This is a genomic window from Parafrankia sp. Ea1.12, assembly GCF_900465275.1.
Lineage (GTDB): Bacteria > Actinomycetota > Actinomycetes > Frankiales > Frankiaceae > Parafrankia > Parafrankia soli.
This window is the reverse complement of record NZ_UBIZ01000249.1, coordinates 1-49,980: the sequence shown is the minus strand read 5'-3', so window position 1 is coordinate 49,980 and position 49,980 is coordinate 1. Positions and strand designations below refer to the sequence as shown.

The following is a 49,980-nucleotide window of genomic DNA, read 5'->3' as shown; positions in this document are numbered from 1 at the left end:
CCTGGTGGAACGGGGTGTTCTCACCGAGCCCGATCCCGGCCTGTTCGTCCTTCCCCAGCCCGCCCCACCGACCACCCCAAAGATCAACCCAAGTTGAGACCCGGCAAAAGCGTGCAGAACGCCCACTTAGAACGAGCTGACCACCTGGACCAGCCTCGACAGGGAGGTCATGGAGCTCGCCGCGCACAGCATCGCCGCGCCACCGAACCTAGCGCGCCTCCGGTGCCCGGCTCGGAGCAAGCAGGCCGGCCCCGACCAGGAACGCCGGTAGCGTCGACATGAACGGAACGGTCAGGAGATAGGCCGTCCAGGCCGCTGGCGCGCTCACCCGTTCCAGGCCCGGCACGTCGAACGCGCCACCTGACACCGCGAGCCCCACGGCGAGGACCGTCACCCCGGCCAGAGCCGAGCCCCCGACGGCCGCGACCCGCGCGATCGACGCGTCCAGCCACCCGTGCCGGCCCAGACTGACGGCGAGCAGCACCACCGCCACCTGGGTGAGCACGACGTAGCCAAGCTGCAGCAGGTCGAGCCAGACCAGCAGCAGCACGACCGCGGACGGCTCGGCCGGCAGTCCCAGCAGGTAGGACCGGGCCTCCCAGGCGCTCGTCTCGACCCGGGCCTGAGCGGGTGCCGCCCCGGCCAGCACCACCCCCACCCGCGCGACCAGGTTGGCGAGGTAGCCGGCGCCACCGAGGAGGAGCACGGCGCAGGCCATCGCGGCCGGCGCGCGCCCGGGCCCATCCCACAGGCGGGCCGCCGCCAGCACGACACCCACCGCGATCAGGGCCGCGGCAAGCATGAGGACGGCGGTGTTCGCCAGCATCGCGCCGGGATGGTGTGCGGTCGGTATGCCGGTGAGGGCGGCCAGGGCGAAGACCGAGACACCGGCCCCGAGCAGCAGTACCGCCGGGGCGTCCGGTCCCCCGCCGTGGGCGCCGGCACGCGCGCGCAGCGCCCGTCCGACCAGCACCGCCGCGAGCACGAGATAGGCTGCGTCGAGCGGGACGAACAGCGGCGTGGCGAGCGCGCCGGCCCCGGCATGTGCCCCGGTCAACGCCAGCCCCAGCGGCCACAGCACCCACAGCACCCGTCCCGGGCCGGCCGGTCCACCAGGGTGGGGACGTGTCGTGCGGGTGTCCCCGGCGGCCAGGCTGTTCGCGGCATCCCCGGTCCACGGCGCGCGGGTGGTCCTCATGACCGTCACGACACCGGACCGCCGGCGCGCGCCGCCCGCTCCGCAAGGTGGGTCGCGAGCACCTCGGGGCGCGACAGGTGGACCTCGTGATCGTCGGCGCCCGCCACGGTGGTCACGGGCAGATCGGCCCATTCGGCCAGCCGATCGGCGATCAGCCGGTGGAGCGGACTCGTCCCCGCCCCGACGGCCACGGTGATCCGGTCGGGCGGGAGGTCCGCCGCGGCGAAGGGGTGCGACGTGATCAGCCGGGCGTCGTCACGCACAAACGCCTCGGCGTTGACCGCCGAGCGGATCACAGCCGGATCCGTCAGATCGGCCGTGCCCCCGGAGAGCACCTCGAGCGCCCGGTGGTAGGCGCCCGTCCAGTCCCCCGGGCGGCGCGCCGTGTACTCCTCGATCGGCTTCATGATCTCCGCGTGGGCGGCGGCGCCGTCCGGCAGTACACCGATCGCCGCCGGCTCCCAGGCGATCGCCTCGGCAACCAGGTCCGGATGCCGGCCCGCGAGCGCCATCGCGACGACCCCGCCCGAGCTGAACCCGAGAACTGTCACCGGCCCGGAACGGCCGGGAGCGCCGGGAGCGCCGGGAGCGCCGGGAGCGCTGGGAGAACCGGAACCGCTGGCAGAACCGGAACCACCGAAAGCGCTGGGAACGCGGGCGAGCTCACGGATCAGGTCGGCGGCGTCATCGGCGTGCTGGTCGACGCCGCCGCCCGGCCAGCCGTCCCGGGTGCTGGCACCAGTTCCCCGGCGGTCGTACACGACCGCACGCCACCCGGTGGCCGCCAGCGCCAGGGCCTGTGGGGCGAGCATCGCCGCGTCTTCGGCCCCGCCGTGCACGAGCAGGATCGTCGGGCCGTCCCCGAAGATCTCGTAGGCCAGTCTGATCACAGCCGCCTCCTTTGGTTTTATCGAAGCTATATCCAATACTGGCTAGAGTAAGCGAATGACGGTCAGCCGACAGCCGCGACGCCGGTACGACGCCACCGGCCGCCAGGCCCAGGCCCGGGAGAACCGCGCCCGGGCGATCGGTGCGGCCACCGAGCTGTTCGTCCGGCAGGGCTTCGCGGCGACCTCGATGGCCCAGATAGCCGCGGCTGCCGGAGTCTCCACGCCGACCGTCTTCGCCTACTTCTCCTCGAAGATCAACCTTCTCAGGGTGGCCGTCGACGAGGCGGTCGCGGGCGACGACGAACCGGTCGCCCTGCACGAGCGGCCGGCCATGCGGGCCGTCCACGACGGCGCCACGGCCGGCGAGGTGCTCGGCGCGTTCGCGGTGGCCGCGACGGAGATCGCGCAGCGCGCCTTCCCGCTGCTGTCGGCACTGCGCCGGGCCGCGGACGTCGATCCACAGGCCGGCGAGCTCGCGCGCGACCTCGAACACCAGCGCCTGACCGGAGCGGGCATCGTCGCGGCGACCGTCGCCGATCGCCTGGGCACAGCCGCCGCGGACGACGTCGAGCGCATCCGCGACACGCTCTGGACGATCTTCTCCCCGGATGTCTACGGCCTACTGGTCCGCGAGCGCGGGTGGTCCCACGACGCCTACCGCGAGTGGGTGACAGACGCCGCGCTCGGCGCGCTGACCCCCGACCGGCCGCGCACCACCCAGCCGCCCGCCACCCAGCCGCCCGCCACGGAGCCGCGATCAACTTCACGGGCAGAGTTCGACTGACGCCAGCACCGACGAGCCGGTCGACGCGCACCGGCGACGCGCACTATCCTTCCCTAAACTTCCATAAAAGGATCAGTCATGCCGTGAAGTCGGCATCAATAAAGAACCATAGGGATGCCGCAGGTCGAGGGGTCCGGTGGGCGAGGATTACCGCGAACAACGGGCAGTATCCAGGTCGCCACCGTGAGTTTCGACGCGCTCCTCGCCAGCGCGCACTCACGAGAAGAGGAAGAAACCGTGGCGGAGGACCTCACGATTTCCAACGGGGCGGTACCCGACGAGCTCGAACAGGTGGGCGCCGTATCCGTCCTCGTCTGCTCGCCGGAGGGTCCTCTGGTCCGTGTCGAGCAGAACGCTCTGGACATCATCGGCACCGCGATGTATCTGCGGGCCGCGTGGGCGGCGGTCCCGGTCACGCGGCTCACACCGGAGTTCTTCGAGCTCCGCAGCGGCCTGGCCGGTCAGATCCTGCAGAAGTTCGTCAACTACCAGGTCGGGCTGGCCGTGGTGGGGGACATCTCGGCGTTCACGGCGGCTAGCGGCGCCCTGCGGGACCTGGTGCGCGAGTCCAACCAGGGAGTGCACCACTGGTTCGTCCCCGACCTGGACGCCGCCCGCTCCCGACTCGCCCCGCCCGACAGGAACGGCTCCTGACCAGTCGCCTCACGTGCCCGCCCGCAGGGCGAGCCGGATGCCAAAGTGCGAGCCCCGCCTCGGCCCAGGGTGCCGGGGCGCCGGGGTCACCGCGGACGAGCCGGACGCCAAGGGGGGACCTGCTTGCCGTCGAGGCTGCCCATGGTCAGCCAGGCGGTGCCGACACCGATCCGGCTCTCCCGGGCCTGCTCGACGCTCTCCCCGAAGACCACCTCGGTCGTGGTGCCCGGGCGGATCGAGGTCGCGAACGGCCTGCGCTCCGCCCTGCAGAACACGGGGCTGGCCGTGAGCACCGGGCTGTCACCCGGAGTGGCACCGCCCAACTGCCGCCAGCGCAGAAGGCGGCGGCGTACGCGGACCGGCCCGCCGAGCTGAGCACGTCGGAGCTCTCACTGCTCCTCGACGGCTTCCGGCTCGCGTTCGCGGCGCTGGGCCTGCTGTGCCTGACCGGGATAGCGGCCGCGCTCGCCCCCGGATCCAGTCGCGATTCGGCCGCCCGGCTGGACGCGCGTCCGGGCGCTTGTTCGGACGGCGGCGGCCCGGCCCGTGGGCGCCCCCACCGCGGCGGGCAGGACGTCCACCGTCACTTTCCGTGGAGAATGCGCCGGGTGCCGGGCGCCTCACGGGAGAAGCGACGGATCCCGCGAGAGATAAGGCGCCGCTTTCTCGGCGCGCTCCCCCGGCAGATGTCACACAAGACAACCTCTGCCCGGACGAGCCTCGACAGACTCACGGTCCAGCCACCCCACCTAAATCGTCTGATGTATAGTGACCTCGCTGACTGACAACTTCTGGCGGCTGTTCTTCGAGACGGTCGTTGCTTCGACATCCGCTGTGGCGGCCGCGAGACGGGTGGACTGGGATGCTCAGCGTGGAGCGGGTGCGCCCCGCCTACGTCCAGGTTGCGGCTCAGCTACAGGAGCTGATCGTGCGCGGCGATCTGACCGCCGGTCAGCGCCTGCCCGTCGAGGCCGAGCTGTCGACGATGTTCGGCGTCAGCCGGTCCACGGTCCGCGAGGCGCTACGGCTACTGTCGTCCCAGCACCTGGTCGAGACGCGGCGGGGAGTCCACGGCGGCACCTTCGTCGCGGCGCCGGACACCGGCCTGATGGGCGATTTCCTCGAGACCGGCCTCGGCCTGCTCTCGGGCGCCGACCTGGTCAGTGTGGATCAGCTGATCGAGGCCTGTGACCTGCTCGAGGTCCCGGCCGCCCGGCTGGCCGCCGTCCGGCGGACGCCCGCCCAGCTCGAGATGATCCGGAAAGCGACCACGGCCGCCGAACGGATCGAGGATCCGGTCGAACGGTACGAGGGCAGCAACGGATTCCACGCCTCGATCCTGGCCGCCTGCGGCAATCCCCTGCTGAATCTGGTGGCGACACCGGTCTTCAGCGTTCTGCGGACCCGCTTCCAGCGTTCGAGCGTCGACGCCACATTCTGGGAACGCTCCGCCCGGCAGCACCACGAGATCTACGAGGCCATCGAACGCGGCGACGCCGAACAGGCCGGAGTTCTGATGCGCGCCCACATAGACGAGTTGCGCGTTCTCGTTCCCGGCGGGGTGGAGGCCGCGCGACGGCGTACCGTCGGCACCGGATCAGTTGAGGCCGCGAGTACGATCGCCGCGGCCACCGAATCGCCGGCTGCCGCGGGCTCGGCCACCGTCTGATCGGGTTCAGGTCGCGGCGCGGCCGGTCGTCAGGACACGGCGGGTCACGAAGTCGAGAAACGCCTCGTTGAAGACCTCGGGACGTTCCAGGTAGGGAACGTGGGCGGGCCCGGTCCACGACCACCAGCTCCGAGCCCGGCAGGGCCGCATGGGCGGCGTGCGCCATCGAGATGGGGAAGGGCCCGTTCTTCGCGCCCCAGACGATCTGGACGGGCAGCCCGGGGGCGAGCTCCGCCAGCCCGGCCAGCACCAGGTCGTCGTCGCCCCCGGTCTCCATGTACCGGCCGAGCCGCTCGAAGACGTCCCGGCCGGCCGGGGTGTCGTTGCGGACGGCCGGCAGGCTCTGGTCGCGCAGCCGCTGTGCGGCCCCCGCCCGCCGGTTGCCCGGGGTGGGGACGAGACCCAGGGAGCCCACAAGCACGAGCGCGGCGACCCGCTCCGGATGGTGCACCGTGCACCAGGCGACCGCGCCAGCCCCGAACGAGGCGCCCACGATCTTTCGGCCGGTCAAGAGCGTCACCGGCCTCAGTGGCCTCCGCCGCCTCCGCGGCGTCGAGGCTGTCGAGGGCGTCGAGCACGCCGCCGATGACCTTGAAGTTCTCGTCCGCCGGCGCCTGGCCGGCCAGAAAGATCAGCCTGTTCGGACTAATGATCTTGACGACGTGGCTGTAGCTGCGCCCCACCGTGCTCCACGCGCCCGCCGGGTTCAGCTACTCCCGCTCCATCGCACCGCTCCTCGCCCCGACTCCACTCAGCCCGGACGACCCCGGCCGAACTCGCAGACCACTAATGTCTGACTTATATGTCGTGACCAGATTTCGACCCTTATCTGTTATGTAATAGCATCTTGGACGGCAAAATAGAGTGGAAGACTTATTATCCGACTTAATTTGTATCGAGCACTGGGACGACCCGGGCGAACATGAGGAGCAAGGAGACGGCGCCGAGGTCGTGGACCTCACCGGCCTCGTACTGGCGCCCGGCTTCATCGACCCGCACACGCACTACAACGCGCAGATCCTCTGGGACGGCGAGCTCACCCCGACCTCCTGGCACGGCATCACGACGGTCATCTACGGCAACTGCGGGCTCGGCGTCGCCCCGCTGCGCCCGGACCAGCGCGGCACGATGGGCTCCACCCTGGAGAATGTCGAGGGCATGTCCCGCGAAATGCCCGACGCCGGGATCGAGTGGTCGTTCGAGACGTTCCCCGAGTAAGTCGCCGCCATCGACCGGCGGCGCAAGCGGCTCAACGTCGGCACGTTCATCACCCACACCCCGCTGCGGATGTTCGTGCTGGGTCCGGGAGAAGGGCGCGCTCGGTCTCGCCGAGGCGGTCTGGCGCCTCACCGGCCAGCCCGCCGAGGTCTTCGGCCTCACCGACCGCGGCCTGATCAGGCCCCGCTACGCGGCCGACCTGGTCGCGTTTGCCCCGGCACCGTCGGCGACGACGATCCCGTCCGGGTCTGGGACCTCCCCGCCCGCGGCGACCGGCTGATCGCCGGGACCCACGGCATCGTCGGAGTCTGGGTCAACGGCATGGCGATCTCCTGCGACGGCACGGACGTCGACGGCGCTTATCCCGGCGTGCTTGTCCGGCCCACCGCACAGGGCTTCGGGTCCGCGGAGGTCGCGGGTCCGAATAGGGTTGCGGGCAGTGGCGGAGCGGGCGCGCTGGGCTGGACTGGGCGGAGCGCGGGCGGCAGAGGAGACGGTGTGGATCTCGAGCTGGCGGGCAAGGTCGTCCTGATCACCGGCGGCTCGGACGGGCTCGGCGCCGCGTTGGTGCGCACCCTCGCCGCGGAGGGGGCGCGTGTCGCGTTCTGCGCCCGCGACGCGGACCGCCTCAACCGCCTCGCTGCCGAGGTGGCACCGACCGCCGCGGCCGGCGCGGAGTTCCTGCCCGTCCCCGCGGACGTCACCCGCCTGGCCGACCTCGAGCGGTTCGTCGAGCAGGCCGTCGGCCGCTGGGGGCGGATCGACGGCCTGGTGAACAACGCCGGGCGCAGCGCCGCCGGGCCGTTCGCGTCGCACACCGACGAGGTCTGGGACGCCGACCTGCAGCTCAAGGTGCACAGCACCGTCCGGCTGACCCGGTTGGCGCTGCCGCACCTGCGCGCGGCCGGCGGCGGCTCCGTGATCAACACGCTGGCCATTGCCGCGAAGACCCCCGGCGCCGGATCGACCCCCACCTCGGTCTCCCGGGCGGCCGGGCTCGCCCTCACCAAGGCGCTGTCCAAGGAACTCGGCCCGGACGGAATCCGGGTGAACGCGGTGCTGATCGGGCTGCTGGAGAGCGGCCAGTGGGACCGCCGCGCAGCCGAGCGAGGCATCGGCGTGGACGAGCTGTACGCCGAGCTGAGCCGGGGCTCCGACATCCCCCTCGGACGGGTCGGCCGCGCCCAGGACTTCGCGGACCTCGCGGCCTTCCTGCTCTCCCCCCGCGCCGGTTATCTGACCGGCGTCGGCATCAACCTCGACGGGGGCCTCTCGCCGGCGCCCTGATCCTCGTCGCCAGGGTCCTGGCCACCGGGATCCTTGTCGCCGGGATCCTCGTCGCCAGGGTCCTGGCCACCGGGATCCTTGTCGCCAGGATCCTTGTCGCCAGGAAAAAGCGGCGATTGCACGCTTTAACACGCTCGGTCCGGGCAGCAGACGTACGAACCCCGAGATCGCCCCGCAGCGTGGAGGAACATCGTGAGCCTGATACACAGCCTGCTCGAAGGCCTCGACGACGGCGACCGTGATCGGACCGTCGGGCTCATCAACAGCAGCATCACCGCCGACCTGGCGAACGTCGCCGCCGGCGCCGGCCCCGCCCGGCAGGTGGACGTCGGCACGCGCTCGCGGGCCCGTCGCTCCGGCGGCGGATCGCGCTCCGGCTCCCGTTCCAAGTCCGGGCGCTGAACCGCCCGAAGCTCCGCCCCTACGACGACAACACTCCCAAAAAACAGGGACAAAGCACCAAAAATTTGACGAGATCACTGGATCCTCCGGCGTGGACAGTTCGAGATGTCCGATTGCGGTACTAGGTTCTGGTCGTTCGGCCTGCTCCCTCCTTCCGACGGGCCGTCCGCGTCTCACGGCAACCGCCCGCGGGACGCGCCGACCGCCCGGAACCACATGCCCTCCCTGGCCTGTGGCGGCCCGACGCCAGGGGGAAGATGCGCCTCGTCCACGCCGCGGACATCCATCTCGACAGCCCCCTTCGGGGACTGACCCGGCTGGGTGACGGCGACCTGGCCCACCTGCTGCGGCAGGCAACCCGGCGGGCCCTGGCGAACCTCGTCGACCTCAGCGTCGACCGGGCGGCGGACGCGCTCCTGCTCGCCGGGGACGTCTACGACGGAACCTGGCGGGACTACGCGACCGGCCGGTTCTTCGTCGAGCAGATGGGCCGCCTGCGCGACGCCGACATCCCCGTCTACATGATCTCCGGCAACCACGACGCCGAGAGCGAGATCACCCGGTCGCTGACCCTGCCCCCGAACGTCCGGGTGTTCGCCTCGGACCGGCCGGGCACGCATGTGGCGGACGACCTCGGGCTGGCCGTGCACGGGCAGAGCTACGCGACCGCCGCCGTCCACGACAACCTCGTCCAGCGCTACCCGGACGCCCTGGCCGGGCTGGTGAACGTCGGCCTGCTGCACACTGCCGCCGACGGCGCCGAAGGCCATGCCAACTACGCCCCGTGCTCGGAGGACGACCTGGCCCGCACGGGCTACGACTACTTCGCCCTCGGCCATGTCCACTCCCATCGCGTCGTTCACGGCGGCCCACTTCCCGGCGGCACGGCGACCCGCGGGGACGGGCCCGGGGGCCGCCAGGTCGCCGCGTTCAGCGGCAATCTCCAGGGCCGCACCCCGCGGGAGAGCGGGCCAAAGGGCGCCCTCGTCGTCGAGATCCCCCAGGACGGCCCCGCCCGCATCGAGCACGTCCCCTGCGACGTGGCCCGCTGGGCTGTCCTCACCGTCGACACCGCCGGCGCCGACACCCTCGACGACGTCCTGGGCCGGGTCACGGCCGAACTGCGGGCGGCGCGGGACTCCGCGGGAGACCGTCCGGTCGTCGCGCGCACCGTGCTCACCGGCGCGTCGCGGGCCGCCGCGGGTCTTGCCGACGCCGAACGGCTGCGCGAGGAGCTCCGCACGGTCGCCGACGGCCTGCAGGTCTGTCTGGAGAAGATCGTCAACCGGGTGACCGACCCGCGGCCGGCCGGCGCCGTCGACCCCGAGCTGGTCGCCGCCGTACGCGCGGCCTGCGACGATCTGGGCACCCGCCCCGAGGACCTCGCGCAGTGGATCGGCCCCCTGGACCGCGAGGTCGGACGGCTGCTGCGCGGAGCCGACCTGCTCGACCTGGGCGATCCCCGCACACTCGCCGACCTCGCCCGGCGCGCCGGGGACGGCCTGCTCGCGCGCCTCTCCGGAGACGACGCCTGATGCGGGTCCGCGCGCTCGGCCTGGATCGCTACGGTGCTTTCGAGGACCGGCGGATCGAGTTCGGCCGTGGGCTGACGGTGGTCGTCGGCGCGAACGAGGCCGGCAAGTCGACGACGCTCGACGCCCTGTCGGACCTGCTGTGGACCTTCCGCGGCACCCGGCGGAGCTTCCAGTTCGGCCAGGGCGCGCTGAGTCTGACGGCCGACCTCGAACTGCCCACGACGCATCCGGCCGAGCTCCCGCCGTCGTCCCAGGAGACGGGGCCGGCCCGGCAGGCGCCGCCGGCCAGGGTCGAGGTCAGGCGGCGCAACAGCGGTCTGCAGACCGTTGACGACGGCGCGGTCTTCCTCCCCCCGTGGGGTTCCGGTGGCGCCGACGCGCGTCGGCGCTGGCGGCAGGCGTTCGGGCTGTCCCACGCCGAGCTGCGGGCAGGTGGCGCAAGTGTCTTCGAGGGCACCGGCGACCTGGCCGAGCTCGTCTTCACCGCGCGCAGCGGGCGGGCGGTCCGCGGCCTGCTCGACACGCTCGCCGCGGAGATGGACTCCCTGTACAAGGCCCACCGCAACAACAAGAGCGTCCGGGTCCGCACCGCGCTGGCGGACTACGAGCGGCTGGCCGAGCAGGCGGCGTCCGCCATGACCCGCGCGGCCCATGTCGACGATGCCCGCCGGGAGCAGGCGCTGCGCCGCCGCGACGCGCAGGCGGCCGCGGTGGCGACCCGAGCCGCCGCCGACCGCCGCTCCCGCCTGGAACGGTGGGTGCGCGCAGCCCCACATGCCCGGGAGCTGGTCGTGCTCCGGGAACGCCACGCCGCGCTGCTCGCCGCGGGTGTGGCCCTCACCGCCGAGGAGACGGCGCTGTTCGACGCCAGCGTGCGGGAGGCCGCGACGGCCGAGGCCGACCTCGACCGGCTGACCGCCGATCTGCTCGACCGCCGGGCCGCGCGGGAGGCGCTGACGACCGACGAGTCCATGCTCGCCGACGGCGAGATGATCACCCGGCTGGAGCAGTCCCGCGTGGCGCGGCTCGGCGACGGCGCCGACGCCCGCGCGCTCGAGAACGAGGCCGCGCGCCACGCGGACTCCGCCCGTGCGCTCCTGCTCGACCTGGCCGGTCCGGGCGACCCGCGCACCGCCGCCGAGCTCCTGGCCGACCTGCACGTGCCGCGTGACCTCGCGGCCCAGCTCGACGCGCTCGCCGTGACGGTCGGCGAGCTGACCGACGAGCTGCGCCGCGCCGAGGACGCGCTCGCCGCCGCCCGCCTGCGCCGCGACGGCACCGATCAGTCCCCGGGCCACGACCCGGCGTCGATCAGCCAGCTGAAGGCGGTACTCGGCGCGATAGCCGGCGAGGGCTCGGCGACCGCGCTGACCAGGGCGGCTGTCGACGAGGCGGCCCGCGCTGTCCGCGACCGCCGGGAGGCGCTGCGCCGCGCCGGCGCCCGCGACCCGGACGGCCCGCCGCCCGGGATGCCCGGGCGCGACGAGATCCGGCTGGCGCGCGACCGGCTCGACGCCGCAGAAATGGCCCTCGCCCGCCGCGAGGAGGAGCTCGTCGGCGCCACCCGGGACCTCGAGCTCACGCAGAGCCGGGTCGCCGACGCCGACGGCCGCGACCTCCCGGACCAGGCCACGCTCGACCGGGCCCGCGCGACCCGCGAGGAGCTCTGGAACCTGCTGGTCGACGCGGCCGGCGGCCTGCCGCCCGCGACCGACGGCCGGACCCCCGCCCCGGCCGTTGGCGGGGTGCCACCAGTCGGCGGCCGGCTGACGCCGGAGCGGGCTCGCGAGCTGCTCCCGGTCATCGCCGCCGGAATCGCCCGCGCCGACGAGGTCGCGGATCAGCTCATCCGCCACGCCGATCTGGCCGCCCGGCGGGCCCAGCTCCACCGGGACGCCGACCTCGCGCACGAACGGGCCACCGCGGCGCTCGCCGCCACCACGGCCGCCGCCGAGGCAGCCGATCAAGCCCGCGCGGCGTGGGAGGGCCACTGGCACGAGCCAGGCCTGGCCGTGCCCTCTCGGGCGGACGCGGACGACGTCCAGCGGGCTGTTGACGAGGCGCACCGGGCGCACGCGGAGCTGCTCGCCGCGGAGACCCGCATCGCCCGGCTGGGTGCCCAGGCCGACGCCCAGCGGACCGCGCTCGCCCAGGCCCTCGCCGAGGTCGGCCTCGCCCGGGTGGACGCCGACCTCGACAGTCTTCTCACCTGCGCGCAGACCGTACTCGCGGACGACGACCTCGCACAGGTCCGCCGGGCTGACGCCGCCCACTTCGGGCGGGCCGTCGAGGAGGCCGAACGCGAACGGGACAAGCGGCGCGAGGAGCTGCTCGGCGCCGAGGGCGACTGGGACAACCTCGTCCGGGCGGCCGGGCTGGCTTCGGTCACCGACCCGCGGGGCTGGACCGAACGGCGGGGCGTGCTCGCGCAGGCGGTGGCTCTGCACGAGCAGGCCGACCGCGCCGCGCGGGACGCCGAGCGTGCCGCCGGCCGCCATCGGGCGTTCGCCGCGGACGTCCGCGAGCTCTCGGCCCGTCATGGCCTCCTGCACCGCTCGCGCGGCCAGCGCCCCGACACCGACACCAGCGCCGGGGCCGGGAGTGGGGCTGGGAGTGGAACCGGAACTGGCGGCGAACGTCTCGCGGCGGGCCCAGTCGCGCCCGACAGGCCGGGCGATGAGGCCGACGAGCTGGCCGATCTGCTCGATCAGCTCAGCGCACGGCACCAGGCGAGCATCGAGAGCCGTACCCGCCGCGCGGAGATCGACCAGGCGGTCGCCACCCTGAGCACCCGGGTCGCCGCCGCGACGCTGCTGCGGGACAGCGCCGTCGGCCGCCTCGACGAGTTGCGCGCGCAGGTCGTCCTCGCGCCCGGTCAGCAACTGGCCGACGCGGCGGACCGCGGCCGGGACCTCGCCGGGATCACGGCGGCGATGACCGCCACCGAAGGCCTGCTGCGCGCCGCGGCACCCGGCGACGAGCTCGAAGCCGTCGTCGGCGCGCTGGCCGCGAGCACCGACGAGGACCTCGCCGCCGACCTCACCGCCGCGCGCGACGAGCACGAGCGCCGCACGGCCGCGCAGACAGAGGCGTGGACGGCCGTCGGGACGGTCGAACGGCATCTGCGGGATCTCGAGAGCGGCGCGGCCACCGGCGAGCTGCACGCCCGTGCGCAGGAGTCCCTGGCGCTCGTAGCCGAGACGGCGGAGCGCTACGTCATCGCGCGCATCCAGTACGAGACGCTTGGCCGTGAGCTGGAGTCCTACGAGCGCCGTCACGCGTCCCCCCTGCTCGCGGACGCGGGACGCCTGCTCGAACGGCTCACCGAGGGCCGCTACGTCGCCCTGCGGGCCATCGATCGCGGCGACGGCGCCCGGACGCTGCGGGTCGTCCGCGCCGACGAGGACGAGCTCGGCCCGGGCGAGCTTTCCGAGGGCACGGCCGACCAGGTGTTCCTGGCCCTGCGCCTGGCGGCGATCGACCAGCTCCAGCGGGAGCGGACCAGCCGCGGCGAACCCACGCTGCCGGTCGTGCTCGACGACGTCCTGATGACGTTCGACGACACGCGCGCCGAGGCGGCACTTCGCGTGCTGGCCGAGATCTCCGGGCGCTGGCAGATCATTCTGCTGACGCACCACGAGCATCTCACCGACCTGGCACGAGCGGTGGGTGCGCAGCTGCGCGCCGACGGACCAGGACAGACGGACGGCGCCTTGACCCCACCTGGCGACGCCGAGCTGGTCACGATCAGCTATCTGCCGGGGGCGAACGTGCTCACGCCCACCAGAGATGCGGAGCAGATCCGGACGCTGGCCACGCACGTCGTCCCGCCCGACCCCGGCGCCGGTGAGTCCGGCGGAGCCCCGGCTCTCGCCGTGACGGCAGCGAGCGGGGGTGGGAACGGAAGCGCGGCCGCCGGCCGGGACGCCGGGAGGATCCGCGCCTGGGCCCGCCAGAACGGATTCGAGGTCGGCGACCGCGGCCGCATTCCCCGGGAGATCCTCGACGCGTTCGCCGACGCGCACTCCGTCTGATCCCCGCCCGGACGCCCGGACCGGCACCAGCAGACCCGGCGGCCGGGGGTGCCGGGGTGGCGGCCCGGTACCGTCGGATACGGCGGCCGGACGTCCAGGCCGTGCGCCGACCAGCCAGCCACGGCGGGCCCGGCGGGACCGCCCGTGCGACGGCTTTGCAGCAGAACCACAGACCGGAGGCAGGAACCCGCGATGACCGGGAGTCAGAAGATCGCATATCAGGGCGAGCCGGGAGCCAACTCCCACATCGCCTGCCGCGACGTCTACCCCGACTTCGAGGCGGTACCGTTCCAGACCTTTGAGGAGTGCTTCACCGCGCTGGAGGACGGCACGGTCGGTCTGGCGATGATCCCGGTGGAGAACTCGACCGCGGGCCGGGTCGCCGACATCCACCATCTGCTGCCGAACTCCTCCGTGCACATCATCGGTGAGTTCTTCCTGCCCATACGCCATCAGCTCCTCGGGCTGCCGCGGGCGACCATGGACGATCTGAAGACCGTGCACAGCCATCCGCAGGCCCTGGCCCAGTGCCGCAACGCGATCCGCGGGCTCGGGCTCACCGCCGTGCCCGCCGCGGACACCGCGGGCAGCGCCCGCGAGGTCGCCGAGTGGGGTGACGTGACGAAGGCTGCCGTCGCCTCGCGGCTGGCAGCCGAGGAATACGGCCTGCAGGTGCTCCGGCCCGACCTCGAGGACGAGGATCACAACACGACCCGCTTCCTCATCCTGTCGAACGAGCGCCTGCGGGCCGCGGCCGGCGTCGGACCGATCGTGACCACCTTCGTGTTCAAGGTGCGCAACATGCCGGCCGCGCTGTACAAGGCTCTCGGCGGTTTCGCCACCAACGGCATCAACATGACGAAGCTCGAAAGCTGCATGATCAGCGGCGAGTTCGTGGCGACGCAGTTCCTCGCCGACGTCGAGGGCAGCCCGGAGGATCCCGCGGTGGAACGCGCCTTCGCCGAACTCGGCTTCTTCGCCGACTACCGCATCCTCGGTGTCTACCGCGCCAGCCGATACCGCGAGCGGTTCGACCCCCTGCGACTGAGCTCGTAACCGGTCATGCGGCGAGCGTTCCAGCAGGTGGACGTCTTCACGTCCGGCAGTTGCCTGGGCAATCCCGTCGCGGTCGTCCTCGACGCCGAGGGGCTGCCCAGTGCGGCGATGCGCCGCTTCGCCGCCTGGACGAACCTTTCCGAGACAACGTTCGTCCAGGCCCCGACGGCACCCGGGGCCGACTACCGGGTGCGCATCTTCACGCCGACGGCCGAGCTTCCGTTCGCGGGTCATCCCACTCTGGGGACATGCCACGCCTGGCTGACATCCGGCCACACGCCGCGCGATCCCGACCGGATCGTGCAGGAATGTGAGGCGGGTCTGATCACCGTCCGTCGCGACGACGCCTCGGGACTGGCCTTCTCGGGACCGCCGCTGCTGCGTTACGAGCCCGCCGACGCCGAACTCGTGCGGCACCTCGCCGAGATGCTCCGCCTCGACCCGGCGGACATCCTCGCCGCGCAGTGGGTGGACAACGGCCCGGGCTGGGTCGGCGTGCTGCTCGACTCCGCCGCGGCCGTGCTCGCGATCCGCCCGGGCGCCGTCGACCTGGCCGTGGGGGTTGTCGGGCCACACCCGCCCGGCGGGCCGGGCGCCTTCGAAGTCCGCGCCTTCACGCCCCAGATCACCACTGTCGAGGACCCGGTGACCGGCAGCCTCAACGCCTCCCTCGCGACCTGGCTGTTCGACATCGGCAAGGCGGACGGGGCGTATGTCGTCAGCCAGGGGACGCTGCTCGGGCGGGAGGGCAGGGTCCGTCTCTCCCGTGATCCGGACGGGTCGGTGTGGGTCGGTGGCGACACTGTCACCTGTATCTCGGGGACCGTGGACCTCTGACAGGCGCCGACCCCCGGCCTGACCGGGAGGCACCTGCTCGCGAGCCACAGCCACCCGAGCCACGGCGACGCAAGTTACGGACCCGCGAGCCACGGGCACGCCGCCGAGACGGCACGGGAGCCGGCCTACCGTGGAGTCATGTGTCGCAACATCACTGAGCTGCGCGGACTCGAGCCTCCCGCGACCGACGAGGAGATCGAGGCGGCTGCCCGGCAGTTTGTCCGGAAGGTGAGCGGCCTGCGCCAGCCACCGCCCGCCGCGGCCGGGGCCTTCGAGGCGGCGGTGGCCGAGGTGTCCGCGAGCGTCCACCGCCTGCTCAGGGAGCTGCCCGCGCGCCGCCAGCCGCCCGGGACAGTGCCGCCGCTGCGCCGACCAGAGGTACGGGCCCGCCTCGAGCACTGAACCCCCAGGCCCGCCCGATGTTCGCCCTTGCCACATCATGGACATATCCCGCATGACGTCTGCTCCCGGACGGTATCCACGAGGCGCGTCGAGAGGCAGGCCATGCGGTTCGACGATTCGTCGGTCGACACGTCCCAGCTCGAGGACAGACGCGGCGGCGGCCTGGGCCGCGGTGCCGCCATCGGCGGCGGTGGTGCCGGCCTGGTCGGCCTGCTCATCTACCTGGTGGTGGCCGTGCTCGGCGGCGGCGACGGGACGGGCGCGAACGGAACGGGCAGCGACGGGTCGGGGGGTGCGCAGCCGGGCACCGAACAGGGCACGACGGGCAGCGAGATCGCCACCCGTTGCAACACTGCCGGCGCCCTGGACCATTACGACGACTGCTTCGTCCTCAAGGTCTTCAACGAGGTGAACGAGGTCTGGACGGCCCAGTTCGCCCGGGCCGGCCAGCAGTACTCCGACCCGCGGCTGGTCTACTTCTCCGACGCGGTCTCGACCGGATGCGGAACGGCGTCCGCGCAGATTGGGCCCTTCTACTGCCCACCCGACCGACGGGTCTTCATCGATCTCGGGTTCCTCGAGCAGCTCCAGCGGGACTTCGGGGCGCAGGGCCGGTACGCGCAGGCCTACATCGTCGCTCACGAGGTCGGGCACCACATCCAGACGATCACCGGAACCGAGCAGCGGCTGCGCGAGGCGCAGAACGCCGACCCGTCCCGCCGCAACGCGCTGTCGGTGCAGCTCGAACTGCAGGCCGACTGCTACGCCGGGGTGTGGAGCACGCTGGCGAACTCCGCCGGCAACGTCACGATCAACGAAGCTGAGCTCGACGAGGCGCTCCGGGCGGCCGAGGCCGTGGGCGATGACCGGATCCAGGCCTCGGCCGGCGGCCGCGTCGACCCGGAGTCGTGGACCCACGGCTCGGCGGAGCAGCGAAGTGAGGCCTTCCTGAACGGATACCGGGGCGCCTCGATGGCGGCGTGCGACACCGTCCCGGCCTGAGTCGGCACGGCGCGTCCCCGCGACGGGACGTCCGCCCGACCCGATACATCGCAGCAGAAATCGCTGATAGAAAGGGCGAATGGGCGTCAATTCACCGGCTGCCAGCAGCCGGTATCCGGACCGATCTGTGGACGCCAGGAGAAGATCGTGATCTCCCGTGTGAGCATCGGCCATATTCATGCCTCCGCGCCGGCGAAATCCGGGCCGCCGAAGGACACTCCCCCGAAACCCGCGCCGCCGCCGATGCCGGGCTGGCGCAGGTTCCTCATCCCGGTCGGGCTGCTCGTCACGGTGATGCTGCTGATCGCTCCGAGCCTGTTCGCCACCCAGCCGGATTCGCTGACCTACTCCGATTTCGTGGGTCGAGTCGACAGCGGCGTGGTGCGCTCGGTCACCATCGACGACCGCGGTGGTGTCGACGGCACGCTGACCGACGGCACTGACTTCACCACCCAGATCCCCACCGCACTCGACACAACCGCGCTCGAACGTCAGCTCGCCGCCAAGAAGGTGCAGATCACGGCCACCAGGACGGGCACGTCGTTCTGGTCGGTGGTGCTGAGCTTCCTCCCGCTGCTGCTCCTGATCGGTTTCTTCGTGTGGTCCGGCCGCATGGCCCGGCGCCAGCTCTCCGGCGGCGGCGCGCTCGGAATGTTCAGCCGCTCCCGAGCGAAGATCACCGAGGCGGACCGGCCGGAGACCCGCTTCAGTGACGTTGCCGGCTACGAGGGTGCGAAGCAGGAGATCAGCGAGGTCGTCGACTTCCTGCGCAATCCCGACCAGTATCTTGAGGTCGGCGCACACGGCCCGCGCGGCGTGCTGATGGTCGGCCCGCCCGGCACCGGCAAGACCCTGCTCGCGCGCGCCGTCGCCGGCGAGGCCGAGGTGCCGTTCCTCTCGATCACCGGCTCGGGCTTCGTCGAGATGTTCGTCGGTGTCGGCGCATCCCGGGTGCGGGACCTCTTCACCGAGGCTCGCAAGCGGGCGCCGTCCATCATCTTCATCGACGAGATCGACGCCATCGGCGGCCGGCGCGGCTCCAGCGCGTTCGGCGGGTCCAACGACGAGCGCGAGCAGACGCTGAACCAGCTCCTCGCCGAGATGGACGGGTTCGAGTCCACGTCGGGCGTGGTCGTCCTCGCCGCCACGAACCGCCCCGAGACCCTTGACCACGCGCTGCTGCGCCCGGGTCGGTTCGACCGCCAGGTCACGGTGCCGCTGCCGACCCAGTCCGAACGGGCCGAGATCCTCGCCGTGCACACCCGTGGCAAGGCACTCACCGATGACGCCGACCTCACCCGGATCGCCCGGGGCACGCCCGGATTCTCCGGCGCGGACCTGGCCAGCCTCGTCAACGAGGCGGCGATCAACGCCGTCCGCGACGGACGTTCGGTGGTCAGCGCCGCCGATCTCGACGCCGCACGTGACCGCATTCTCCTCGGACGGCGCGATGCCTCGAACGCCCTGCTCCCGGACGAGAAGCGGTCCGTCGCCGTGCACGAGTCGGGCCATGCCCTGGTGGCGGCGCTCTGCGACGACGCCGACCCGGTCTCGAAGGTGACCATCCTTCCCGCAGGCATGGCGCTCGGCGTCACCCAGCAGCTCCCCGAGGCCGAGCGGCACCTCTACTCCGAGGCCTATCTGCTGGACAGCCTGGCCGTGCGGCTCGGCGGTCGGGCGGCCGAGCTGGTGGTGTTCGGCCACGGCTCCACCGGTGCCTCGAACGACCTGGCCGGCGCGACCCAACTCGCCACCCGGATGGTGCGTGAGTTCGGGCTGTCGGAGGAGATCGGACCGGTGGGCTACTCGTCCGACGGGCCCAACTTCCTCGGCGGGGACGACCTCATGGCCCGCCCCTACTCGGAGCAGACGCAACGAGTGATCGACGCCGAGGTGGCACGGCTGCTGCGGGAGGCTCAGGCGCGAGCCATCGACCTGCTGCGCATGCATCGGAACGCACTCGACGCCCTGACTGCGCGCCTGCTGGAACGGGAGACCATCGACGGCACAGTGGTAGAGGAGCTCGCCGCCGCGTCGATGGCGAGCTTCACGCGCAGCCCGAACGGAGACGGCTCGGGGGAAGGTCCGGACGGCGGCATCCCACCGCAGATCTCCCTGCAGACCTGATCCCCCTGGACCGCGCTCGGATCCCGAGGCAGTGGGTACTGCATCTGCATGATGCCTGACGCCGCAGGCCCCGCGTTCGACGTGTGTGTGGTGGGCGCAGGCCCGGCCGGGATGATGCTCGGCCTGTTGCTCGCCCGCGACGGCCTCGAGACCTGCGTGTTGGAGAAGCACGCCGACTTCCTGCGCGACTTCCGCGGGGACACCGTGCACCCGTCCACGCTCGATCTGCTGGATTCGATCGGCCTTGGCGAACGCGTGCGCGACCTGCCCGGACGCCAGGTCACCGGGCTGAGATTCAGCTTCGCGGACGGGACCTACCAGGTCGCCGACTTCTCCCGGCTGCGGGTGAGTCATCCCTACATTTACTTCGTCCCGCAGTGGGACCTGCTGGAGATGCTCGCGCAGGCCGGCGCCGACATTCCGACCTTCACGCTGCTGCGTGAGCACGAGGTGACCGGCCTTGTCCGGGATGGCGATCGGGTGGTGGGCGCCGAGGCTCGGACCACCCAGGGCCGCCGGGTGGTGCGGGCGCGTCTCACGGTCGGTGCCGACGGCCGCGGATCTGTCGTCCGCGCGTCGCTTGGCCTGCCACTGCGACGTTTCGGCGCTCCGATGGATGTGTTGTGGTTCCGGCTCCCACGCCGGGCGAGTGACGGGGATGGCCTCGGCGGCCTGGTCGGCCCGGGACGGATGCTCATCCGCATCGATCGGGGCAGCTACTGGCAGACCGCCTATCTGATCCGCAAGGGCGGATACGACGCCGTGCACGCGGCGGGACTCGACCGCCTCCGCGACAACGTCGCGACGCTCGCTCCGGACCTCGCCGACCGGGTCGATGAGATCAGAAGCTGGGAGGACGTCCACCTGCTGAGGGTGCAGGTCGACCGGGTGCGGCGCTGGCACGCTCCCGGCGCACTGCTCATAGGGGACGCCGCTCACGCGATGTCGCCGATCGGCGGGGTCGGGATCAATCTGGCGATCCAGGACGCGGTCGCCGCGGCACGTATCCTCCGTGCGCCCCTGCTCGCCGGCCGGGGCACCGGAACCGCACCACCGCCCGGGCGGCTGGCCGCGGTACAGCGTCGCCGCACGCCACCGACCATCCTCACCCAGCTTGCGCAGCGGGTCGCCCAACGAGGGTTGCTGCGCCCGGTGCTGGAGGCCGGCGACAAGCCGGTCACGGCGCCCATGCCGGTCCGGCTCCTCGCCCGGATACCGGCCGCCCAGCGCGTGCTCGCCCGTGCGGTCGGCGTCGGGCTCCGACCCGAGGCGGTCGGACAGGCCGCACCACACACCGCGGCGGAGAACGTCTCCCGTGCAGCCACCAACGAGAGTGATCGTTAGCCACTGAAGAAGCAAAAGAATTTGCCTGTCTTTGTAATCCATATAATTCATCTACTTATTTCCATTCACCCACGAAACGACCCACCCACAGATCAGGTCACCCTCGGGACGACTCGCCCGAACCCTTGCCAGCAGAGCCGACCCTACCCTAGGATCGAACGCATGTTCGAAGAATTTCACTGACGGTGGGCGGTGAACCTGATGGATCAGTTCGACAGCTCCATGACCCGGGCGTCGACGGCAGCGGGTATGGATTCCGAACCGCAGCGATCAGACGTCTCGTTCGACCTGGTGGACGCGCTCCGCACGGTCCTGGCCGAGGCAATCGCGGCAACCGGCGCCGGAACCGCGAGGAGCGACCTGGATCAGGCCACGCCCTTCTTGCGGCGATTCTGTCATCGTGTCGACAGGTATCGCACCAAGTTAAAGGTGCTCGGCTGGCTTCAGGCAGGAATGATGGAGGATCTATCGGCCATCACTCATATGAATCCACCACGCGAGGCGGCGACCGGGACTTTTGACGAGCTTGCTCCGGAGGACGTGGCGATCGAGGTCGGCGCCTCCGCCACCTCGGTGGCGCGAGACATGACCTACGCGCGCACGATCACGGATCGGCTCCCCCGCGCGTTGACGACACTGAAAAACGGGGCAATTGATCTATCTCGGTTGAGATCCCTGGAACGCGCCGTTCGCCCGTTGGATGACGAACTGGCGGCCGCCGTGGAGAGGCGCGTGCTGGAAGGCGGGCCACGTCCCACTCAGGGAGCCTTCGCCGATGCGTGCCGACGCACGGTCCAGCGGATCGACCCCGACGGCTCGGCGGAGCGGGCCCGTTCACGAAGAGCCGCGCGACGGGTCTGGGTTCGTCCCGGCGAGGAGGGCAGCAGCACGCTGTCCGCGTTGCTCCCGGCGGAGGAGGCAGACGCCTGCTACCGGCGAGTCGACCAGGTGACCCGCGAGATCGTCGCCGCCCGGGATACCCACGACGAACGGACGACGGACCAGATCCGGGCCGACGTCGTCGTCGACCTGCTCACCGGACGAGCCGAGCACGGCCGGCCGTTCTCCTGCGACGTCCAGGTGGTCGTGCCCGTGACCACACTGCTCGGCATATCGTCGGAGCCCGGTGAGATCCCAGGTGTCGGCACCATCCCCGGAGCTGTCGCCCGCGAGATGGCCGCTCGGCCAGGGTCGACCTGGCGGCGACTCCTGACCGACCAGCGCGGCGTCCTCCTCGACGTCTCCGACCGCCGGCACCCCACCCCGGCGCAAGTACGTCACGTGCGCGCGCGACCGCACCTGCCGCATGCCCGGGTGCGCCCGGCGCGCGGTCCACTGCGAGCTCGACCACACCGTCCCCGACGCCGTGGGCGGCCGGACAGCACTGGACAATCTGGGCCTTCTGTGTCGACGACATCACCGCATGCGCCACCGCAGTGGCTGGCAGATCAGCCAGCCACGTGAGGGTGTCTTCGAGTGGACCACGACACTGGGCAGAAGGATCACGGTCACCCCGCCGCCCTATCTCGAGCCCGAGACCTCATGATCTTGACGACAAGCCCCGGGGCACGGGTGGCGAATCAGGCGGATGACGGGTGGTCGTCCGCGGCGAGCCGGGTCAGTACTGACGTGGCGATCGCGTCAAGGGCGTCGACCTGGGCTTCCGTGAGCATGTCGAACACATGCTCACGGACGAAAGCGACATGAGCGGGAGCGGCCTGTTCGATCATGGCGCGGCCGCGCTCCGTGAGCACGACAAGGGCGCCGCGGCCGTCGTCGGCGCACTCCTCGCGCGCCACGAGGCCACGCCGCTGCATCCGGGCGACGTGATGGGAGAGCCTGCTCTGCTCCCACGAGAGCTCCCTGGCCAGCTTGGTCACCCGCAGGCGCCCTTCGGGGGTGTCGGTGAGGCGGACGAGAACGTCGTAGTCGGCGAGTGAGATCCCCGCCTCCGCGGCGAGTTGGCGGTTCATCCACACGGTTAGCTGGCTGGTCATGAGCAGGTAGCGCCGCCATACGCGCTGCTCCCGCCGAGTCAGCCAGGACACCGCGGCGCCCGCGACCGCGGGTGCGGCAGGCGGCGGGACCTCGGGTGGCGGGGTCGGGAATGCGTCACCCCGGGATCTGATTGACACGTCATGCACCTTAATGATGCGTCATGGAGATGGGAAGGGGCCATCATGGCCGACATGACACAGCGGTCGAAGGTCGACATCCGCCGCGCAGACGACCGCCCCAAGACAAAGATCAACTGGCTCGACTCCAAGCACTCCTTCTCATTCGGCCACCACTACGATCCGTCAAACACCCATCACGGACTGCTACTGGTCAACAACGACGACACCGTGCGCGCAGGCGCGGGCTTCGAGACCCACCCGCACCGCGACATGGAGATCGTCACCTGGGTACTGCGGGGTTCGCTCGTCCACCAGGACTCGACCGGCAACTCGGGCGTGATCTACCCCGGGCTGGCCCAGCGGATGAGCGCCGGCCGAGGCATCCTGCACTCCGAGAAGAACGACTCGTGGCGGCTGCCCGACGGCGGCGAGCCGCACGACGAACCCGTTCACTTCGTTCAGATGTGGGTTGCGCCGGACGAGAACGGGATCGCACCCGGCTACGAGCAGCTCGAGATCGACAACGAGTTGCTCCGGGATGGCCTCGTCACGGTCGCGTCCGGGATGGAACGGCACGACGGCGCTGCCGCCATCCGTATCAGGAACCGGTACGCGGCTCTGCACGTCGCCAGGCTCGGTGTGAGGCAGAGCGTCGAGCTGCCCGACGCGCCTTACCTGCACCTGTTCGTCGCACGGGGCGAGGTGACGCTCGAAGGCGCGGGGCAACTGCACGAGGGCGACGCCGTCAGGTTCACCGCGGTGGGCGGTCAGCGGATCACCGCCGTCGAGCCGGCCGAGGTCATGGTGTGGGAGATGCACGCCAGCCTGTCCGCCTGACGCCTTGTGTCACCGGCCGGCCGGAGATCAGCGGCCGGCCGCCCGGTAGGCGACACCAGCCGGGGTCGGCTGGCCTGACTCGTCATACAGGCCGGTCCGGCTGTCGGGATTGGCGGGAAACGCGAACCAGGCGTAGCGCTCAACGAACGGAAGGCTCTCGAGCATCGCGGTGGAGGCGGTCACGAACGCCGCCTGGCCCTCAGCGCTCGGGACCGTCGCGGGTGAGGTTGAGAAGTTCATCAGGCTGTACTCGGTCAGCCAGATCGGCAGGTGGTATCGGTCGTACACGTCCTGGATGTAGGCACGGAGCTGACTGGTCGCCCGGGTGGGGTCGAAGTCGCTGCCGTACCAGTGCAGCGCGATGAAGTCGACCTTGTAGCCCCGCTGGGCCGCGCCGGCCATGAACTGGCCGAACCAGCTGTTCGGGTCCGCGGCGCCGGCGGCGGGCGCCGGGCTACCCAGACGCATTCCGGTGGCTTCCAGTTGCGGCCACAGATCGAGAGCGGTCTGAACCGGCATGTCCGCCTGGCCGCGGAGGTCAGGCTCGTTGAAGCCGAGCAGGGTGCGGCCGTTGGCCTTCACCGTCGCGAGGGTCTGCGGAGTGACCGAGCCCGGCCCCCAGATCATCGGGACGAACTCGACTCCCGCCGGCGCCGCGATCCGCTCCGGCGCGGCTCCCCAGGTGTAGAACCACGAGACTCCCGCATCCGTCATCGACGGAGCGATCTTGTCGAAGTACCAGGTGCTCGCGCCCTTCGCAACCGTCCCGACAGGCGGATCGGTCGACCCGGGTGTCGTGGGCACTGGCGCGGCGCTCGGCGTGGCCCCCGGCGCAGTGGTCACCGGGGCAGTGGTCACCGGCTCCGAGGTGAGGGTCGGCACCGGAGTGACGCCGGGGTTCGGACCCGAGCTCGGGTCCGGAGCCTGGGTGGGGCCGGCGGACGGCGAGCCCGTCGGGCCGGCGGGGCTGGGGGCCGCACTGGTCGTCGGAGCGGGACCGCCTCCACCCCCGATGGGGGTAACGCAGCCCGCGAGCGCCACCATCGCGAGCAACGCCATCGACAGCAGCCTTAGCATGCTCGGCGTGCGACGCATGATCGCCTTCGAACCCGCCCGATGCGTCCGTGCCCCGGACGCGAACGCGGTTGCCGCGCTGTTCGCGGTGCGTCGCCGTTCCCCGGCGTCGTAATCGGTCACGCCGACCCTGCGCATGGATCTCTCCTTGCCTCGCCCCCCTGAATGCCCTTCCATGAACTGCTGTTCCGCCGGCCGCGCCGTGCCGGAGATCCGGCCGGCCGACAGTCGTGGCTGGCCGATGGACTGCCGCTATCCGACGGATCGCTGCCACCTGACAGATCGCTGCCACCCGACGGACTGCCGCAAAATCTGACAAAAGGCACAGCGGCGATCACTTTGCCACAGCAAGCGTGGGTACGCCAGGGTGTCGGTCCGAGCGGACCACGGGCGAATACCGCGGCGGTGCCGCGAAGCGGGAGCGACCAACGGGCTGGACCACAGCTGGCGAACAGACCAGCGAACAGCCAGCAGACAACCGGCGAAGGCTCGGCGAATGGCCACCGGACACCCCGTAGACAGCCCGTAGACAGCCTGCGGGCATCCCGTCGGACGTCCCGCGGACGGCGATCGTCCCGACTACGCGGATGACACATTCGGGCCAGGACGCCGACCAGTTTCGAGGGGTCTCGACCCAAAGAGCGATGATGTGGGTGTCTTGCCGCCAGCCCGGAACACATGTCCGCGTGACCCCCGCTCCTCCCTCACGTTCCCCACTGACAGCGACCAGGGAAAACAGCAGGTGGAGGCCGAGGGAGGCGCCGGCGTGTGGACGGGCGCCGATCGGGCCGCCGGGTCTCGACCGGGCGCACGCGGATTCCGGGGCGGGCGGCGCGGGACATGGCATCCCCTCGAGGGTGAGGGGGCCGTCGCCTGCCCGGACGGAGACGCAGCGGCAACGCCGACAGGGGGCACACGGACATGGAACATGGGGTGGCCGGCATGTACCGGGCCGGCAGCGGCCGGGGACCGGCGGACTTCGTGGCCAGGCGCGTGAACGGCCTGCTCGCAGAGGACCCGCGGGCGGTTATGCGACGCGCGGCCGGCGCGGCCTACCGGGTGGCCGGCCGGGCCGGACGAGCCGCGCTGCGTCCGCCGGAGACACAGGACCTCGGCGAGGTGCTGACGGACACGGCCGCGCCGGAAGCCGGAACCGACGGTCTCGACGGCTCGGACGACCTCGGCGGCGAGCGCCGCCCGGCGCCGGACCCGGAGGTCCCACCGTGGGTTCCGCTCGGCGACGAGGGCCCGGTGATCTGTAACATCTGCCGGTGGCACGGCGAGGACTTCGATCTTGCCGGCCATGTCGAGATGTCGCTGTGCCCGTCCTGTGGTGCCAACGGGCGTGACCGGTTCATGCACTGGTGCCTGGCCCAGTCGGTGGATCTCAACCCCGCGCTCCGGGTCATCGAGTGCAGTCCGCGTCTCGGCGAGGACTACCGTTCGGCGATGTCCAGTTGGTTCTTCTACCGGACGTCCGATCTGGACATGCGCGCGCACCGCGGCAGCATCCGGCTCGATCTGCAGGCGATTGACCTGCCGGACGCGTCGCTGGACGTCATGCTGTGCTCGCACGTGCTCGAGCACGTTCCGGACACGGACAGTGCGCTGGCGGAGCTTCGCCGGGTGATCGCCCCGGGCGGGCACCTCATCCTGCAGGTCCCGGTCGGCCAGGGGGTGACCGCGCCGCCGACGGAACCCGAGTTCCACATGGACTGGACCCCGGTCTTCTGGCGCTTCGGGTTCGATCTGACCGAGCGGCTGCGCAAATCCGGGTTCGAGGCGGACCTGCTGTGCACCGCGTCGATGCTCGAGGCCGCACTGACCGGGGAGAACCTGTGGCCCGACTGGTCCCGGGAGTTCGACGTCCCCGGAATGCTCGACGGGGTGATCGCCGCGGACCTGAAGGTCATCGCCGACCGAGCGGCCGAGCACCGGCTCGGGATCAGCCCAGGCTACATGTACTTCACGTGGCACTGCCGCGTGCCGGCGCACGAATAGGCGCGAGGTAGATCCGCCGGCCTGACGAGCGCCGGCCGAAAATTCCAGCAGGCGAGGATTCCGGCGGTTTCGACGTCCGTCGGGGATGATTCCCGCAACGGCTGCACCGCACCATCCGCGAAAACGTTTTCGCGCCCGCGGATACCGAGCTAATTTTTAGCTGCCATTTCATGTTCTGCGGCGTACGGGCGTTCGGCGGCGGCCCCTCGAACCCTGCCGTCGCCCGTCCGGCGTGGGGCGTTGCCCGCCGGAGCGCCGCGCCGGAGACTGCCGTGACGGTCACCCCACAGGGGACCGCCGCCACGTGCCCACCGAGCAGGTAGGCGCCAGGACCTGGACGTCTTCTGCCGGTACTCGCCCGGGGCACCGCACCTGGAGCCGCCCCGGACACCGGCGGCTCGTCGCACGTGCCCGACGGTCTCGTGGGGCTCGTAGGTCTCGTATGGCTCATAGCACTCTCATGGCGCTCATCGGGGTGCCCGCAGCGCGCTGCGGTCGGCCGGCTACCCGACCCGGACCGGACGTAGGGCCGCAAACAACGACAAAGTGCCACGTTGTCGCGAATGAGACGCCCGGCAAACCGCCGTCGACCCGCGGTAAACCTCCAGAATCGGACTGGCGGAAGCGAAAGGACTGAATATGCGTACGGTGCGGGGGACGTCGACGCGGCGGTCGGCGTGGTGGCCGGGCTCGAATCCCCAGCGTCCGGGAGCCGATTCCCACCGGACGCGAGCGGCTTCCGGCGGGAGCCGTGCGACACCGTCGACGGCACGCGGTCGCCTGCTGCCGGGCACGCTGCTGATCTCGGCGCTGCCCTCGGTACTCACCGTGGCTCTCCTCATGCCGACCGCCGCAGCGCAGGCCGGCACGCCGAGCCGGGAGGTCACCGCACCGGCTCGGGCCGCCCTCATCGCGTTCGAGGCCGAGGACGTGCTCGGGCAGATCGACGTCGACGTTGATCTGGGGCCCGACGAGGAGTCCGAGAGCATCCGCCGATTCCAGGAGGCGGCGGAGGCGATCGCCGAGTTCTCCCGCCAGGCCGCGGCCCGCGGCAACTCGGCACCCGCACCTACGCAGGCTCCGCCTGGTCCGCCGGTAACCCGGCAGCGGCCCGCGCCCGCCGCCGGGACGGGGTCCAGCGGCGGGACAACGAGCTCCGGTCCCGGTTCACCGGCGGGAACCGGCACGGGCGCAGGAAGCGGGACGGACACGGCAGGCAGCATCGGCGCCGGCACGGGAAGCGGGACCGGAACGGACGGTGCCAGCCCGGGAGGCGACGCCCCCGTCCAACAGGGCACCGCGGCCGGCGGAGCACCGACCGGCGACGCTCCCCCCGACGGCACCTCGGCCGGCTCCGCGACGAGCGGTGGCGTGGCGAACGGGCCGGCGGGCGGCGATGGTCCCGGCTCCGTCCGTGCCGGCACCGGAGGCAGCATCACCGATGACAGCACTGCCGGTGACAGTGCCACCGGTGACAGTGCCACCGGCGGAAGCACGGGCGGTGGAGCAGGGCCACGGCCAGGTACGCGCATGGCGGCGCCGCGCTCCGGTGCGGAGCAGGCGTTGCTCACCGGGATGAACACGCTGGCAGTCGGCCTCGCGGTGGCCGGGCTGGCAGGCGCTCCCCTCGCCGGCGGGCTGAGGCGCCGGTCGTTTCAGGAGCGAAGCCGCCGATCCGATCTCGCGCTCGTGCCCGCCGCCGCGACCGGGCCGGATCAGTTCCCCGCGCTCGACGACGTCCGGCAGCACAGCCGGGAGTACGGCCGGCCGTAAGCAGGCCGGCCGCCGCGACGGTCCACAACCAGCACTACGGGCGCTCCATGGGCGTCGCCGACCGAGCGCCGGAGTGACCCACAGGACACTTCGCCACGTGTCGTTCCGGGCACCGAACGTGCACTCCTGACCATCGGCCCAGCCGCAACAAGGTCGTCCATAGGTCTTCCCATGGCATTCCAAGGGTTCCACCGGCGAGACGAATGCGCGGCCCCCACCTGGGGCGCTCCCGACCAGCACCCGACATCGCCTGTAGCACAGCACATCTCCACCATCCTGGCGATCATTTGAGGAGACCACCCGCGGTAACCGGCTCCCGACGAACTCCCATCGCCGGATCGTTGCGCTACACCACGTCAAACCCTGAAAAACGAGACGGACCTCCCCAGGCAGGGTCCGGGCGCCGCATTACTGTGACGCCGTCGAGTAACCGAACGGGCCCTTGGGGGGGTCTCAGGGCTCGACTCCAACAGGGATGGTCTGCATGGCAGGCAGGCACGAAGCCGACCGGACGCCGGTCGGCTCACCGCCGCGGGGCGGCGTCGCGGGACTCACGGGACTCCGGTACCGCGCCCGGCCGCACAAACCGAACGGCCCACGCAACCCGAACACCCCACGCACCCCGCACGACACGGAGCAACGCAACCCGCAGGACGCCGCCCCTCACGACGTGGACCCGCGCACTCCGCACGACGCAGCCCCGCACGACGGATCTCGGACGACGGCCGGCACAGCGAGCCGACGCGGACTGTTCGGCTCGCTGGCGGCCTTCGGGCTGACCGCCGCAGGCTGCTCGTTCGGCGGCCCCGGCGGTGGCGGCGGAGCGATACCGACGGCCACGGCGACGGCCGTCGCACCGACCACGCGACCTCCGATGACCGGCGGGCCCACCACGGCGCCGACAGCCACCGGCACGCCGACCACCATGCCTACGACACCGGGCACGCCGGGTGCACCGGGCACACCCGGTCCGTCCCCGACGGCCTCGCCTCCCCCGCCCGCCGGGGGTGGTGCCGGTGCCGCGACGCCGGCCTTCCTGCGCGGGCGCGACCCGGTGGTGCACCTGCTGAACCGGGCCACGTTCGGGCCGACACCGGAGCTGGTGGCAGAGGTGAAGGCTGCGGGTGTCGGAGCATGGCTGGACCGACAGCTCGATCCGGCCTCGATTGGCGACGGGACGGTCGACGCGGTCCTCGGTCGTTTCCCGTTCCTGGCCAAGACCGGCCGCGAGCTCCACGCCATCGAGGGCGACATCGACTACAAGGACGTGATCGGGCTCGCGGTGGCCTCGATCGCGCGAATGACCTGGTCGAACCGCCAACTGCTGGAGCGGATGGTCGACTTCTGGCAGTCACACGTGTTCAACAAGGGCTACCCGAACGACAACCTGTGGCGGGACTCGTTCCCGGACGACCGGGAGGTCATCCGACCGAACGCACTGGGCCGGTTCGCGGATCTGCTGCTCGCGGAGACGACGAGCCCGGCGATGATCCGTCGGCTGAACGCCGACCGGTCCACCGTGCGGGCGCTCAACGAGAATCTCGGACGGGAACTGCTCGAACTGCACACCGTCGGCGTGGGTGCCGGTTACGGCCAGGACGGGGTCCTGAACAGCGCCCGCATCCTGACCGGGATCTCCATCGACGCCGAGTCGAAGAAGTACGCGTTCAAGTCGAAAGACCACTACGTCGGCCCGGTCCAGGTGCTGGACTTCTCCTCGCCGAACGGCTCCGCCGAGGGTGGGGAGGCCGTGATGAAGGCCTACCTGGACCATCTGGCGCATCACCCGGCGACCGCCGCGTACCTCACCCGCAAGCTGGCGACCTATTTCGTCGCGGACGATCCGCCGCAGTCCCTCTGCGACATGCTGGCGCAGACCTACCTGGCGAACGACACCGCGATCGCACCGGTACTGAAGGCGTTGTTCACCTCCGCCGAGTTCGGCCAGGCAGTGGGCCTGCGCACCCGCCGGCCGCTGGAGGACATCGTCGCCACGCTGCGCGTTCTCGGGATCGGCCCGCCGGCCTCGGGCACCGAACCCGTCGTCGCGCTGTACTGGATGGCCAACGACATGGGAATGGCACCGCTGGCGTGGCCGGCTCCGGACGGATATCCGCTGCGGGCGGAGCGATGGGTTTCGGCGTCAGCCACGATCGGCCGGTGGAACATGCACCGGAACCTTCTCAACGGGTGGTATCCGAAGGGTCTGGGAACCCCGGCGGTGAACAGCCTGCTCGGGGACGCGCCACCGGCCGCCATGGCCGAGGTGGTGGACGTGCTGGCCCGGCGGCTCGTGTTCCAGCCGCTCGCGCCCGAGCACGGCGCGGCACTGGCGACATTCCTCGGTGACCGCGGGTCGCGGAAGCCGGCGGACAACGAGTATCTCGTCGGCCAGCTCGGCTCGCTCATTCTCGACTCCCCCTACCACGTCTACGGATAGGCGGCCGACCGGTGGTAAAGAATCTGCCTGCGGCCGACCAGTGCACGCTCAGCCGGCGCGGAGTTCTCGCGGCGGCCGGCGCCGTCGGCATCACGGCCGGCGTCGCCTCCGTGCTGCCGATCCGCGTGGCCTTCGCCGACACCCCCGGCCGAACCCTGGTCGTGATCTCGCTGCGCGGCGGGATGGACGGCCTGAACGCACTGGTGCCGGGCGCGGACCCGAACTACGCGGGCCTGCGCGCCGACATCGCCATCCCGACGGGCCAGCTCATCCCGATGGATCGGACGTTCGGCCTGCATCCCGCGTACGCGTCGCTGAAGCCGCTGCTGGATGCCGGGAAGGTGGCGGCGGTTCCCGCCGCGGGGCTGCTCGACAACTCACGCAGCCACTTTCAGGACACGTTCAACCTCGAGATCGGCGGTGCCGGCCAGAACAGCGGTTATCTTGCCCGCCTGCTGAGCGTCCTGAGCCCGGGTTCGGCGTTCCGCGGGATCCAGGAGGGCGGCTCGCTGCCGACCTCCTACCTCGGCTCCGCCGAGGCCCTGACCCTCAACGGCATCGACAACTTCAAGGCGAACGGCTGGGGCCAGGGTGCCGAGGAGACCGCGACGGCCACCGCGCTCGGCGCGCTCTTCGCCGGCCCCGACGCCGGCCGCCCCTACGCCCGCGGCGTCGCGACGACCCTGGCCGCGCTAGCCGAGGGCAAGCAGATCGCGGCCAAGCCCTACACCCCGGCCGACGGCGTGACCTACCCCGACGAGGGCCTGGGCCGAGCGCTACGGGACGTCGCCCGCCTGATCAAATCCGGGACCGGGCTCCGGGTCGCGGCGATGGAGACCGGGGGCTACGACACCCATGTCGGCCAGGGCGGGGTGGCCGGCAGCCTGGCGACGCTGCAGAAGCGGCAGGGCGACTCGATCGCGGCGTTCTTCGCCGACCTCGGCCCGCAGGCCGCCGACGTCACCCTGGTCACCATCCAGGAGTTCGGCCGGCGCGCGGACACCAACGGAAACGGCGGGACCGACCACGGCGGCGGCGGCGTCATGTTCGTGATCGGCGGCGGCGCGGTCGGCGGGGTGCACGGCAAGTGGACGGGCCTCGCGCCCGACCAGCTGGACGACGGCGCGGTGCCCGTCCTGAACGACTACCGCAACGTCCTGGGCGACGTGATCCGCTGGCTCGGGATGTCCCAGGAGCAGCTCGGGACGGTCTTCCCCGGGCTGACCCACGCCCCGGTCGGGGTCACCTCGGCCTGACGCGACCTCCCGCGCGCTGTATCCCCGACGCGCGGTGGACGTCCCCTCCTCGAGAAGGCGGCTGGGGCCCCGGTGTCCGCCGGGGCCCCAGCGCTGGCCTGCCGCCCGATGCTGGTCAGCCCCTCAGCGCTGGTCAGCCCCTCAGCGCTGGTCAGGGCCCCACTGTCGGCCCGGCTCCTGGTGCCGGCTCGTGGGCCGGTGAGGAGGTGGAGGGCCGTCGTACCAGGTCCGCGTACGCGGGATGCCGATCTATGTAGGCCTTGATGAACGGGCACCGGGGGATGACGGCCAAGCCCTGGGCGCGCGCCGAATCGAGCGCCCCAGCAGCCAACGCGGAGCCCATGCCGGTGCCCTTGTAGGCCGGATCGACCTCGGTGTGGGTGAAGATGATTCGCGAGCTCGACCGCGTGTACTCGGCGAACCCCGCGACCTCCCCGGTCGGAGTTCTGGCCTCGAACCGGCCGGCCGGGGGGTTGTCGACGACTGTCACGTCCATGGCGCCCATCCTTGCCGGTCCGCGCGGATCAGGCGATGTCGAGGATCTCCTCGACCGGCCGCCGGGGGGTGGCCGCCAGCGGCGGCTGCTCGGGGTCGGGGCGGCCCAGCCGCAGCAGCATCTGCACGTGACCGATGCCCCCGGTCGCCGAACGCATCAGCTCGCGGATGGCGGAGACGTCCAGCACCTGCCCCAGCGGTGAGGCGGCGAGCCCGCGCGCCGTCGCCGTGAGCAGCACCCGGCCCGTCGCGCCGCCGGCGAGCAGCCGGTCGGTGGGCCGATCCGAGTCGGTGCCGATGGCGACGACCGTCGGCCGCTCCACCTCCAGCCGCTCCACCGCCGGCTGCTCCACCGCCGGCTCGGACGAACCGGCCGCGCCGGCCGGTTCGAGGCCGCCGACCACGTCGAAGTCCCGCAGGACGAACTCGGACTGGCGCGTCGCCGCGCCACCGACGACGGCCTCGCGGGGGATGCCGTCGCGTGCCTGCGGCGAGGTGCGGCTCCAGTGCCTCAGTTCCTCGGTGTAGGCGGGATCGTGGGCCTCCTGCCAGTCCGCGCGGGAGAGCAGGACCGACGTCTCGACCCGGGCGTCCGCGCTCTCCACGAACCGCACCCAGGCCGACTCCGCCTCGGCGGCGCGGCGCAGCGCGGCGAGGTCGTCGGCCCCGAGCCGCCCCCGCTCCCCTGTCAGGAACGGACGGCGGTCGGTGTGCCGGTTGGACATCGCAGCCGCCAGCTCCGCCTCGGCCGGCGCGGGCGGGCGGCGGTCCGCTACGGCGATCGTGGCCAGCGGGACGTCCGCGGACGGCGGGGCGCCGTCGTCGAGCGGGCCGAGGGCCACGACGGGGAGCAGGCCGCGCGAGCGCGCGGCGAGCCGGGCGAAGGTCAGGGCGGCCCCGCAGCTGACCAGGAGCTGGCGTCCCTCCGGGTCGGCGACGTGCAGCAACCGCTCGGGATCGGCGAACAGGTGCAGACCGTCGGCGTCGAAGCGCCACCGCCAGGGCTGGGTGTTGTGGATCGACGGCGCGAGCGTGGCCTGCGCCACGATCGCGCGGGCGTCGTCCTCCGTCAGGCGTACCGCGGTGTCGACCATGACCTCTCCCGTCTGTCTGCTCCGAGCATCCTTATGCCCGCCCGGGCGCCGGCTCCCCCGGCCCCGGGGCGGACGCGTGTCTCGTTGCGGTCCGCCGTCGCTCGGTGACCGGAAAGCGCCGCACCGCGACTATTGTTGCCCGAATGGACGCTGCGGGGACGCACACGGTACGGGGGATTCACACGGCACGAGAGATGGACTCAGTACGAGAGTTACCCACGGTACGGGTCTTCCTCCTTGACGACCACGAGATCGTCCGCCGTGGGGTCCGCGAGGTGCTCAGTGACGCCGGCGGCATCGAGGTCGTGGGCGAGGCGTCGACCGGGGCCGAGGCGGCCGCCCTCGTCCCCCGCCTGCGGCCGGACGTCGCGCTGCTCGACGCCCGGCTGGAGGACGGCAGCGGCATCGACGTCTGCCGGGACATCCGCGCGGCCTGCCCCGAGGTCGGCTGTCTGATCCTCACGTCCTACGACGACGATGACGCGCTCTTCGCCGCGATCATGGCAGGGGCGGCGGGCTACCTGCTCAAGCAGATCCGCGGCACCGACCTCGTGGGCGCGATCCGGACCATCGCGGCCGGCGGCTCCCTGCTCGACCCGGCCGTGACCGCCAGGGTCCTCGCCCGGCTCCGGGAGGGAAGCGACGTGGGCCGGGCCTCGGCGGTGTTGGGCACCCGGGAGCGGGAGATCCTGGTCCTGATCGCAGAGGGCCTGACCAACCGCCAGATCGCCGGCCGGCTGCACCTCTCCGAGAAGACCGTGAAGAACTACGTCTCGTCGATCCTCGACAAGCTGGGCCTGAGCAGCCGCACGCAGGCCGCCGTGTACGCCGCGCGTCGCCACGCCTGACGGCAGCGCCTGAAAGCGGCCGTCAGGCCCGCCGGACGCCCGTCAGGCAATGCAGTGCTCGGCGGCGTGGAACACCTCGGCGACCGGCACGGTCGTCTGGATCACCCTGGCGGTCGGCCACGGCTCCGCCCACGAGCTCATCGCGCGGTGTACCGCGGACGTGGCGCCAGCTGGGTCGCTGGCGGAGTCCCGGCGGGTCAGCCGCGTGGCCGCGACCTCCGGTGAGGTCACGCAGCGCAGCTCGAGGAACTCCGCGGCCGTCTCGCGCGCCAGCCGCGCGGCCGCCGCGCGGTGGCGGCCGTCCGACCAGGAGGCGTCGATGATCACCGTCTCGCCGCGTTCCAGTGCCCGGCGGGCACGGGACAGCAGCACCGTGTAGGTCCGCGCGGTGATCTCCGAGGACAACGGCCAGATGAAGGACGCGCCGAGGTCCGCGGGCACGGCGGGCCGCTCCGGGATGGCAGGCCCGCTACCGGGGGTGTCCGGATCGACGTGGCCGTCGGCGGCGAGCTCCGCCCGCACGGCGTCGGAGCGCAGCAGCAGGCGGCCGTCGTCCGCGTCTGCGAGCCGACGGGCGAGGGTCGATTTCCCGGTGCCGGGCAGGCCGCCGACCAGGACCAGCCGTACCCGGGCCCGGCGCAGGTGCCGGTAGGCGATGTCGGCGAGCCGCCGGGCCCGTTCGCCGGCCTCGGCGCCCGGGCCCGCCCCCGCCTCGGCCAGGATCCGCCGGTACCGCAGGCAGGTCACCCGGGCCTCGGTGAAGGCCCGGTAGGCGATGTAGAAGTGCTCGAGCGAAGGCGGATGGGCCTGCGCGGAGAAGTCGCGGTACCAGCGCATCAGGCGCTCGGCGTCCTCGGGCGAGCCGAGCCGCTCCAGGTCCATCACCAGAACGGCGACGTCGCCGAGGACGTCCCCGGCCCGCAGCCGCGGGTCGGACTCGACCCGGTTCAGGATGCGCGGGCCGTCGTCGAGGCAGTGGATGTTCTCGGCCCGCAGGTCGCCGTGGCCGTCGCGGATCCGCCCGGCGCGCCGGCGCTCGGCCAGCAGCGGGCCGCGGCCGGCCAGGTACCGCAGCGCCAGCCGCCCGATCTCGTCGACGACGTCGGCGTCGATGACCTTCCCCTGGAAGGGCTCGAGGCCGCCGAGCGCCTCCTTCCACTGCCCCGCGACAGCCTCGGCGTCGCCGGAACGGCCGATCACCTCGGACGTCCCGCACCGCTCGTGGAACGCGGCGACCGCCCGCGCGACGGCGCGGAGCTGGTCGTCGACGCGGTCCGCGTGGCGCACCAGCGCGGAGAGCCGGCGGCCGGCGGGCATTCGCCGCAGGACGACGGCATGGTCGCACACCTCGCCGCCGTCGCCGAGGACGTCGGCGACCCCCAGGTACACGTCGGAAGCGAGCCGCCGGTTCAACTCCACCTCGGCGCGGCAGGCCGCCAGCCGGGCCGCCCGGCTCCGCAGGTCGAGGAGCCCCGGCTCAACGGGTTTCTTCCGTTTGTAGACACGATCACCGTGCAGGCAGAGGACCGCGCTCCCCGTCTCGACGACCCGCGTCTCGCCGGTCGGGCGAGACCACAGATCGGCCGGGACTGACGCCGCGGTCTTCTGGTCAGCCGGCATGGCACCTCCTGCGCACCGGACACCGCCGCCGGGATCCGATCGCCGCTGTCCTGTCGATGGTCCGTCTCACCCGGAACCATCGTGCCGCGCGCGACCCCCCTGTTGGTCCCTCCGAGGGCACGGACCGGGAGGTCCTTTGCACCCCCCGCGATGGTCCTCGGACCCGTCGACGACAGCCCGGACGTCCGGCGCCGGACGTCCACCGCGGGACCCGGTTCGAGCGGCCGGCGGGCTACGGCAGCGGGACCGCCCAGCGCAGCTGGGTGCCGCCGGACGGGCCGGGGGCGATGTCGAAGGTCCCACCGAGCTCCTCGGCGCGGCTGCGCAGGTTGTGCAGGCCGCTGCGCCGGCCGGTGTCGCCCAGCCCGACCCCGTCATCGGTGACCTCGGCGCGCAGCCAGCCCTGGCCGACGGTGACCGACAGCTCCACCCGGCTGGCGCGGGCGTGGCGCGCCACGTTCGACAGGCTCTCCCGCGCGACGGCGAGGAGATGGTCGGCGATGTTCCCCTCCAGCGCGGTGTCGAGCGGGCCGTCCACCCGCAGGCGCGGGCTGAAGCCGAGCGCCTCGGCGACCTCCTCGACGATCTCGCCGAGGCGGGCCCGCACGCCCGGCCCGCCGGTGCTGCGCCGCCCGCGCAGCTCGAAGACCGTCGAGCGGATCTCCCGGATGGTCGCGTCGAGGTCGTCGACGTAGGTGGCGAGCCGGCCGGCGGACTGCGGGCGGTCCTCCGCGGCCGCCATCCCCTGCAGGCCCAGCGCGACGGCGTAGAGCCGCTGCATGACGTGGTCGTGCAGGTCACGGGCGATCCGGTCGCGGTCCTCCAGGACGAGCAGCCGGTCACGGGTGGCCCGGGACGCGGCCAGGCCGAGGGCGACCTGCACATGCCCGGCGAACGTCGCCGCCATGTCCAGATCGCCGTCGGCGAACGGCCGGCCCGCGGGCCCCCGGGCCAGCACGACCGCGCCCGTCCCGACCTGCGCCCCGACCAGGGGGATGACCATCAGCGGGCCGATGTCGAGGCCGCCGAAGCCGGTGACGCCCGGCTCGGCCGCGGCGTCGTCGACCAGCAGGGGCCGCCCGGCCGCGACCGCCCGGCCGGCGAGGGTTCCGGCCGTCGGCACGGACTCGCCCAGGAGGCGGTCGGCCTGCGGGCCGTCGGCCGCGTCGACGAGCAGTTCCTCGGTCGCCCCGGCGGCGAGCAGGACGCACGCCAGATCGGCGTCGGCGACCTCGCGGGCCCGCGCGACGATCAGCGTGAGCGGCTCCGGCCCGTCCGCCAGCAGGTGGCGCATGATGTCCGCGGATGCCTGCAGCCACTGCTGGCGGCGCTGCGCCGCACCGAACAGCCGGGCGTTCTCGATCGCCACGCCGGCGCTCGCGGCGAGGGCCAGGACGAGCTCCTCGTCCTGCGCGGTGAAACGGCGCCCGCCGCGCTTCTCGGTCAGGTAGAGGTTCCCGAAGACCTCGCTGCGGACCTTGATCGGGACGCCGAGGAACGTGCGCATCGGCGGGTGGCCGGGCGGGAAGCCGACCGCGTGCTCGTGCGCGGCGATGTCGTCGAGGCGGACGGCCCGGGGCTCGGCGGTCAGCAGCCCGAGCACCCCCTCGCCGCGAGGCAGGTGGCCGATCCGGCCGACCAGATCGGCGTCCATCCCGACGTGGATGAACTGTTCGAGCCGGCCGTCGCGGGCGATCACGCCGAGCGCGCCGTAGCGGGCGTCGACCAGCTCGCAGGCGGCCTCCGCGATCCGCCGGAGGACGACCTCCAGGCTCAGGTCGGCGGCGACCGCGCGGTGCGCCCGCAGCAGGCCGCGCAGCCGGCCCTGGGTGGTCATCACCTCATGCGCGCGCTCGACGAGCTGCGCCATCAGCTCGTCCAGCTCGAGCCGGCCGGGGCGCTCCGCGCCGAACTCGTCGAACGCGTCCGGGACGTCCATGATCTTGAGGCTCTCGGTGGTCTCCTCGACGTCCCGAGCCGTCAGGATCTCCTGGATCTCGCGTATTTCCCGGATCTGCTGAATTTTGTGGATCTCCCGGATCTCGTCGATTCCGGCGCCGGTGCCGGCACCGCCGGCTGCACCAGCGGCACCGGCGGCACCGGAATCGCCGCCGAGACGGTGATCGCCGCCGACGCCCTCGGGCCACGGGTCCATGGTCTACAGACGCTATCGAATATCAGCGCGCCGCCAGCCCCGATCGCTCGCCTCCGGGACGGCCGGACGGACCGGGCCCGGGCGTCCCGTCCCAGGTGGGCGCGCTGCCGACCGGGCCACGACCAGCACGGAGACGGATACCGCACAGGCTCACCGCGTGGGGCCTTTCGGCACCCCCGGCGGCGGCCGAGCCGAACTGTCGGAGGTCGCGCCTACCGTGCTCAGCAAGTTGGCCGGTGGCCGCCTGGCACCCGCCCGTCGCTCGGCGGCTGCGGCTGCGGCTGCGGCTGCAGCTGCAGCTGCAGCCAGACAACACGTTCCGGAGGCGTGATGAACACACATTCCCCGCCCGCCGTCGAGGCCGTGGGCCTGGTGAAGACCTTCGGCGGCACCCGCGCCGTCGACGGGCTCGACCTGCACGTCGCGGCCGGCAGCGTCTACGGGGTGCTCGGGCCGAACGGTGCCGGCAAGACGACGACGATCCGCATGCTCGCCACCCTGCTGCGCCCGGATGCCGGCTACGCGCGGGTCCTGGGCCACGACGTTGTCACCGACGCGGCGGCGGTGCGCAGCCGGGTCTGCCTGACCGGCCAGTACGCGTCCGTGGACGAGGATCTCACCGGCACCGAGAACCTCATCCTGCTGGCCCGCCTGCTCGGCCACGACCGGTCCGCCGCGCGGGCGCGCGCCGCGGCACTCGTCGAGGCCTTCGGTCTGACCGAGGCAGCGGGGCGCATGGCCAAGACCTACTCGGGCGGGATGCGCCGCCGGCTGGACATCGCCGCGAGCCTCGTCGTCACCCCCGACCTGATGTTCCTCGACGAGCCGACCACCGGCCTCGACCCGCGCAGCCGTGCCCAGGTGTGGGACATCGTCCGGGCGCTGGTCGCCGGTGGCACGACCGTCATCCTCACCACCCAGTACCTGGACGAGGCCGACCAGCTCGCCGACCGGATCGCGGTGATCGACCACGGAAGAGTGATCGCCGAGGGCACTCCGGGCGAGCTGAAGTCCTCGGTCGGCTCGGGCACCCTCCACGTGCGCGTCCGCCTGCCCGAGCAGCGGGCGGACGCCGAGCGCCTGCTCACCGGCGCACTGGGCGTCCCCGTCCGGTACGAGTCGGACCAGGTGGCGCTCTCCGCCCGGGTCTCGGACGGCGAGCCCGTGGCGGAGGCGCTGGCGGGGCTGAACCGCGCGGGCATCGAGCTGACCGAGTTCGCGCTCGGCCAGCCGAGCCTGGACGAGGTCTTCCTCGCCCTCACCGGCCATCCGGCCGATGACGGCGCGCCCACCCCCACCGAGACCACCACCGACATGAACGGAGCGAGGGTCGCATGACCGCCGCCGAGACGACCACCGCCGGAACAGGCGCCACGGGCACGGGCTCCGGTGCGGGCACAAGGCCGCCGGCGGCCGGGGCGGCCGTGCCGCCGGATCTGCGCGCGGTGCTCGCGACCGGTGCCCGCCCGGCGCGGCCCACCCCGCTGGCGGCCTCGCTCACCTTCGGCTGGCGGGCCCTGCTGAAGATCAGACATGTGCCCGAGCAGCTCTTCGACGTGACCGTCTTCCCGATCATGTTGACCCTGATGTTCACCTATCTGTTCGGCGGCGCGCTCGCCGGGTCGACGCAGGAGTACGTGCAGTTCCTGCTGCCCGGAATCCTCGTCCAGGCGATCGTGATGATCACGGTCTACACCGGGGTGACCGTCAACACCGACATCACCAAGGGCGTCTTCGACCGGTTGCGGTCACTGCCGATCTGGCAGCCGTCCGCACTCGTCGGAGCGCTGCTGGGCGACGTGTTCCGCTATTCGATCGCCGCCGTCCTCATCCTCGCACTGGGGCTGGCGATCGGTTTCCGGCCGGAGGGGGGCGCGCTCGGCGTCCTGGCCGCGGTGGCCGTCGTCATCGCCTTCTCGTTCAGCCTCACCTGGGTGTGGACGGTGCTGGCGATGGTGCTGCGCACCCCGAACTCGGTGATGGGCGTGAGCATGATGATTCTTTTTCCACTGACCTTCGTCAGCAACATCTTCGTGCGGCAGGAGACGCTGCCCGGGTGGCTCCAGGCCTTCGTCGACGTCAACCCGATCACCCATACGACGAACGCCTCCCGCGGGCTGATGCACGGCGTCGCCACGGCTGAGCAGCTCGGATGGGTCGCGCTGTCGTGCGCGCTTCTGCTCACCGTGTTCGGCCCCCTGACGATGCGGATGTACCGCGGCCGGAGTTGACCGGCTCCCGAGACGGCCTGATCAGCCCGGACGAAGGTGCCCGGACGCACGTGCAGTGGCCCCTTGCATCGGTTTCTGCATCCGCGGTCTTGCAACTGCACGTTCAGACCTCGATGATCTGTTCTCAGCCTGAAGTGCTGGAAACCGAGCGAGATCGTCCGTGGAGGCAGTGTTGACCCTTGATCAGGCCGCCGTTCACGGGGCAGCCGCCACGGCTGAAGGACGACCGGCGGCGAGGGCCCGACATGTACGCCACTCGCGGGGCCGGCACGGTACGCGCCGGTAGTTGGCCTTGTATCCGTCGCGTTCTCTCTGTCTCCCGGTCGACCTACACCTGATCATCGTCATGGACGACGCGGTGCTCCTCACCACCCGTGGCACCAGAACCGCCCGTGACACCAGGACCACCCGCGATGCCAGGACCGCGCGTGACGCCACGACGGCCCGTGACACCACGCCCCGGCAGCCGCGGTCGTCGGCGGGCGCACGCCGGCCGGAGCCACCGGCGCTGGTGTGGTACCTGCCCGGCGCGCCGCTACGACTGGGCGAACCCGCACGGGAGACGGCCGTGCGCCTGGCCGCGGAGATCGCCGGCCTCCGGGCCGACGAGGCGGAGCTGACCCTCGCCCATGCCGCGCACCACCGGCTCGCCGGCGAGGAGCGGGTGTCCCTGTACTTCACCGCGCACTGCTGGGACGATGCCGTCGGCCCGGGCGCGGCCGGGGCCGCGCAGGCGGGCGAGTCCGGCGAGGGCGCGCCGGAGGCGATCCAGACCTGCTGGCGGCCGCTGGGCGAGCTCCAGATCGACCTGGACCCGCTCGACCGCACCGCGCTCGTCCACTGGCGGCGCGGCGAACGGTACTCCGAACCCGGGTGGCATCCTGTCCGACCGCCGACGCCCGGGGGGCTCTCGCCCCTCGACGCGCTGCGCGCCCGCTGACCCCCACGACGCGCGCCGCGGGCACGGCGGCGGGCCCGCGGCGACCCTCTCGACACCACACACTATTTGGATTCATACGGATACGAAGAGTAATATTCTTGGCAGACTCGCCCGTTGGTAGCCCCCCGCATGGTTGCCCGGCCGACGAAATCGTTACGGTCGATCCCGCATATGCGGCCCGGAGTACTGGGCAAGCGTAAAGAATCGGCTCGACGGCGACGGGCCGCGCGAAGTGCGGATTCGTCCGCAAACACGAGGGGGGGTGGCTCTTGGCCGGCCGCGACATCGACTACGACCGTCCGACGCTCATCGGATGCGGTCGCTGCGATGTGCGTTGGACGGCGCTGACCGCGGCGCACTGCCCGACCTGCCACGAGACCTTCGTCGGGTACGCCGGCTTCGACGCGCACCGCGACAGCGGACGATGCCTGGCCCCCGGCGAGGCCGGCTTGCGCTCCGACGGCGGCTACTGGCGCAGGGAGGACGAGCGATCCCCGGGCCGACTTGTCACGATCCCGCGCCAGGTCACGACCGACACGGTCGCCCGTCCCGCGTGACCCTCGCAGGTGCTGGCGACGCTGGTGCCAGCCGCCCGGCAGCCGCCGCCGACCCCCAGCGCCGAACCTTCGGACGTCGGTTCTCGGCACTCACCGGCCGGGTTTCCTGCCGATCCCTGCCCACAAGAGGTGATTCCCCACCGGTTGCGCAGGACGATCAGTCATAAGCCAGGATTCGGCGCGGGTAAGGCCCGACACCGCATTACGTGCCGCACCCGCAGTTCGACAGAAGAATCACGCAGCGTGGAACGCGGGCGGCCCGAGCCCGCGCAGTGGGGAACGAGCGGCCCGGTCAGGAACCGAAGCCGGGCAGGAGGAGCTGCTCCTCCAGCGGCGCCCGGCCGGCCACCGCCGCGGACACCGCCGTAACGGCACGTGTCGGACCACGGCGGATGACCGCCGCACGCCCACCCCGCACCCCATTCGTCCCACGCACCCCACGTGCCTCCGCCGGCGCCCACCGAGAGGAGGCCGGTGAGGCGGCCGGCGCGGCGGCACCGGCGATGCCGTACCGGCGGGCCAGGTCCCGGACCAGGGCGAAGATCCGCTCGCTGTAGGCCCGCGGCGCGTGGGAGCCCCCGCCGTAGAGGGATCGGTACAGCGGGAGGAGGTCGGGGTGATGCTCCCCGAGCCAGCCGAGGTACCACTCCCGCGCCCCGGGCCGCAGGTGCAGCGCGGGCGAGCAGCGCGGCGCGGCCGGCCAGCGCGGGCGCGGAGCGGGGCCGGTGCGGCGGGCGGCTCAGCCGGACTTCGGAGCGCCGTTGTTCGCCGCCGCCTGCTGTGCCGTCCGCGCGAGGGCCTCGCGCAGGGAGTCGGGGGCGAGTACCCGCACGTGCGGGCCGAATGCCCAGAGCTGGCTCTCGGCGACATCGGGGCCCTCGAACCAGACCTCCACCTCCCGCCAGCCATCCGCGTCGGGCTCGCCGGCCGTGGCCAGCGCCCGCTGGCCGGCCAGCGGGCCGAGCACTCCGGGCAGGCTCCGCAGGCCTCGCGGGGACAGCGACAGCCGCGCCGGCCAGCGCAGCAGCGAGCGCGCGAAGTCCTCGTTCGACGACGCCCACCACCGCGCCAGGTGGAAGTCGGCGGGCCGGGTGAAGCGGCCCTCCGGCCCGCTTCGGACCGCAGCCTCGATGATCCGGCCGATCCGGTAGCTGCGGACGGCGGACCCGCCGCGGGCCACGAGATACCAGACACCGGCCTTGAGAACGAGGCCCAGCGGCTCGAGAGAACGCTCCACCGTCCGGTCGGGCCGCCCGTAACGGACGGTGATCCGCTGCCCGGACCAGACCGCGCCCGCGACGACCGCGAGGTGCGGCACGGGCTCCTCGGAGCCGAACCAGCCCGGCGCGTCGAGGTGGAAGCGTTCCCGGACCCGGCCCGCCCGTGCCCGCAACTCCGGCGGCAGCGTCGCGAGGATCTTGGTCTGCGCGGCCGCGGCGACCGTCTCGAGGCCGAGGCCGCCGAGCACGTCCCCGCCCGCCCCGGCGAGGAGCAGCGCGGACGCCTCGTCGCCGGTCAGCCCGTCCAGGTTCGTCCGCCAGCCCTCGACGAGACGGATCCCGCCGTGCGGGCCGGGCTCAGACCACAGTGGGACACCCGCTTCGGCGAGCGCGGCCACGTCCCGGCGCACGGTACGGACGGACACCTCGAACTGGGCGGCGAGCTCCCCCGCCGTGGCCCGGCCGTGCGCCTGCAGATGGAGCAGCAGAGCCATCAGCCGGCTGGAGCGCATTGACCGAAGGTAACCGCGGACCCGGACAGAAGATGTCAGGGTCCGCGGCGACGATGGGCCCATGACGACGGACACGAGCACAACCACGAAGCCGAGCACGAGCACGACGACGGAGCGGCCGGCCGGCCCGGGAACGGACGCGGCGGGCGTGAGCTGGGGCGAGGTGGAGGCCACCGAGCCCGAGTTCACCCGGACGGTACGCGAGCGGTTCGGAACCTTCCGTCATCATGTGCTGGCGACACTGCGGGCCGACGGCTCGCCCCGGGTCAGCGGGCTCGAGGCCGAGTTCCGCCTGGGCGAGCTGTGGCTGGGCGGGATGCCGGGCGCGCGCAAGTCGGACGACCTGCTCCGCGACCAGCGGTTCGCGCTGCACGCGAACCCCGGCCCCGGAACCGACATGCACGGCGGGGACGTCCGGATCGCCGGCCGGGCCGAGTGGGTGGACGATCCGGACACGCGTCGGCGCTTCGTCGAGGAGGTTGATCCGCCGACCCCGTTCGACCTGTTCCGCGTACGGATCACCGAGATCGTCCGTATCTGGATGGACGACCAGGAGATGGTCATCGAGACCTGGCGGCCCGACGGCCGCGGCCTGCGGGTGCTGCGCCGGGGCAACGACACTCCGGTCCGCGAGCAGTCCGGCCCGTGAGCGGTGACGACGCCGCGCACCCCACGTGGTCGGCGGCCCGCTGGCGTACTCCTTGACCCTGGAGACGGGGCGCTCGTAACGTCCGAGAAGTCCCACTGAGCGAGCGCTAGAGAAGCATCGTGCCGGCGGCCGGTGAGGGAGTCCCATGGAGAACGCAGTCATCGTCGACGTCGTGCGCACCCCCTCAGGGCGGGGCAAGCCGGGCGGCGCGCTGTCCGAGACCCACCCCGTGGAGCTTCTCGCCACGACGCTGAAGGCGCTGACCAGCCGGAACGACTTCGACCCGGCGCTCATCGACGACGTCATCGCCGGGTGCGTCGGCCAGGCCGGTGAGCAGTCGGCGAACATCGGCCGCAGTGCGGTGCTCTCCGCCGGCTACCCCGAGTCGGTGCCGGCGACCACCGTCGACCGGCAGTGCGGCTCCAGCCAGCAGGCGCTGCACTTCGCCGCGCAGGGCGTGATGGCCGGCGCCTACGACGTCGTGGTGGCCTGCGGCGTCGAGTCGATGAGCCGGATCCCGATGCGCTTCGCGGCGGCGGGGAAGGACCCGCGCGGGCCGGGCATGATCGCCCGCTACCCCGAGGGCCTGGCCAACCAGGGCATCGGCGCCGAGCTGATCGCCGCCCGCTGGAAGCTGACCCGCGAGGAGCTCGACGAGTTCTCCGCGCTGTCGCACCAGCGGGCCGCGGCGACGGCCGAGGCCGGCGGCTTCGACAACGAGATCGTCCCCGTCGATGCGCTCGCGCCGGACGGCAGCACGTTCACGCACACCGTCGACCAGACCGTCCGGCCGACCACCACGGCCGAGGGTCTCGCGGCCCTCAAGCCGTCCTTCTACACCGAGCAGTTCGCGCAGCGGTTCCCGGAGATCGGCTGGCACATCACCCCGGGCAACTCCTCCCCGCTGACCGACGGCGCGTCCGCCGCTCTGATCATGAGCGAGTCGAAGGCCGTCGAGCTCGGGCTGCGCCCGCGGGCCCGCTTCCACGCCTTCGCCCTCGCCGGTAGCGAGCCGCTGATCATGCTGACCGGCCCGGCCCCGGCCACCCGCAAGATCCTCGCCCGGTCCGGCCTGCGGATCGACGACATCGACGCCTACGAGGTCAACGAGGCGTTCGCGTCCGTCCCGCTGTTCTGGGCGAAGGAGTTCGACGCCGACCCGGCCAGGCTCAACCCGCGCGGTGGTGCGATCGCGCTGGGCCACCCGCTGGGCGGCTCGGGCGTCCGCCTGATGGCGACGATGGTCAACTACCTGGAGGCCACCGGCGGGCGCTACGGCCTGCAGACCATGTGTGAGGGTGGCGGCATGGCCAACGCCACCATCATCGAACGCCTCTGACAACGCTGACACTGGCGTCGGTGTCGGCGTCGGCCGTCCCGCAGCAGGCATCTCCGCAGGCATCTCTGGAGGAAGCGTGACCGGTCCGCTGAGCGGATTGCGGGTCGTCGAGCTCGCCGGCATCGGCCCCGGCCCGCACGGCGCGATGATCCTCGCCGACCTCGGCGCGGACGTCGTGCGGATCCAACGTCCCGAGCTGGACGACGGGCCCGACGACCTCCAGCTGCGCGGCCGGCGCATCGTCCGGGTGGACCTGCGCTCCGCCGACGGACGGGAGCAGGTGCTGGGCCTGGTCGAGCGGGCCGACGTGCTCATCGAGGGCTATCGGCCGGGCGTGACCGAGCGGCTCGGCCTCGGCCCGGCGGACTGCCAGGCCCGCAACCCCCGCCTGGTCTACGCGCGGATGACCGGGTGGGGGCAGACCGGCCCGCTGGCCAACCGCGCCGGTCACGACATCAACTACATCTCGCTGACCGGTGCGCTGCATGCCATGGGCGAGGCCGGGCAGCGCCCGCCGGTGCCGCTGAACCTCGTCGGGGACTACGGCGGCGGCTCGATGTTCCTGCTGGTGGGGATCCTCTCCGCGCTGCTGGAACGCGAGCGGTCCGGCGAGGGCCAGGTGATCGACGCGGCGATCGTGGACGGCACCAACGTCCTGGTGCAGATGATGTGGGCCTGGCGTGGCATGGGCGACTGGCACGGGTTCGGGGACTGGTCCGATGAGCGCGGGGTGAACCTGCTCGACGGCAGCCGGCCGTTCTACGACACCTACACCTGCGCCGACGGCCGTTTCGTGGCCGTCGGGCCGCTGGAGCCGCAGTTCTACGCCCGGCTGCTGGAGGTGCTCGGTCTCGCCGACGCGGGCCTGCCCGACCAGTTCGACCCGACCGGGTGGCCGGTGCTGCGGGACGCCTTCACCAAGGCCTTCGCCGCCCGCACCCGCGACGAGTGGACGGAGATCTTCACGGACACCGACGCCTGCGTCACGCCGGTGCTGAGCTTCGCCGAGGTGCAGGACCACCCGCACATGGCCGACCGCGGCGCCGTCGTGCACACCGACGGGATGGCCCAGGCGGCACCCGCGCCGCGCTTCTCGCGCAGCGCCACCGCGCTACCGGGCCGCGCGGTCGTCGGCGACCCGGCAGCGATCCTGGACGAATGGGCGAAGCCACCGTCAGCGGGCTGAACCGGGCCGGGCCGGACGCAGCCGGGGGGCGGGGCGCGGGGGCGCGTCCCGAGCTCGCCGAGGCCGCGCCGGCCCGCGGAAGTACCCGCAAGCTGGTCCCGCCGGGGCGGGAGCATGCCGGCGGATCGCCGGTGGACTGGCGCAGTTACGACCCGCCGGACCTGCACCCCATCCTCGCCGGCGCGCTGGCCGCCTTCTACGAGCACGGCTACCACGGGACCACCGTGCGCGACATCGCCCGCCGGGCCGGGGTGACCGTCCCCGCGCTGTACTACCACTACGCGAACAAGCAGGGCATCCTCGTCGCGCTCCTCGAGATCACCGTCACCGAGGTCAACGAGCGGGCCGGCGCGGCCGTCGCCGAGGCCGACGACGGGCCGGTGCCCAGGTTCGCGCGGCTCATCGAGGCCGTCGTCCTGTTCATGTCGAACCGGTTCGCCCTCGCCTACCTGGACACCGAGCTGCGCTACCTGGAGCCGGTGAACCGCCGCCGGTACGCGACGCTGCGCAAGAAGCTCGAGAGCCTGCTCGTCGAGATCCTCGCGGACGGGAAGGCGACCGGTCAGATGACGGTCGACAGCCCCCGGGACACCGCCCGCGCGCTGCTGGGGATGTGCCAGGCCATCGCCGGCTGGTACAACCCGGCCGGCGAGCTGTCCCCCACGCAGATCGCCACCCGCTATGTCGGCATCGCGCTGCAGACCGTGGGTGCGGTGCCGCGCTGACCGGGGCCGACGTCGCGCTGTTGCTCGGGGCCGGTGTCCTCGCCGGGATCACCAGCACGGTGGCGGGCCTGGCGTCGCTCGTCTCCTATCCGGCGCTGCTCGCGGTGGGACTCGAGCCGCAGGCCGCGAACATGACGAACTCTGCCGCGCTCATCTGCGTCGCGCTGGGCGCTGCCGCGGGTTCACGTCCCGAGCTCGCCGGGCAGGCGCGGCGGGTCGCCCGCTACGGCGCGGCGACGCTGGCGGGCGGGGCTGCCGGGGCGATCCTGCTGCTGACCACCCCCGCGCGGGCCTTCGAGCTCGTCGTGCCCTGGCTGATCCTCGGCGCGGCCGTGCTCCTCCTGCTCTCGCCGCGCATCATGAGCGCGGCCGGCGGCGGTGCCGGCATGGCCGTGGGTGCCGGCGTGGATGGCGGTGCCGGCGGCCCGGCCCGGGGCGAGCGCCCGGCAATGCTGCTCGCCGTGTTCGGTGTCGCGGTCTACACCGGTTACTTCGGCGCGGGCGCGGGCGTCGCGCTGCTGGCGATCATGGCGATCGCGATCCCGGAGTCGCTCGCCCGGGTCAACGCTGTGAAGAACGTCGCGTCAGGCTTCTCGAACGCGGTGGCCGCCGTCCTCTTCGCCGCGCTCGGATCGGTCGTGTGGGGAGCCGCCGTGCCGCTGGCCGCCGGGCTGCTGGTCGGCGGAGCGATCGGGCCCCGGATCGTCCGGGTCCTGCCGGCGCCGCTGATGCGCTGGATCGTCGCCGCGGCCGCGACCGGACTCGCCGTCTCCCTGGCACTCGACGCCTACACCTGAACGCACAGGCCGGACGTGCGACCCGGTTCACCCGGAACCGCCCATCACGCGAATGCGCGACGGAACTGCCCCAGGTGACGTCAACCGGGACATGAGGATTAGAGCGGACGCGACCGGGTATTCGCCAGCGCAACGGACAACCAGCCCCACCGAAGAAGGAGCCCCCGATGGCAACCCGGGTCCGCACCCGTGCCTACAGCAGCGTGAGTCTCGGATTTCTCGTCTACCTGGCCATCGGCCTCATCATCACCATCAGCCAGGACTACTGGGACGTGACCGACTGGGACGGCGCGACGCTGCGTCATTTCTTCACCGCGGCGGTGGCGACGCTCGCCTGGCCGCTGTCCATCTTCTACACCTTCGGCCTGACCCCGCGGTGATTCCGGGAGTCCGGGCGGCACGAGGCCGCCCGCGGCTCCGCGGACGTTCGACCCAGGGCCGTGGGAGGTCCGCGGGGTCACCACGAGCAGAGTGGTGACCCCGCGGACGTCGCCGTCGCCGCACCCGCGCGCACCCGATCGCAGGCCGGACCGGTGGCCGGGCACGACGTCAGGTGGACGGGTGAGCCCCGGTGAGCGTGTGGTCGGGGATCGGGTTGTCAGGGATCGGGTCGCCGGGGAACGGCCGGAGCGCTGTGACGCGCAGTGCGGCCCACTCCCCCGCGGAGAACCCGCCGGCCTCGGTGAACCCGGCGACCTTGAGCACACCGTCCCCGCCAGGCGGGATGACCGACATGCCGGTGGCCTCCGCCCCGGCCGACCGGCCCGCCACGAGACCCGCGCTGGTCCCGCTGAGGCCCGCGGCGGCCCGCTGCCCTGGCCAAAGGATCACTGACGGGCCACGCGGCCCGTCGGCCACCGCCGGCGCCCCCACGGCGGCGCCGGTCGCATCCACCTGGAAGACCGCCGGATACCCGGCGAGGGCGCATGCCCTGTTGCCCTGGTTGGCCAGCACGAGGTCCGCGTGCACCTGGCCCGCGCCGCCCTGCGCGCCGGTCAGCTCCGCGAGCAGATCCCCCGGTGAGCAGGCCTCGATCGGCCCGGCATCGGCGGGCCCGGTGTCGGCCGGCACGGCTTCGACCGGGCGGGCCGCAGCCACGGCCAGCGCCGCGGCAGGAGCGCCGAGCCCGACGGCGAGGCCGACCGCGAGCCCGGTGACGAGCACACCGGTGACCGCGCACCCGGAAGTGACCCGACGACATTCGACCAGTCTCGACGACATCGCGGCACGGACAGGCCGATCCGACACGGAGCATTCCTTTTCCGGTCCGTATTCCGACACCGCGGCGAATCCGGCCTTCTCAGCGAATCCCCCGGTCTCGGAGAATCCTCCGGTCGCAGCGAATTCCGTCGCCTCGGGAAATCCGGTGGGCCGGGCCGGGAGAACCGCCCGGAGCCGTCGAGGGGTGATCCCCGCCCGGCACATCACCAAACGGCCGTGGGTGGATGAAGAAAGACGCATGACGCCCTCCCGGATCCCCCGATCTGTGGGCTCCGCACCGGCATGCCGCCGCGTGCCGATCATGTTCCCCGCCGGAGGCCGCGCCACACCCGTCCGGTGGGGTCCCGGCCGCGCCGCGCCGGGGCGGAACCGTCCGAACCGGGCTTCGCTGCCCCCGAAGGTGGGCCCGGTCGCGGCCGACGGGCGGCCGTCGCCGGACTGCCCACCCGCCCGC

The 49,980-nt window shown here is 72.4% G+C and carries 46 protein-coding genes and 1 pseudogene; 34 read left to right on the top strand and 13 right to left on the bottom strand.

Features of this window, described 5'->3' with window-relative positions; all coding sequences use genetic code 11:
• Window positions 1-208 precede the first annotated feature (208 nt).
• The gene (locus tag FMEAI12_RS10590) at window positions 209-1,207 is read right to left on the bottom strand and encodes a hypothetical protein (RefSeq protein ID WP_112105871.1); all 999 of its coding nucleotides are present in this window, start codon (window positions 1,205-1,207) and stop codon (window positions 209-211) included.
• Window positions 1,204-2,088 carry an alpha/beta fold hydrolase gene (locus FMEAI12_RS10585; RefSeq protein ID WP_112105870.1) on the bottom strand — a complete coding sequence of 295 codons (885 nt, stop codon included), beginning with the start codon at window positions 2,086-2,088 and terminating at the stop codon, window positions 1,204-1,206. The genes FMEAI12_RS10590 and FMEAI12_RS10585 overlap by 4 nt, the downstream gene beginning before the upstream one ends.
• 55 nt (window positions 2,089-2,143) lie before the next feature.
• Here FMEAI12_RS10585 and FMEAI12_RS10580 point away from each other — a divergent pair, with 55 nt between their 5' ends.
• Window positions 2,144-2,872, top strand: coding sequence for a TetR/AcrR family transcriptional regulator (locus FMEAI12_RS10580; protein WP_112105869.1), 729 nt, complete (start codon window positions 2,144-2,146; stop codon window positions 2,870-2,872).
• Window positions 2,873-3,109: 237 nt separating this feature from the next.
• On the top strand, window positions 3,110-3,526 hold the full coding sequence (locus tag FMEAI12_RS10575) for a DUF4180 domain-containing protein (protein WP_112105868.1): 417 nt from the start codon (window positions 3,110-3,112) through the stop codon (window positions 3,524-3,526).
• A gap of 86 nt (window positions 3,527-3,612) precedes the next feature.
• Here the strand turns inward: FMEAI12_RS10575 and FMEAI12_RS36580 are convergent, their stop codons facing one another.
• Both FMEAI12_RS36580 and FMEAI12_RS10565 read right to left on the bottom strand, forming a co-directional pair.
• Window positions 3,613-3,819, bottom strand: a complete 207-nt coding sequence (locus tag FMEAI12_RS36580; protein WP_131625989.1) for a hypothetical protein — start codon at window positions 3,817-3,819, stop codon at window positions 3,613-3,615.
• A gap of 96 nt (window positions 3,820-3,915) precedes the next feature.
• The gene (locus FMEAI12_RS10565) at window positions 3,916-4,107 is read right to left on the bottom strand and encodes a hypothetical protein (protein ID WP_131625990.1); all 192 of its coding nucleotides are present in this window, start codon (window positions 4,105-4,107) and stop codon (window positions 3,916-3,918) included.
• Between the two features lie 281 nt (window positions 4,108-4,388).
• On the opposite strand from FMEAI12_RS10565, the gene FMEAI12_RS10560 reads away from it, so the two are divergent.
• Complete coding sequence (locus FMEAI12_RS10560) at window positions 4,389-5,195, top strand: FadR/GntR family transcriptional regulator (RefSeq protein WP_112105865.1); 807 nt, start codon at window positions 4,389-4,391, stop codon at window positions 5,193-5,195.
• 6 nt (window positions 5,196-5,201) lie between these two features.
• On the opposite strand, the gene FMEAI12_RS36575 is transcribed toward FMEAI12_RS10560, so the two are convergent.
• Entirely contained in the window at window positions 5,202-5,345 is a 144-nt protein-coding gene (locus tag FMEAI12_RS36575; protein WP_160144255.1) for a hypothetical protein, read from the bottom strand.
• Between the two features lie 714 nt (window positions 5,346-6,059).
• On the opposite strand from FMEAI12_RS36575, the gene FMEAI12_RS10555 reads away from it, so the two are divergent.
• The 14 genes and pseudogenes from FMEAI12_RS10555 (at window position 6,060) to FMEAI12_RS38005 (ending at window position 21,985) form a co-directional block, all read left to right on the top strand.
• Complete coding sequence (locus tag FMEAI12_RS10555) at window positions 6,060-6,413, top strand: amidohydrolase family protein (RefSeq protein ID WP_235013874.1); 354 nt, start codon at window positions 6,060-6,062, stop codon at window positions 6,411-6,413.
• The gene (locus tag FMEAI12_RS39825; RefSeq protein WP_368672065.1) at window positions 6,343-6,693 is read left to right on the top strand and encodes an amidohydrolase family protein; all 351 of its coding nucleotides are present in this window, start codon (window positions 6,343-6,345) and stop codon (window positions 6,691-6,693) included. The genes FMEAI12_RS10555 and FMEAI12_RS39825 overlap by 71 nt, the downstream gene beginning before the upstream one ends.
• Window positions 6,694-6,911: 218 nt before the next feature.
• Complete coding sequence (locus tag FMEAI12_RS10550) at window positions 6,912-7,700, top strand: SDR family oxidoreductase (RefSeq protein ID WP_071065578.1); 789 nt, start codon at window positions 6,912-6,914, stop codon at window positions 7,698-7,700.
• Window positions 7,701-7,892: 192 nt separating this feature from the next.
• Entirely contained in the window at window positions 7,893-8,102 is a 210-nt protein-coding gene (locus FMEAI12_RS10540) for a hypothetical protein (protein ID WP_112105864.1), read from the top strand.
• Window positions 8,103-8,359: 257 nt separating this feature from the next.
• Complete coding sequence (locus FMEAI12_RS10535; protein WP_112105863.1) at window positions 8,360-9,637, top strand: DNA repair exonuclease; 1,278 nt, start codon at window positions 8,360-8,362, stop codon at window positions 9,635-9,637.
• The gene (locus FMEAI12_RS10530; RefSeq protein WP_112105862.1) at window positions 9,637-13,671 is read left to right on the top strand and encodes a histone-like nucleoid-structuring protein Lsr2; all 4,035 of its coding nucleotides are present in this window, start codon (window positions 9,637-9,639) and stop codon (window positions 13,669-13,671) included. The genes FMEAI12_RS10535 and FMEAI12_RS10530 overlap by 1 nt, the downstream gene beginning before the upstream one ends.
• 192 nt (window positions 13,672-13,863) lie before the next feature.
• Window positions 13,864-14,727 (top strand): prephenate dehydratase, encoded by an 864-nt coding sequence (locus FMEAI12_RS10525; protein ID WP_112105861.1) that lies wholly within the window; start codon window positions 13,864-13,866, stop codon window positions 14,725-14,727.
• 6 nt (window positions 14,728-14,733) lie between these two features.
• Complete coding sequence (locus tag FMEAI12_RS10520; protein WP_071065583.1) at window positions 14,734-15,564, top strand: PhzF family phenazine biosynthesis protein; 831 nt, start codon at window positions 14,734-14,736, stop codon at window positions 15,562-15,564.
• A 138-nt stretch (window positions 15,565-15,702) separates the two neighbouring features.
• Entirely contained in the window at window positions 15,703-15,966 is a 264-nt protein-coding gene (locus FMEAI12_RS10515) for a DUF2277 domain-containing protein (protein ID WP_112105860.1), read from the top strand.
• Window positions 15,967-16,068: 102 nt separating this feature from the next.
• Entirely contained in the window at window positions 16,069-16,968 is a 900-nt protein-coding gene (locus FMEAI12_RS10510; protein ID WP_112105859.1) for a neutral zinc metallopeptidase, read from the top strand.
• 147 nt (window positions 16,969-17,115) lie between these two features.
• The gene (ftsH, locus tag FMEAI12_RS10505; protein WP_112105858.1) at window positions 17,116-19,095 is read left to right on the top strand and encodes an ATP-dependent zinc metalloprotease FtsH; all 1,980 of its coding nucleotides are present in this window, start codon (window positions 17,116-17,118) and stop codon (window positions 19,093-19,095) included.
• Between the two features lie 48 nt (window positions 19,096-19,143).
• Window positions 19,144-20,439 (top strand): FAD-dependent oxidoreductase, encoded by a 1,296-nt coding sequence (locus FMEAI12_RS10500; protein ID WP_112105857.1) that lies wholly within the window; start codon window positions 19,144-19,146, stop codon window positions 20,437-20,439.
• 201 nt (window positions 20,440-20,640) lie between these two features.
• Window positions 20,641-21,672, top strand: a pseudogene (locus tag FMEAI12_RS10495) (DUF222 domain-containing protein); the annotation flags it as partial.
• Window positions 21,673-21,745: 73 nt separating this feature from the next.
• Window positions 21,746-21,985, top strand: coding sequence for an HNH endonuclease signature motif containing protein (locus FMEAI12_RS38005; protein WP_071065588.1), 240 nt, complete (start codon window positions 21,746-21,748; stop codon window positions 21,983-21,985).
• Window positions 21,986-22,019: 34 nt separating this feature from the next.
• Here the strand turns inward: FMEAI12_RS38005 and FMEAI12_RS10490 are convergent, their stop codons facing one another.
• Window positions 22,020-22,574: a MarR family winged helix-turn-helix transcriptional regulator gene (locus tag FMEAI12_RS10490; RefSeq protein ID WP_235013873.1), complete on the bottom strand. Its 555-nt coding sequence runs from the start codon at window positions 22,572-22,574 to the stop codon at window positions 22,020-22,022.
• 45 nt (window positions 22,575-22,619) lie between these two features.
• Between FMEAI12_RS10490 and FMEAI12_RS10485 the strand changes: the two genes are divergently transcribed.
• Window positions 22,620-23,393 (top strand): pirin-like bicupin family protein, encoded by a 774-nt coding sequence (locus FMEAI12_RS10485; RefSeq protein ID WP_200835246.1) that lies wholly within the window; start codon window positions 22,620-22,622, stop codon window positions 23,391-23,393.
• A gap of 27 nt (window positions 23,394-23,420) precedes the next feature.
• Here FMEAI12_RS10485 and FMEAI12_RS38000 read toward each other — a convergent pair whose 3' ends face one another.
• Window positions 23,421-24,107, bottom strand: a complete 687-nt coding sequence (locus FMEAI12_RS38000; protein ID WP_235013872.1) for a glycoside hydrolase family protein — start codon at window positions 24,105-24,107, stop codon at window positions 23,421-23,423.
• 13 nt (window positions 24,108-24,120) lie between these two features.
• On the opposite strand from FMEAI12_RS38000, the gene FMEAI12_RS37995 reads away from it, so the two are divergent.
• The 5 genes from FMEAI12_RS37995 (at window position 24,121) to FMEAI12_RS10460 (ending at window position 31,937) form a co-directional block, all read left to right on the top strand.
• Window positions 24,121-24,582 (top strand): hypothetical protein, encoded by a 462-nt coding sequence (locus tag FMEAI12_RS37995; RefSeq protein ID WP_235013871.1) that lies wholly within the window; start codon window positions 24,121-24,123, stop codon window positions 24,580-24,582.
• A gap of 806 nt (window positions 24,583-25,388) precedes the next feature.
• Complete coding sequence (locus FMEAI12_RS10475) at window positions 25,389-26,468, top strand: class I SAM-dependent methyltransferase (protein WP_112105855.1); 1,080 nt, start codon at window positions 25,389-25,391, stop codon at window positions 26,466-26,468.
• A 639-nt stretch (window positions 26,469-27,107) separates the two neighbouring features.
• Window positions 27,108-28,241, top strand: a complete 1,134-nt coding sequence (locus FMEAI12_RS10470; RefSeq protein ID WP_146776667.1) for a hypothetical protein — start codon at window positions 27,108-27,110, stop codon at window positions 28,239-28,241.
• A 484-nt stretch (window positions 28,242-28,725) separates the two neighbouring features.
• Window positions 28,726-30,681 carry a DUF1800 domain-containing protein gene (locus FMEAI12_RS10465; RefSeq protein WP_112105875.1) on the top strand — a complete coding sequence of 652 codons (1,956 nt, stop codon included), beginning with the start codon at window positions 28,726-28,728 and terminating at the stop codon, window positions 30,679-30,681.
• A gap of 11 nt (window positions 30,682-30,692) precedes the next feature.
• A complete protein-coding gene (locus FMEAI12_RS10460) occupies window positions 30,693-31,937 on the top strand; it encodes a DUF1501 domain-containing protein (protein WP_112105853.1) in 1,245 nt (414 codons plus the stop codon).
• Window positions 31,938-32,088: 151 nt separating this feature from the next.
• Here FMEAI12_RS10460 and FMEAI12_RS10455 read toward each other — a convergent pair whose 3' ends face one another.
• Entirely contained in the window at window positions 32,089-32,433 is a 345-nt protein-coding gene (locus FMEAI12_RS10455; RefSeq protein WP_112105852.1) for a GNAT family N-acetyltransferase, read from the bottom strand.
• A gap of 28 nt (window positions 32,434-32,461) precedes the next feature.
• Window positions 32,462-33,526, bottom strand: coding sequence for a nitroreductase (locus FMEAI12_RS10450; RefSeq protein WP_071065595.1), 1,065 nt, complete (start codon window positions 33,524-33,526; stop codon window positions 32,462-32,464).
• Between the two features lie 194 nt (window positions 33,527-33,720).
• Between FMEAI12_RS10450 and FMEAI12_RS10445 the strand changes: the two genes are divergently transcribed.
• Window positions 33,721-34,374, top strand: a complete 654-nt coding sequence (locus tag FMEAI12_RS10445) for a response regulator transcription factor (RefSeq protein ID WP_112105851.1) — start codon at window positions 33,721-33,723, stop codon at window positions 34,372-34,374.
• A 42-nt stretch (window positions 34,375-34,416) separates the two neighbouring features.
• On the opposite strand, the gene FMEAI12_RS10440 is transcribed toward FMEAI12_RS10445, so the two are convergent.
• Both FMEAI12_RS10440 and FMEAI12_RS10435 read right to left on the bottom strand, forming a co-directional pair.
• The gene (locus tag FMEAI12_RS10440) at window positions 34,417-35,994 is read right to left on the bottom strand and encodes an AAA family ATPase (protein ID WP_112105850.1); all 1,578 of its coding nucleotides are present in this window, start codon (window positions 35,992-35,994) and stop codon (window positions 34,417-34,419) included.
• Window positions 35,995-36,226: 232 nt separating this feature from the next.
• Window positions 36,227-38,149: a GAF domain-containing protein gene (locus tag FMEAI12_RS10435; RefSeq protein ID WP_112105849.1), complete on the bottom strand. Its 1,923-nt coding sequence runs from the start codon at window positions 38,147-38,149 to the stop codon at window positions 36,227-36,229.
• Between the two features lie 330 nt (window positions 38,150-38,479).
• Here FMEAI12_RS10435 and FMEAI12_RS10430 point away from each other — a divergent pair, with 330 nt between their 5' ends.
• The 4 genes from FMEAI12_RS10430 to FMEAI12_RS10415 all read left to right on the top strand — a co-directional run bounded on the left by FMEAI12_RS10430 (window position 38,480) and on the right by FMEAI12_RS10415 (window position 41,877).
• Entirely contained in the window at window positions 38,480-39,487 is a 1,008-nt protein-coding gene (locus FMEAI12_RS10430; protein WP_112105848.1) for an ATP-binding cassette domain-containing protein, read from the top strand.
• A complete protein-coding gene (locus FMEAI12_RS10425; protein WP_235013870.1) occupies window positions 39,484-40,380 on the top strand; it encodes an ABC transporter permease in 897 nt (298 codons plus the stop codon). Before FMEAI12_RS10430 ends, FMEAI12_RS10425 begins: the two co-directional genes overlap by 4 nt.
• Window positions 40,381-40,726: 346 nt before the next feature.
• Window positions 40,727-41,320 carry an NUDIX hydrolase gene (locus FMEAI12_RS10420; protein ID WP_235013869.1) on the top strand — a complete coding sequence of 198 codons (594 nt, stop codon included), beginning with the start codon at window positions 40,727-40,729 and terminating at the stop codon, window positions 41,318-41,320.
• A 269-nt stretch (window positions 41,321-41,589) separates the two neighbouring features.
• Entirely contained in the window at window positions 41,590-41,877 is a 288-nt protein-coding gene (locus tag FMEAI12_RS10415) for a hypothetical protein (protein WP_018503211.1), read from the top strand.
• Window positions 41,878-42,616: 739 nt separating this feature from the next.
• Here FMEAI12_RS10415 and FMEAI12_RS10405 read toward each other — a convergent pair.
• Window positions 42,617-43,591: a YafY family protein gene (locus tag FMEAI12_RS10405; RefSeq protein ID WP_200835245.1), complete on the bottom strand. Its 975-nt coding sequence runs from the start codon at window positions 43,589-43,591 to the stop codon at window positions 42,617-42,619.
• A 79-nt stretch (window positions 43,592-43,670) separates the two neighbouring features.
• Here FMEAI12_RS10405 and FMEAI12_RS10400 point away from each other — a divergent pair, with 79 nt between their 5' ends.
• The 6 genes from FMEAI12_RS10400 (at window position 43,671) to FMEAI12_RS10375 (ending at window position 48,685) form a co-directional block, all read left to right on the top strand.
• Window positions 43,671-44,258: a pyridoxamine 5'-phosphate oxidase family protein gene (locus tag FMEAI12_RS10400; protein ID WP_200835244.1), complete on the top strand. Its 588-nt coding sequence runs from the start codon at window positions 43,671-43,673 to the stop codon at window positions 44,256-44,258.
• A gap of 145 nt (window positions 44,259-44,403) precedes the next feature.
• Window positions 44,404-45,597 carry a thiolase family protein gene (locus FMEAI12_RS10395; RefSeq protein WP_112105845.1) on the top strand — a complete coding sequence of 398 codons (1,194 nt, stop codon included), beginning with the start codon at window positions 44,404-44,406 and terminating at the stop codon, window positions 45,595-45,597.
• Window positions 45,598-45,673: 76 nt separating this feature from the next.
• The gene (locus tag FMEAI12_RS10390) at window positions 45,674-46,783 is read left to right on the top strand and encodes a CaiB/BaiF CoA-transferase family protein (protein WP_071065603.1); all 1,110 of its coding nucleotides are present in this window, start codon (window positions 45,674-45,676) and stop codon (window positions 46,781-46,783) included.
• Window positions 46,756-47,508, top strand: coding sequence for a TetR/AcrR family transcriptional regulator (locus FMEAI12_RS10385; protein ID WP_112105844.1), 753 nt, complete (start codon window positions 46,756-46,758; stop codon window positions 47,506-47,508). The genes FMEAI12_RS10390 and FMEAI12_RS10385 overlap by 28 nt, the downstream gene beginning before the upstream one ends.
• A gap of 20 nt (window positions 47,509-47,528) precedes the next feature.
• Window positions 47,529-48,305, top strand: a complete 777-nt coding sequence (locus tag FMEAI12_RS10380) for a sulfite exporter TauE/SafE family protein (protein ID WP_112105843.1) — start codon at window positions 47,529-47,531, stop codon at window positions 48,303-48,305.
• Between the two features lie 167 nt (window positions 48,306-48,472).
• The gene (locus tag FMEAI12_RS10375; protein ID WP_020459561.1) at window positions 48,473-48,685 is read left to right on the top strand and encodes a hypothetical protein; all 213 of its coding nucleotides are present in this window, start codon (window positions 48,473-48,475) and stop codon (window positions 48,683-48,685) included.
• Window positions 48,686-48,854: 169 nt separating this feature from the next.
• On the opposite strand, the gene FMEAI12_RS10370 is transcribed toward FMEAI12_RS10375, so the two are convergent.
• A complete protein-coding gene (locus FMEAI12_RS10370; RefSeq protein ID WP_235013868.1) occupies window positions 48,855-49,553 on the bottom strand; it encodes a DUF4232 domain-containing protein in 699 nt (232 codons plus the stop codon).
• Window positions 49,554-49,980: the final 427 nt, after the last annotated feature.

Coding starts and splice junctions, on each gene's coding strand:
- FMEAI12_RS10435 (WP_112105849.1), bottom strand. CDS start 38,149: ATGGACCCGTGGCCCGAGGGCGTCGGCGGCGATCACCGTCTCGGCGGC.
- FMEAI12_RS10475 (WP_112105855.1), top strand. CDS start 25,389: ATGGAACATGGGGTGGCCGGCATGTACCGGGCCGGCAGCGGCCGGGGA.
- FMEAI12_RS36575 (WP_160144255.1), bottom strand. CDS start 5,345: ATGCGGCCCTGCCGGGCTCGGAGCTGGTGGTCGTGGACCGGGCCCGCC.
- FMEAI12_RS10425 (WP_235013870.1), top strand. CDS start 39,484: ATGACCGCCGCCGAGACGACCACCGCCGGAACAGGCGCCACGGGCACG.
- FMEAI12_RS10520 (WP_071065583.1), top strand. CDS start 14,734: ATGCGGCGAGCGTTCCAGCAGGTGGACGTCTTCACGTCCGGCAGTTGC.
- FMEAI12_RS10395 (WP_112105845.1), top strand. CDS start 44,404: ATGGAGAACGCAGTCATCGTCGACGTCGTGCGCACCCCCTCAGGGCGG.
- FMEAI12_RS38000 (WP_235013872.1), bottom strand. CDS start 24,107: ATGACGGATGCGGGAGTCTCGTGGTTCTACACCTGGGGAGCCGCGCCG.
- FMEAI12_RS10580 (WP_112105869.1), top strand. CDS start 2,144: ATGACGGTCAGCCGACAGCCGCGACGCCGGTACGACGCCACCGGCCGC.
- FMEAI12_RS10430 (WP_112105848.1), top strand. CDS start 38,480: ATGAACACACATTCCCCGCCCGCCGTCGAGGCCGTGGGCCTGGTGAAG.
- FMEAI12_RS10450 (WP_071065595.1), bottom strand. CDS start 33,526: ATGGTCGACACCGCGGTACGCCTGACGGAGGACGACGCCCGCGCGATC.
- FMEAI12_RS10420 (WP_235013869.1), top strand. CDS start 40,727: ATGGACGACGCGGTGCTCCTCACCACCCGTGGCACCAGAACCGCCCGT.
- FMEAI12_RS10530 (WP_112105862.1), top strand. CDS start 9,637: ATGCGGGTCCGCGCGCTCGGCCTGGATCGCTACGGTGCTTTCGAGGAC.
- FMEAI12_RS10445 (WP_112105851.1), top strand. CDS start 33,721: ATGGACTCAGTACGAGAGTTACCCACGGTACGGGTCTTCCTCCTTGAC.
- FMEAI12_RS10405 (WP_200835245.1), bottom strand. CDS start 43,591: ATGGCTCTGCTGCTCCATCTGCAGGCGCACGGCCGGGCCACGGCGGGG.
- FMEAI12_RS10400 (WP_200835244.1), top strand. CDS start 43,671: ATGACGACGGACACGAGCACAACCACGAAGCCGAGCACGAGCACGACG.
- FMEAI12_RS10375 (WP_020459561.1), top strand. CDS start 48,473: ATGGCAACCCGGGTCCGCACCCGTGCCTACAGCAGCGTGAGTCTCGGA.
- FMEAI12_RS10510 (WP_112105859.1), top strand. CDS start 16,069: ATGCGGTTCGACGATTCGTCGGTCGACACGTCCCAGCTCGAGGACAGA.
- FMEAI12_RS39825 (WP_368672065.1), top strand. CDS start 6,343: ATGTCGAGGGCATGTCCCGCGAAATGCCCGACGCCGGGATCGAGTGGT.
- FMEAI12_RS10485 (WP_200835246.1), top strand. CDS start 22,620: ATGGCCGACATGACACAGCGGTCGAAGGTCGACATCCGCCGCGCAGAC.
- FMEAI12_RS10515 (WP_112105860.1), top strand. CDS start 15,703: ATGTGTCGCAACATCACTGAGCTGCGCGGACTCGAGCCTCCCGCGACC.
- FMEAI12_RS10440 (WP_112105850.1), bottom strand. CDS start 35,994: ATGCCGGCTGACCAGAAGACCGCGGCGTCAGTCCCGGCCGATCTGTGG.
- FMEAI12_RS10500 (WP_112105857.1), top strand. CDS start 19,144: ATGATGCCTGACGCCGCAGGCCCCGCGTTCGACGTGTGTGTGGTGGGC.
- FMEAI12_RS10525 (WP_112105861.1), top strand. CDS start 13,864: ATGACCGGGAGTCAGAAGATCGCATATCAGGGCGAGCCGGGAGCCAAC.
- FMEAI12_RS10470 (WP_146776667.1), top strand. CDS start 27,108: ATGCGTACGGTGCGGGGGACGTCGACGCGGCGGTCGGCGTGGTGGCCG.
- FMEAI12_RS38005 (WP_071065588.1), top strand. CDS start 21,746: ATGCCCGGGTGCGCCCGGCGCGCGGTCCACTGCGAGCTCGACCACACC.
- FMEAI12_RS10535 (WP_112105863.1), top strand. CDS start 8,360: ATGCGCCTCGTCCACGCCGCGGACATCCATCTCGACAGCCCCCTTCGG.
- FMEAI12_RS10560 (WP_112105865.1), top strand. CDS start 4,389: ATGCTCAGCGTGGAGCGGGTGCGCCCCGCCTACGTCCAGGTTGCGGCT.
- FMEAI12_RS10385 (WP_112105844.1), top strand. CDS start 46,756: ATGGGCGAAGCCACCGTCAGCGGGCTGAACCGGGCCGGGCCGGACGCA.
- FMEAI12_RS10455 (WP_112105852.1), bottom strand. CDS start 32,433: ATGGACGTGACAGTCGTCGACAACCCCCCGGCCGGCCGGTTCGAGGCC.
- FMEAI12_RS10465 (WP_112105875.1), top strand. CDS start 28,726: ATGGCAGGCAGGCACGAAGCCGACCGGACGCCGGTCGGCTCACCGCCG.